The sequence below is a fragment of the Pseudomonas sp. Tri1 genome, from assembly GCF_017968885.1.
Classification (GTDB): Bacteria; Pseudomonadota; Gammaproteobacteria; order Pseudomonadales; family Pseudomonadaceae; genus Aquipseudomonas.
The window spans coordinates 4,752,501-4,807,091 of record NZ_CP072913.1 but is presented as its reverse complement, the minus strand read 5'-3'; the positions used below and the strand labels follow the sequence as shown (position 1 = coordinate 4,807,091).

Sequence of the window (54,591 nt, the reverse complement as noted above, 5' to 3'; positions counted from 1 at the left end):
GAAAAGCTGTAGACCGAAAACGCGATCAGCCCCAACGCCATCACCATTAAAACCACGCCACCGGCCGGCAGGTTTTGCAGTGCATCGAGGGCGTCTTTCATGCCGGGTGGGTCCATGGCTTTATAAGTCGAGCCGCTGATGATGAGCAGCAGGGCGATTTCAATGAAGACGACGCCACGGGCGATTAGACCGAAGCGTGACACCGGGCGCACATAGCGCATGACGTCCTCGTCAGCTTCGAAGTACTTCTCGAACGACGCCTTCCAGCCCTTGATGATATGAGCAATGCCGACGCCAAGCGGTATCAGTGCGATGAGGTAAATCAGCACATTCGAGTGATCCCAGGACAGCAGGCGCGCCAGTAGATCCTGGGTCTGATCGCCGCCTGAGCCGCCCGAGCCTTTGAGACCACTGATCAGCAAACCCAACGCAAAAAATGCCAGTGCGCCGTTGATCAAACCTCCAGCCAACAAACCTGCCCGAATCACCAAGCCTTTGAGTTCTTTACCGTGATGATCGACATCACGGGTTGCCTGCAACACACGCCACCCGGCGAAGGCAAGTAGACCCATCACCACCAGGCCGACTAAAGCATGGCCGAATGGCTGGCTCAACAATACTTCCAGGCTGCTGTGACTATCCTTCGATTTGCTCGAGTCTTGCGCCGCCAGCAAGGCGAAGATGCCGATGATCAGATAAATGACGCCTCGAGCGGCATAACCGCCCCGCGCAAGTAAAACCAGGCTTTGATGTGGGGACATAGGCTTGAATTCCGGATAGGTCATACAGGAGCAGACCTATGGCGTTGTACGGGGTTCGATTGGCATTTCCATGAAGCCGTTCGCTTCTCCACACAGCGCAACCCAAAAGCTAAGCTTGATCCAGAACAAAAAACCGGAAATGGCTAGTCTTTTCTGCACCCAACGCCACTCACCCACAGGTTTCACCAACGCTCTGCCGAACATAATAATTGTCGAACTCACTGCTTTCGACGAATTGGAAGCCGTGGCGGATGTAAAAGCGATTCGAGGCGCTTTCTTTAAGGGCGCCAACCCTTATCGGGAGCGCGGCTGCATCCGCTTCCTTGAAAATATGATCGAGAACGGCAGAGCCTATTCCTGACCCTTGCGCATCTGGTTTCACATACAAGTGGTCAAGCAAGAGCTCACTGTTGTGATGCTTGACCACAACGAATCCAACCCTCCTTCCCGACACCTCGATGTGGCGCGTGTAGCGAGGTTCGAAACCACTGAGAAATCGCTCGCGTGCGCGTATCGGATCAAATCGCCCCACACGCTCCAGACTTTCGCGCATGGCCTCGATTCGAATATTCACCAGAGAGTCCGAGTCGCTTTGTTGAGCGGGGACCAAAATGACTGGAGGGTTTTGATTGGGCTTGAGGGACATTATTCATGCTCTGGTTTTCGTCCGGGAAGCCAGCATAGATAACCTGATGATGCCGGCTCATGGCGTGGAATATAGCTAGCTGTTGTTCAATGGCAACTGCGGACTGTCCGGATTAAGTTGCTGGCGCCTGAACTGCCCCGGCGGTTGCCCATGTATCTGGCGAAAGCGCCGCGAGAAATAAGCCTCGTCGGCAAACCCGCACAACCTCGCCACTTCGCCCACCGGACGCGTGCCGTTGAGTAAATAATTACGTGCCGCGTGCATCCTGCGTTCGAGCACCAGTTCGGTGAAGGTCTTGCCGATTTCCTTGCGCAGCCAGTGAGTCAGGTACGTGGGGGACAAGTACGTCGCGGCAGCCACCTTGATCAGGTTGAGGTCGGGGTCGGCGATGTTCTTGCGCAGGTATTCGGACATTCTGCTCAGCGCGTCGCGTCGGCTGACTTCAGCGGCGTTTTCTTCGGCCAGGCGCTTGAGCGGCTCGGCATACAAGGCGCAGACGCTGCCGATCAATTGCAGCAACAAGCCCTTGAGCATCTCGCGGGTGCCGAACTGACGGTTCTCGTCCAGGACCCGCATCTGTTCGATCAGGGCGCAGACTTTGGCGAAATCCGCATCGCCCAGAATGAAGTCCAGGTGCTCCTGGAAGCGGAACGGCGACAGCTCGGGCGCCAGGAGAATCGAGACCTCTTCCAGATCCATAGGGTCACACTGCAAATGCGGCAGCAGGAAGGTCTGGGAAAAATTGATCACCATGAAGTTGCTGTCGGCCGGGTGCGGAATCACATGCACGCGGTGAGGCAGGATGAAGGCCAGGGTGTTGCGCGGAAACGGCCGTTCGACGTTACCGATGTGCTGCACGGTGTCGCCGCCGAGGTTGATCTGGATCTGGAAGTACTCGTGGCGATGCGGGCTGGTTTCGGCGCGTCGGCCCTTTTTGTCGCGGATGTAAAAGTCCGTCAATTCGCTGCGTTGCTGCATGACGTAGGTGGGGACTCGGCTCGGTGATGGCATCTCCTGGGAATCCTCTACAGGTACATGGCGATGACTATGATGAGGATTGTGACGGCGCATCTGGCCGATTTTCAAGAACTTATACGATGACGAGGCGCGGCAGGTGAATTTTCTGCCTCCTGCGTAGGAAGGGGGCTTGTCCAAAAAAACACAGGTAAGGAATGGTATTTTTTTATTAAAAATCAAATTGTTATTTTTGTTTTTCACGGAAAAAGGAAAAAACTGCAGATTTGATTTTTTTGGACAGGTGTCTGCGTCGCAGTTTCTTCCGGGAAAAATGATCTAACACCTCGGTTGATTTTGGATGGTTGTACGACCACTGTTGGAGCCACGCAACCCGACCCGTATCCAAAAACAAATCCAAAAAGGTGCGCACATCATGAAGCTGTTTCGATTCTTCGCTGACCCTCCCGCCGTCTCCCTCGACAGATCCTGTTGCAGAGTGTTTTCGAACACCTGACACCCGCTGTCCGCGCCTCCCATTCCAATAGCGATTGCTTCTGCCCCGGTATCGAGGGCAATGGCTTCGGCTGCTCGTAAACATTTCGACGCTTCTAACAATAACGAGGTTTTCCATGTCGAATTCCCACACCTCCCAGACCACCGCAGCGCCGGTGATTGCCAGCGCCCGGGACGCCGTAGTGCCCGGGCGACTGCCATCGCGTCGGCGTTGGTTCATGCTCTCGTTGCTGCTGATTGCGACGATCATCAACTACATCGACCGGGTGAATATTTCGATTGCCGCGCCGTTCCTGGCCAAGGACCTGGGCCTGGACAAGATCGAAATGGGCCTGATTTTTTCCGCGTTCGCCTGGACTTATGCGATCGCATTGGTGCCTGCCGGATTCATTGCCGATCGCTTCGGTTCCCGGTTCACCTACGGGGTATCGCTGATCAGTTGGTCGACCGTTACCGTGTGCCAAGGTTTGGCCACGGGGTTCGCTTCGCTGTTCGGTCTGCGCCTGGCCGTCGGTGCGATGGAAGCACCGGCATTTCCAGCCAACAGCCGTGCGGTCACGGTGTGGTTTCCGGCGCGGGAACGGGGCTTGGCCAGCAGCATCTACGTGTGCGGTCAGTATTTGGGGACGGCGCTGTTTACCGGTGCGCTGCTCTGGCTGGCGACCACCTACGACTGGCGTCATGTGTTCTACAGCACTGGCGCACTCGGCATCGTTTTCGGTGTGGCCTGGCTGTTCCTGTATCGCGACCCGATGAACTGCAAGAAAGTCAGCAAGGAAGAGTTGAAGTACATCGAGGCCGGGGGAGGGCTGGTCAAGAGCAGTCAGGAACGCACCCGGTTCAACTGGCGGCAGATCGCCGAGTTGTTCAGCTATCGGCAGGTCTGGGCGATTTGCATCGGTAAGTTCGCCAGCACGTCGGCGCTGTACTTCTTTCTCACCTGGTTCCCCACCTACCTGATCGAAGAGCGTCAACTGACCATGATCAAAGCCGGGATCTTCGCCGTGCTGCCGTTCGTGGGGGCGACGGTGGGCATTCTGCTCGCCGGGATCGTTTCCGACTTGCTGATCCGCCGCGGCTATTCGCTGTCCTTCGCCCGCAAGTTGCCGTTGGTGGTCGGGTCGATGTTGGGTATGTCCATTGTTTTGGTGAATTTCACCGATTCGAACGTGATCTGCATCGCCGTGCTGACGATCGCCTTCTTCGCCCAAGGCATTGCTTCGTCTTCGTGGGCGGCGGTGTCGGAAGTTGCCCCCAAGGAACTGATCGGCCTGACCGGCGGGATCACCAGCCTGGCCGCCAATATCGGTGGCATCGTCACCCCCATCGTGATTGGCGCGATTGTCCACAAGACCGGCTCATTCGCCTTGGCCTTCTGGTTCATCGGTGGCGTGGCGCTGATTGGCACCTTGTCCTATTCGTTGCTGCTCGGCCGTTTGTACCGCATTGAACTCAAGGTGCGCTGAGCCCGAAAAAAGCTGTTTTTCTCCAACACGAGGCGGCATTCCTCCAACTTCACCAAGGATTGCCGCCGTACGCTGACGCTTCTATCAGGACTTTTACCAGGATGAATATGCTTGAGTACGTCTTTACTCCGGACCTGCCAGTGACCCTGCCGGTGGTCGGCACCCAGCAGCGGTTTCCCGTTGGGCGAGTCTTTTGCGTTGGCCGCAATTATCCCTGGCCAGACACCCAGGGCCAGTCCCGCCAGCCGCCGGTGTTCTTCATGAAACCGGCCAGCAGCGTGGTAGAGGCGGTCGGTGAAGTGGCGTTTCCATCGCTGACCGAGGAGTTCGTTCACGAAATCGAATTGGTCGTGGCCATCGGTGAGGGCGGCGCCCATATCCCCGAGAGCCAGGCGCTGGCCTATGTCTGGGGCTACGCTGCGGGTCTGGACCTGACCCGGCGCGATGTCCAGCGCATGGCCAAGCGCAACGGTTTGCCGTGGGAGGGCGCCAAGGTATTCGACGGCGCCGCGCCAATGACCGCCATCGTGCCGGTCTCGCGGGCGGGGCATCCCGAAGGTGAGTTGTGGCTGAACGTGAACGGCGAAGAGCGCCAGCGCGACAGCCTCGACAGTCAGATCTGGTCGGTCAGTGAAGTCATCGCCCGCATCTCCCAGTCGGTGGCGTTGCGAGCAGGCGACCTGATCATGACCGGCAGCCCGGCCGGCGTCGATGCGCTACAGCCCGGCGATGTCATCAGCGCCGGCATCGATGGCATCGGCCAACTGCAAATGCGCGTCGGTCAGCGACCTTGAGTCCGACGCTCGTCTTACTGATTCGAGAGAGGAAGGAACAGCATGTCGAACACATTGAAAGTGGCTTTGGTGACCGGTGCTGGCAGCGGGATTGGCCGTGCGGTGGCCCTGGGCCTGATGGAAGACGGCTACACGTTGGTATTGGCCGGCCGCCGGCCAGAGCCCTTGCAGGCGTTGGCCGAGTTGGCGGCCAGCCAGGGCCGCGAAGCCCTGGCGGTCTCCACCGATGTGCGCGACCCAGTCAGTGTCGATGCATTGTTTGCAACCATCGCCGAGGTCTACGGACGCCTGGACGTGGTGTTCAACAACGCCGGGGTCAATGCCCCCGCTGTGCCGTTGGACGAACTGACGTTCGAACAGTGGCGAAACGTGATCGACACCAACCTCAACGGCGTTTTCCTTTGCGCCCGTGGCGCCTTCGGTCTGATGCGCCGGCAACAGCCCCAGGGCGGACGGATCATCAACAACGGTTCGATCTCGGCCCACACTCCGCGGCCGTTCAGCAGCGCCTACACCGCCAGTAAACACGCGGTGCTGGGGCTGACCAAATCCCTGGCCCTGGACGGGCGCGAGTACAACATCGCCTGCAGCCAGATCGACATTGGCAATGCCCTCACCGAAATGTCCGTGCGCATGACCAAAGGCGTGCGCCAGGCCAACGGCACTATCGCGGTGGAACCGATGGTGGACGTCAAGCACGTGGCCGATGCGGTGCGCTACATCGCCGGCCTGCCGTTGTCGGCCAACGTTTTGAATATGACGGTCATGGCCACGGCCATGCCTTTTGCCGGTCGCGGTTGAGCCGGTTTTTTTATTCGCTACACGAGGTTTGTATGAAGCCAGAAGTCTTGCAGCTCAGCCCGATCCTGATCCCGGAAATCAACACTCGGCTCAGCGAGCTATTCACGGTCCGGCGCTATTTCGAACAAGCTGACAAACCGGCGTATTTGCAGGAGCACGGTGCCCGCATTCGCGGCGTGATCACCGGCGGCCATACCGGCATCAGCCAGGCGCTCATGGCGCAACTGCCCAAACTGGAAGTGGTGGCGGTCAACGGCGTCGGTACCGATGCCGTTGACCTGGCCTACGCCAGGGATCGCGGAATCCGCGTGACCGCCACCATCGGCGCGCTGACCGAGGACGTTGCCGACCTGGCCATCGGCTTATTGATCGCCGTGTGCCGCGGCCTCTGCACGAGTGATCGCTACGTACGTTCAGGCCAATGGCCCCACAGCCCGACGCCATTGGCACCGCTGCCATTGGCCCGCCAAGTGTCCGGCATGCGCATCGGTATCGTCGGCATGGGCCGGGTCGGCCGCGCCGTGGCCACCCGCGCCGCCGCGTTCGGTTGTTCGATCAGTTACACCGACCTGCAACCGATGAGTGATGTGAGCCACACCTTCGTCGCCGACCTCAAACAACTGGCCCGCGACAGCGACGCCCTGATCCTCGCGGCCGCCGCCGACAAGGCCGAAGCCATCATCGACGCCCAGGTGCTGCAAGCCCTGGGCAAGGGGGCTACTTGATCAACGTGGCCCGGGGCAAACTGGTCAACGAGGCCGACCTGGTAGCGGCACTCAGCACCGGTGACATCGCCGGCGCGGCGCTGGATGTGTTTGTCGATGAACCGAACGTGCCCGAGGCGCTGTTTGGCAATGAGCGGGTGGTGCTGCAACCGCACCGCGCGAGTGCGACGTTGCAGACCCGCACGCGGATGGGGGAGATGGTGGTGGCGAGTCTGGTGGATAGTTTTGCTGGGAAAGTGCCGCAGGGGTGTGTGACGGGGTGAGGGGGCACTTCAGGAAGGTTGCGCGACGGCCAGTCGATGAGTTTGCTGTGTTGAGCCAGAAGCAGAGGTAAGGTCTATGGTGTTGTGATGGTCTGTGCTTACCCGTGCAGTAAAAAAACAAAATAATGAAAAAGGCCAGTGGCGGCTTCGAAGGCCGTAGAAAGACAGTCAAAGACCCCGACAAGGGGTAGGACAATTGTGAGGTCATGGCTCATGGCAAAAATCCAAGAGGTCGCCCAGATCGGCTTCTCATCGCAAGCCAACACCTATGCAGCAGGGCGCCCTAGCTACCCAGCCGAACTCAGTACCTGGCTGACCAAAGAGTTAGGCGTTCTTCCGGGATCGGCGGTTATCGATTTAGGGGCCGGCACTGGCAAATTCACTCGATTGTTGAAGTCCATGGGGATCGACGTTGTTGCAGTCGAACCTGTTGAGGCCATGCGAACCGAGTTTGCCAAAAGTTTACCGGACGTCGGGATCGTGGAGGGGACGGCTGAATGTATTCCGTTCGGATCTGGAACAGCGCAAGCGCTGGTATGTGCCCAGGCCTTCCATTGGTTTGCCAATGAAAAGGCTCTGGCCGAGATTCACCGAGTGCTCAGACCGAACGGTCGACTGGGGCTGATCTGGAACGTACGTGATGAGACGGTCGACTGGGTGGCAGCTATCACTGACATCATTACTCCGTACGAAGGCGATGCTCCGCGTTTTCACACCGGGGCGTGGCGGTCACCCTTCACCGGAAACTATTTCTCGGCTCCCGAGCTGACCTGCTTCCAATACACACACTCAGGTACTGCCAAGGAAGTCATCATCGATCGGTTCCTGTCGGTGAGCTTCATCGCCGCCCTGCCTCCTGCCGAAAGGGCGAAGGTGACCGAGCAGTTGCAGCAGCTTATCGACACTCACCCATCCTTGCGAGGGCGTGAAATTATTGAGTTCCCCTATCAAACCCAAGCCTATGCATGTCGCCGTTTGGATTGATTGCTGAGCTGATCGGGGCGCGGGCATCCGATGACGAAACCACAGGTCAAGTAGTGTCGCGAACAAGACCACGGCAAGGGTCAACCCGGCGGCGATATTTGTGTGGGCGTTGATCATCAAGCCGGTTCTCCCTCCCATTGACTGGCAACTGCTCCAGGTCAGGACAGGCATTGCAGCGAGCCCTCGAACCCTCTATAAAATCCCGCGCTGACAGCACGACCTTCTTCATCGTCGTTGCTTCTGGATATCTGACCCGCATGGAGCATCATCGTGAGCCAACCGCCGCGCCCCCTCAACTTCCGGATTAACGTTTGCCTGCGCAACATGTCGTTCCGCGTGCTGCTACGTGCCTTGGGCGTCAGCATCCTGGCCCTGCTCAGCGGATGTGGCGCGTTGACGGATGTCCGCTCTTTTTCCACGCCCTATTCAACGCCTGACGGTGGCGAGACCGCACGCCTGCGGGTAATCAGCGACGGCATGGTCAGGGGCGTGCCCAAGTCCGATTGCGTCGACTTCCGCCTGCCGGGTGCAGGCGTCATGGTGGCGTTCCGGGATGGCTACGCTAATCGCAACGGAGAAAGCCTGGGCATGCCGGTTACCGGCGAGCCCCCATCTTCTATGGTTATGACTGAGCTGTCAGTGCCAGCCGGCCGGCCCATTGCCTTTCATTACATCGGTGCTCGCTGCTACAACATGTTCAGCTTTGTCCCCAAGGCAGGCGTGGATTACCAGTTGGACGCCGCAGGGCTTTATAAGTGTGCTGTGACGCTCCAACAAGCGCCCGTGGGGACCGACACGTTTTCCCCTTCACCCTTGAAGGAAAGCAAACTGTGCAAGGTGACGGATAACTTTTAGCGTTGTTTGCCAAGGACGCCATAACGTTTGAAAAGGAGCTTCATGATGGAAAACATCCCCGCTTTCCAAACCCGTCGCCTCATCCTGACGCCCTTGGAATTGACAGATGCAGCGGCGATTCAACAGTTGTTTCCCCATTGGGAAGTGGTCCGTTATCTGGACAGCCGCGTGCCCTGGCCTTACCCGGATGACGGTGCGCTGACTTACGTTCGCGACCTGGCACTGCCTGCCATTGCCGCGGGGCGTGAATGGCATTGGATGATCCGCCTTGGCGAAGATCCTGCACACAGCATCGGCAGCATCAGCCTGTATGACCAGCCTGGGAACAATCGAGGTTTCTGGCTGGCGCCCCAATGGCAGGGGAAGGGTTATATGCGCGAGGCCTGCGAGGTGATCAACGCCTATTGGTTTGAAGTGTTGGAGCGCCCCGTCATGCAAGTGCCCAAGGCGGTGGGCAATCATGCTTCACGTAAAGTTTCGGAGCATGAAGGCATGCGCATGATTGCGACGCAGCGGGGGGATTTTGTGAGTGGGTCGTCGCTTAAGGAGGTTTGGGAAATGACGCGTGAGGAATGGCTTGAGAGAAGACCTGTGCCCAGGTCTCATTGAGTGAATGAGGCGTGAGCCACCGATGTGAGTGGTCTTGATGTCACACCAAGACTTTATCGTCAGCAACAATCAAGGAAGAAAACATGCAACCGTTACTCAATCGAATCATGCTGTACGTCCGGGACGTTCAAGCGACCTGTGATTTTTACGCGCGTCATTTCGGCTTTGCCTGTGAAAAACAGGCCGATGATCGTGTCACCGAATTGAGGCCTGCAAACGGTGGCGCGATTCTGATGGTTCACCCGGCAGGGAAGAGCGTTAAAACAGGACAAGTCACCGTCAAGCTTGTCTTTGATACCCAGGACGTCGAGGGCTTCAAGGAACAGTGCGAGGCCCAAGGCCTGAAGTTTGGCGCTACGCACAAGGCCGACGGTTATTCCTTCGCCAACGCCAAAGACCCTGACGGGAATTCCATTTCTATTTCCAGTAGAGCGTTTGCATGCCGCTGAACTTTCACAAGATGCATGCCAATGGCGATGATTTCGTGATCGTCGACTCGCGGGATTCAGCCAACCCCATCACAAGTGCCCTGGTTCGGCGAATGGGGGATCGGAACCGCGGTGTTGGCTTCAATCAACTCGCGGTGCTGCTCGATTGCGACGATGCGCACGCCCGCGTGATGTTCTGGAATGCAGATGGTTCCGCGCTGGATGTTTGTGGCAGTGCAACACGAGGTGCCGCAGATATGCTCATGCGCGAATCAAGTACTACTTCGATAACGCTACGTACCAAGCGTGGTCTGCTCACCTGCGAGCGAATGGCAAACGGCGAAATTGCTGTCGACATGGGACTGCCGCTTTTGGGCTGGTCGGACATTCCCTTGGCCCGGGAGCTGGACACCGCTGCTTTGCCACTTGCAGGCGGCCCTGCGGCCTGCAGCATGGGAAATCCGCACTGCACCTATTTTGTAGATGACTTGGCCGCCATTGATATCGCGACGATCGGACCGGCAATCGAAACCAACGCTCTATTTCCACTCAAGACCAACGTTCATTTCGTTCAGATCATTGATCGCTCCCATATCCGGTTACGCATATGGGAGCGTGGAGCGGGTGTTGCGCAGGGTTCTGGTTCCTGCTCGTGTGGTGCTGCTGTCAACGGTATTCGGCGTGGCTTGTTGGACAGTTCAGTTGAGGTTGAGTGTGACGGTGGAAGTGTGACGGTTCAGTGGGATGGTGTGGGGCCGGTCTTTCTCATTGGGCCGGTGGAGGTGAGTTTTTCGGGGATGACCGCAGATAGCTTATTAACAGCAACAGCGTGACAAACAGAGGCCGATCCCAATCGGCCTACGCAGCTTTAGAGCTGGCTGCCAGTTGTTCAAGAGCCCGTTGTGTATCGCGAAAGTTTTCGTCGAGCCGGGCTGGATTTCCGGCGTTGCGTTTGTGACCTGAATTCTGCCGGCAGTCGCTGTGCCACTCTCCAAGGCCTTTCTGAGGTTATCCACGTACGGCAGTGAACGTAAGGTGCTTCCTATCATGTTGGTACTCCTTGGTGGGTAGCCGAGAAGCAGAACAAAAGCCGGGCCATTGGCGTAGGCCTCTCTTTAACGGGGCATTGACCCCGTCGCCACAATGGTTGGGGGTACGCGCTTGCCGAGATGGGCAAAGCGTTGCCGCAAGAGCCAGGGGGCATGAGCGAATGAACAACCATTCGGCCAGAAGCCGTGATCGGGTCAGATGTCTGAGCAAATCCAGGTGCGCTAGAATGCCGGACGCATAGAACTCAAGGACCCATGATGATATTGCGACACAGGCCAGTGAAGGCTGATGACGTCAAAACTATCTGCCGTTTTCCGCTCAATGCTCAGGAACTGTTTTATATGTTCCCGAAAGCTCAATACCCTCTGACTGAGACTCAACTCTCCAACGCCATCACTCAACGATTCGACTCGACGGTCGTGGAGACAGATGACGGCATTGTGGGCTTTGCCAACTTCTACCGGGCCGAAACGGGGGGAGTTTGCTGTATCGGCAATGTCATCGTTGCCCAAGAGGCACGAGGTCAAGGTGTTGCGACTTTCCTCGTGGAGACGATGACGGCCCTGGCGTTTGATCGTTATAACGCCACGCAGGTGCAGATCTCTTGCTTCAATGAAAATACGGCGGGTTTGCTGCTTTATCCAAAACTGGGTTTCTTACCCTTTGCTATCGAGGAGCGAATTTCTGCGGACAGTCGAAGAACAGCGCTCATTCATATGAGTCGCGCGCGGGATTCTCTGAGTATATGTACGCTATTGAAAACCTGACGTTCATGAGTTACCAGAGATTGAGTTGACCCCCGACGGAGTGTCAGGGCAGGCGAGAGACACCGATGCCTTTGCTGCTATGACCATTGGATGGAAACATGCCGCTGAAAACTCGCGATTTTATTCTTGATGTTCTCCAAGACCTGTCCATCGGTGATTTCTCATCCCGACCCTTCGACTGTGCCTTCGAACTGCTCGCCGCCCCGCCCAGTCGCAAGCGCTTGGTCATGAAACGTTTGGCAGTCGTAAGGTACCCGTCGTGGGGATACGGCATATGTCCAGGTTTGTGCCGAGCATCGAGGCCATAAAACGGGCTTGGGAACGACAGAAAGCTGCATCAGTGTCGTAGACGTCACAGCAAGCCTGAACGCGATTGATTTACAATGCCTGTCCTTCAACCGAGGCTGGCATTTCGTGGATGCTTTTTCCCTTGTCTATCAGCACCTGATTCAGTGGGTCATCGCCCCGATCACCGATCAGTTCTTCAGCATTTTCAACTTGAACGGCCGCCTCGGGATCCTGTTTCTCTGCGCCTCCTACGGCGTTGCTTATGGCTTGTTCCGTCACAGAAAACGTCGCGGCCTGACCAACGCCAGTTCATTCTGGCAATTCATGGGCGGCAGCCGGGTGCATCTGCATCGTTCAGCACTGCTGGATTATCGCTATTACTTCGTGCGGGCCATTCTCAAGATTGCTCTCGTGCTGCCCATCGTCCATCTGGTGGATCCGTACATCCTGCGCTCTGGAGATTACGCAGCTTTTTTCAGCAATCTCTGGGGGGCTCGCCCGCGCCTGGGGGAGAACCTTTCGCTCGCGTTGCTCTACGGGCTGGGGGTGTTTCTGGTAAAGGATTTCGTCCACTACTGGGCGCACCGGGCTTTTCATTCACGCTGGCTGTGGGCGTTTCACAAGGTTCATCACTCGGCACCGGTGCTGGTACCGGCCACGGCGAGCCGGGTGCACTTTGTGGAGAAGATCGTCGAGAAGCTCGGCGTCACCGCGTGCCTGGGGCTCTTCGCGGGTGGCTTCTGGTATGCCTGCGGCGGTGAGGTCAGCCGCTATACCTTGTTCGGCGTGACGTACCTGGTGTTCATCTTTAATAGCCTTGCGGCCAATTTGCGTCACACCCATGTCTGGCTGTCCTTTGGCCCGGTGCTGGAACATGTGCTGAACAGTCCGGCCCAGCACCAGATCCACCACAGCGATGCACCCCGGCATTTCAACCGCAATTTCGGCGTCAACCTGTCGCTGTGGGACTGGATGTTCGGCACGCTCTATGTCACCAGCACGCAGCCTGAGCGCTTGCGTTTCGGCACCGGAGAACAGGACCACCAGCGCTACCTGACGGTGTATAGCCTGATTGTCACGCCGTTCGTCGAAACTGCCTGCAAGTGCCTGCCCGCGTTTTCATATCAACGCCAACACGCCACAATGCGCCCAACGCCTGCCATCGGATCAGCGAGTGCTGACCTGGGTGAGGCTGAGCGAAAATCCAGCAAGGAACGCCCATGAATTTCTTCAAGAAGCTTCTCGGTTCATTGAAAGGTCCTGAAACCCAAGATGACCAGCCCGCGCCGCCATCCCACGAGCTTGGCAACCTGACCGAGGCAGAAGCAGCCAATCTGGCCCTCCGAGAAGCCGGCGAAGCGTGCCTGGATCGTCATTGGCGTTCCGTCGGCACGGTCGAGCGGGATGTCCTTTCATACCTGATCAGTCCGAGCTTTTCCGGTGGTCCGTATTGGCCTTCGACCCGTCAGGCCTACCGAGTGGTTCGCCGTGGCACCACAGTCATTCTCGCCACTGAAGGCCTGTCAGATCCATTCGATGATACAGAGGGAATGGGCAATGGTTTCGAGATGGAGTTGTTCGTCGAAACCGCAGATATCCCCGAGCACGCTTATGGCCCTGTAGGTGAGGTCGATCCATTCAAGCGCAGTTGGGCCTTCGAGTTGGTAGAGCATGTTGCCAGGACAGTGGCCGAGGCAGGAGGGATCACCCACCAACTGGAACAACACGGCGCGCTATCCCTCGAACTTCCCGGGCTCAGCCAGTCGCATCACATGAGCGATCAACTGCCCAAACTCTTCGTGACCGATGACGACTCCACCGGCGTACTGCTCGGCGCCCCGGAGCCAGATTTTCCTACTCAATTGGATGACATGCCGTTGTCCCCGGTTAGATTGGTACCGGTGGTATTGATCACGGCGGCGGAGCTGGAATACGTCCGTTGCGGTGGGCGAGCGGCGCGGGAGGATCTGGTGAGCCGTTTGAAGGCGGCGGGAGTGGGGCATATGAGCAGCCTGCATCGGGCGAGCGTGGTGTGATACCGAATGGGGTCGCCCCCACAAAATGCCCCAAGTGAACGGTCGCCAGGTTTGGCACCCCGTCCCACCCAATACCTTTCGAGATATCAATGACTGACTACCGCGGACTCATCCTCGAAGACACCCGTGAAGGCGCCACCGACCAGGCCATCGCGCAACTGGAAGCCAGCCTGGGCGCCCGCTTGCCGGACGACTATCGCCAGTTCCTCAAGACCTGCAACGGCGCCTACGTGGAATACGATGTGCTGGCCACGCTCGCCAATGGCGATGAGGAATTGCTCAGCTTTTCGCTGTACGGGCTGGACCCGGACAAAGAGTATGAATCCAACCCCTTTGAACTGGAGCAACTACGGGCTCAGCCCGGGTTCCCTGCAACGGGATTGCTGCCGATCGGTCGCGACGGCGGCGCGAGTATCTTGCTGCTGGACCTGCGGGAAGGGCGCCAGGAGGTGGCGGCGATGGTGGCGGGCTTACCCGCCTGGACTGGGCGCCGTCAGCAGGGCGATGAGTACGTGGTGTTGGCGGATTCTTTCAATGGCTACTTGGACTCGCTGTTTCTATCGGAGGAGCGGATCGAGGAGCATATCAATCACTTCATGATCAGCCCTGAGAGTATTGAGGCGACGTTGGAGTGGTTGGATAAGGGCAGTCCGAGTTGGCGGGAGCGATATCGGGAGCTGTGGAACGCGAGAGTAGTGGATAGGCTGATTTGAAGCCTGATCGGTGGATAAATCCCGATTTTTCGAATGACGCCGGTAATCGTGATCAGGCACCGGCGAAGGTGAATATTCCTTCCACTTGAATCCGGTCTTCAGTCGAGGCGGTCGATGGCGCTAGCAAGATTTGCCCGTGCCCGCTGCTCGAATGCGTCGAAGTACGGTGCGGTCGTATAGATGCGCCCGCGCGCCAGGAAGCCTTCAAGGACCTGGCGCCGCTTTTGGCGGTAAATAGGCAGAGGCACAAATCGGTACTCGCGGCGAATTTGTTGGTCGTATTCCTCGAACCGCTCGAACGGTGCCCCAAGGATCGCCAGATCCGTGTCCACCAGCACCGCTTCGTCTGTCGACGCTGGAGCACCGTCGTGTCGCGTCACCATGATCAGGTCGTAAAGCCTGCGTCGGGTTTCATCGCCCAGGCCGCTATCGCGTGCCACGTCGTCCAACCATTGCGCACTGCGCAACTCGTTGTCGCTGCGAAGGGGGTCGTAGATCGCATCATGGAACCAGAGTGCGAGGTCGACTTCGGCGGGGGCCTGGCAGGCAGCATTGACGAATTGGCGTACCTGGAGGCATTCCTTCAGATGCTGGAGGTTGTGGTAAGCGCGGTGCGGCTCGCAGTAGTGTCGAATGAGTTCTTCGTACGTCTCTCGCGACGCACATCTGACGCCAAGCTCCGCCCAGACGCGAGCCCAGGCGGCGAAACCCGTGCCATCAGCCTCGTCGAGGTCGCCACGTGTGTTGGCCGGCAATAGCCCGCTCCCTTCTAACGGACCCGTCATGGCTCCTCCTGCGCTTCAAAAAAATGGAAAAAGGGGACACCCATTTTGAATTATTGGGCATCCCCCGTCGGCGCGTCGTCGACATCGTCCGCTGGCGCTCCGTAAGGTACGCCAATCTCGACCCGATCAGCCTTTACCCAACCGGTATAGTCGTCGCCACTCTTGGCGATGAAATTCACTTCCAGCCATGATTCGTCTTCAAGGCTGGAGTAAATGGTGAGGGAGTCGCCGGGTATTACGAAAATCTTCTTATTGGCACAGGCTTCATCTGGCGCTTCGTGAAAGTGCAGGCGTCCGGTGCCAATGACCTTGCCTTGCACTGACGGATGAAACTCAGGCACCGTTCCCGAGATCTTTTCCGCCAGGGCGGAGCAGTTAACCGCTGCCTGGCTCAGACCGCTGAAAAAGCACAAGCACAACAAGCTTGAACGCAGATACATCTTGGCGAATCCGTTTTGGGGTGGAGACGTAGGATAGTTAAGTCGCAAACTATTGGGAAAGAGGCATATCCTCGACGAGGATGGGGCCGTTCACAAACGGCCTTCTTTGTGCCCAGCGGACTGCGCCAAAAACTCTGCTATCAATGATGCAACCTGCTGCTGAATCACCCCTCGTGCGCGCCCGCCATCCCCATCCCGACAAATGATCCCATCTCCCGGCACCTCCTTTTCGAGCATCCCCTGCGCACCAGGTTTGCACATCGACATGAAGCTGAAATGGCTTGCGTCGCTGATCTCGACGTAACGGCTTGTCGCCGGTGAAAGGCGCTTGGCCAGGTTGGCAGACTCCAACTCGGCGGGAAGTTCGCGCGATGGCACGCCGGCAGCGATCACCAGAGCGGGGACAGGCAGCGCGGCCAAGCTTTCATCGGTCATGCCACGTGAAAGGCCCAGGTCCAATGTCACCACCGCAGTAACGCGTTTATCGCGCCAATCGGCGGCCAGCGCGGCCATTGCCTCTGAGGTGCCAGCGGGGTTCATCTTTTCGTAAACGGTGCAACCGGACAGCTGCGGGTGGGCTTTGCAGTCTTGGGCGAAGCGCTCCGGATCGAAACGAGCGCCGGCGATCTCCAGGGCAGTCCAGCCGCCGAGTGAATGGCCTACTGCGGCAATTTGGCCATTGGTGACGCGGCCAAATTTTTCGGGTTGAGTCGTGACGCTATCAATGGCTCGGCGCAGATCAACGGGCCGCAGCCATAACTGCGCCGCTGCTTGGGGGCTGCGGTCATGGGTGGTGCTGCCGGGGTGGTTGATGGCGGCGACGATGTACCCCTTCTGGGCCAGGGAACTGGCCAACCAAATCTGGTTGCTCCAGTTACCCCTGTATCCGTGGGAGAGCACCACCAAAGGATGTTCGCCGGCAGTTGGCGGCGCGTCACGTACGGCAGACGCACCGACGAACGCTGCATTATCGGCGATCAGTTGTGGGGTTGCGGTGGTCGTACTCGGGTACCAGACGACCATCTCCAGTGCGCGGCCATTGTGTGGATCCGGCAGTGTGGAAGATTGGAAGCCGATGGGGTTTTCGTCAGCAAATGCGATGGTTGTCAGGCAGGCCAGCGATAGGGCGCCGAAAGCTGTCTTCAATGTCGTTTCTTCCTTGATCAGAGTGCGCAGCACCAGAACTCACCGCAAGGTGGCCATTGGTTCTTGTCGATCGAGTCGCCAAAACCAACCGGCGCCTGGGCGACGGCTAGACTATAAGATGCCATCACAAAAAACACACAATAGATTGATAGGCAGAGCGACTCCCAACGATATGTAGGACATTGCTGTAGTCCCATCACCCCATTTCGCCATTCACCCCCAATTACAGCTCTCCATAGCCCACAATCCAATCGCGCATTCCCATTCCACGCGGGATAATACGACCCGGCTTGAGGTCACAAGCGCTTCCCCCTGATTGTATTGGCGGCAGAGAAGGATCGATCGCAATGACAGACTGGCTGCAAAGCTATGGAGAGATGGCCGAGCGGGTGCGCCGCCATGATTGGGACGCCAGCCCGCTCGGGCCGCCGAAACAGTGGCCCGATGTGCTGAAGACCACCGTAGCGCTGAGCCTTGCCTCGCATTTCCCCCAGGCCATCGTGTGGGGGCCGGACATGATCACGTTGTACAACGATGCGTTCCTGCCGATCCTCGGCAACAAGCCCGAAGCGTTGGGCCGGCGGTTCGATGAGGTGTGGCAGGAGGTCTGGAGCGATATCGAGCCGATTGCGCGCGCGGCCTTCGATGGGCAAGCGACCTTTATAGAAAACTTTCCCCTGGTCATCGAGCGCGGTGGTGGCCCCGAGCAGGCCTATTTCACCTTCTGCTACAGCCCCATCCGTGATCAGTTCGGCAAGGTCGTGGGCATGCTGGATACGGTCACCGAGACCACCTCGACGGTGTTCATGACCCAACGCCTGGCTGTCCTGGATGCAATTGGCAATGCCGTGGCCAACGCTACCGACCCGCTGGACATCATGGCGACCACCACGCGGATCCTGGCGGCGCACTTGAACCTGTCCAATTGTGCCTATGCAGACATGGATGAGGACGAGGACGGCTTCACCATCCGCGGCGATTGGGCCAGGGCGGGCTCGCCGCATATCGTCGGGCATTATCGGTTGGCTGATTTCGGTCGGCTGGCGGTCGCCAATCTGCGAGCTGGCAAGCCACTGGTGGTCAACGATAACCAGGCGGAGCTGGCCCCGGATGAAGCGGCCACGTTCCAGGCGATCGGTATCGCAGCGACCATTTGCGTGCCGCTGATCAAGAACGGGCGATTGACTGCATTGATGGCCATCCACGATAAAACTCCCCGAGTCTGGTCATCCAACGACCTGGCGCTGCTGCTGGAAGTCACGGAGCGCTCCTGGGCCCACATCGAACGCACCCGTGCGGATGCCGCCGTGCGCGAAGGCCTGGCGGCCCTGGCTGAGCTGAATGCGACGCTGGAGGAGCGGGTCGAGGAACGCACCACTCGCCTCAAGCAGACCGAAGCGGCGTTGCGCCAGTCGCAAAAACTCGAGGCCATCGGCCAGCTCACCGGCGGTGTGGCCCATGATTTCAATAACCTGCTGACGATCATCCGCTCTTCCGTTGATTTCCTGCGCATGCCCAACCTGTCCACCGAGCGTCGCAACCGCTACATGACAGCGGTTGCCGAGACCGTGGAGCGCGCCGCCAAGTTGACCAGCCAGTTGCTGGCATTCGCCCGGCGCCAGCCGTTGAAACCGCAAGTCATCGATGTGGGCAAGCAGGTGCAGAGCCTGGGGGACATGCTGGAAACCGTTACGGGGGCGCGAATTCAGGTCAAGGTCGAGTTGTGCGACCGGCCTTGTTACATCCGCGCCGACCTGAGCCAGTTTGAAACGGCCTTGATCAACATGGCCCTCAATGCCCGCGACGCCATGAACGGTCAAGGCACGTTGTGGCTTCGGCTCCGTTGTGGTGATGGCATGCCGCCGATCCGCGGTCATGCCGGGGCCGGGCAATCTTTTGCCGCCGTTGCCCTGGCAGACACCGGCACCGGTATTACCGCAGAAGTACTCGAGCACATCTTTGAGCCTTTCTTTACCACCAAGGAGGTGGGCAAGGGCACGGGGTTGGGCTTGTCCCAGGTGTTCGGGTTTGCCAAGCAGTCCGGCGGTAACGTCGATGTTTCGACCGTAGTGGGCGAGGGGACGGTGTTTACCTTGTACCTTCCGGAAGTGGAGCCGGAGAAAAAACCTGAGCCCCTCAAGGAGGAAACCACGCACCTGGTGCTGGAAAAGGGTAGGCGCCGGGTGTTGATCGTGGAAGACAACCTGGAGGTTGGACGTTTTGCCAACCAGATCCTCCAGGACCTGGGCTACGAAACGGCCTGGGTGACCAACGCCGAGGAGGCGCTGGAAATGGTTGGCCCGGATGCGATGGCATTCGACGCGGTTTTCTCCGATGTCGTCATGCCCGGCATCAGCGGCGTTGCCCTGGCCAGGGCTTTACGCCAGCGTCGCCCGGATCTGCCTGTGGTCTTGACCTCTGGCTATAGTCAAGAGTTGGTCCACAGTGGTCATGAGGGCTTTGAATTTTTGTCCAAGCCTTATTCGGCTGATCAGGTTTCTCGGGTTTTAAACCGCACAATGCTGGGTACGGAGTGAGTGTTTCCTTTTTGAAACAGTGAGTTCCATTCGTCGGCCAACGGTATTGCGGGATAACCGGTCTGTTGATGACCGACTAGTCTGATTTCATGAGGTCGATATTTTTCAGGCAATGGGTTGTTGCCGGTATGGGCCTCGATGAAAGGGGAAAGGCGATGGGAGCACCGTACAGCGAGGAGAACGGAGCCGCGTATCCGATCAATGAAGGGTTGCAGTGTGGCCAATCGGCCTATCATGCAGACTTTGGTGATGAGCCGATCAAGTCCATCAGGACGAAGGTGCCCAAAGTGCAGCGAGGGGAAAAGGCCAAGTTTTTGCCCAAAGTCCCGATCAGGAAATAACCGCAAGCGCAGCCCCGTCACCGAACGGGGCTTTTTTTCAGGCGAATTTCGCCAGGAAAAAGAAAGTCTCGTAAATATTTTTCATCTTTTTCCAACCGCCAGTTTCTTTCACGTTTCTTTCACAAGCGGGCACGTAGTCTCAGCTCATCCGTTAGAAAGCAGTACCTGGCCCGTTTCCCCAGCGGGCTTTTTTTTTTGCCTGTCATAAAACTCCCTCTCCGTTTGTTGTCCAACCGGTATGGCTGATCGCTATCTAGCGTAAACTGACGCTCGCGCGCACCGGCCATCTCTCCCCGATGCGGCATTCTTGAGGTTTTATCATGCGTTTGACTTTGTCCACCTTGGTGCTTGGGCTTCTGGTTGCCCAGGGCGCGATGGCTGCTGGCGACGGCACTGCCGCAGTTGGCGGTGGTTTGGGCGGTGTGTTGGGTAACGTGGTCGGCCAACAGATGGGCGGCAGCACAGGCGCCGCGATTGGTGCCGGTGTCGGTGGTGCAGCCGGCAGTGCGGTAGGTGCGCGCAAGGGCAGCCGTACGGAAGCAGCCATTGGTGGCGGCCTGGGTTCGGCCGGTGGTTCGATTGTCGGTAACCGCCTGGGCGGCTCCACCGGTTCCACCATCGGCGCGGGCATTGGCGGCGCGGCTGGCGGCGCATTGGGCAGCAACCTGTCCAATGACAATGACGGTCATTCGGGTGGCGGCAAGAAGCACAAGCATAAGAGAAAGCACCGTTAAGCGGATGCTTGATGAAAAGACCCGGCCTTGTGCCGGGTTTTTTGTTATTCAGCGGTCCAGGACGGGCAACTCGCTACGATAATTGTTGTTCCTGAACATCACCCGGAACGTTTAGCTTCCCTTCACCTCAAATTCATACATCCATCAGCAATCGCGAGGTGTGCCATGACGCCGGAAACTGAAGGTAAGGAAGAAAAAGGTCCGACGGGCGTTCCCTTCGTCAATGATCCGGGCGTCAACGACCCGGGCAATGAAGACCCCGGTTCGCTGATGGATGACGCCCAGGTTCCCTTGATCGAGGATGAGGACGCTGAGCTTGAGGACGACTCCTACGATTGAAGCCGCTCAAGCTGACCGCCCGCGTTCTTTAAGCTGTACGGCAGGTGATCCCCCCTGCCAGGAGGTTGTATGACTGCCGATTCATTCGTCCCCGACAACGATGAAACCCCGGAATACCCGCTGCCATCACCAACCAACCCGCTGGGCCGCGACCAGCGTCCACCTGACGATGAGGCCGGTGTGGAGCAGGTATCGAGCGAGGATGAGGATGTCGAGGCGACTCCGGAGGATCCGGACATCGCTGGTGACGATGCTTCTGGCGAGCCGAGCTGAGCGTCCGTCGCGCCGCTCGATTTCTTGGCACCAGCAACAGGGGTGGCAGCTCGAGTTATTCCAGCGATTCAGACCAATAACAACGCCGCCATCACTTCAAGCCGCTCTTTGTGAGGAGGGCGGTAGTACGCTGGCCACAAATGAGAGCGGGCGCACTCGGGTTTTTGCGACACCTAGATTTCTCGTTGCTTGCCCCAAGCCCCTCTCGTTATGCTGCTGAATCCTTTAAGGCGAACACACTGCCCTGGCCGCACCTGAGCCATCCCTGGAATGTTGTGTTGATAACGGATCAGATGCGATGAATGCACCGCAAAAAGAGTTTGGCCCGATCAAAGCTGTGATTTTCGACATGGATGGGCTGTTGCTGGATACCGAGGGCATTTATACCGAGGTCACTTCCATCATCGCCGAGCGCTATGGGCGCACCTTCGATTGGAGCGTCAAGCAAAACATCATCGGGCGAGGCGCTGAGGACCTGGCCAATTATGTCGTCCAGGCTCTGGAGTTGCCGATCACTCCGGAGGAGTTCCTGGTCATCCGCGAGCCCTTGATGCGCGAGCGTTTTCCCCATGCCTTGGGGATGCCCGGCGCTGAGGAATTGGTGCGGCATTTGAAGGCCCACAACATCCCGATTGCGGTGGGTACCAGTTCGTCGAGCCAATCATTCGCGCTTAAAACCACTCTGCACCGGGATTGGTTCGCATTGTTCGATTTCATCGTGACAGCGGATGACCCAGAAGTCGGCGCGGCGAAACCTGCGCCGGATATCTTCCTCACTGCCGCTCGTCGCCTGGGCATCGCGCCGCGCGACTGCCTGGTGTTCGAGGATTCACCGTTCGGCGTGACGGCAGCCAAAGCCGCCGGCATGACCGCGATTGCCATTCCCGATTCGGCCATGGCTGACGAAAAGTATGCCCATGCCGACGCGATCATCCGTTCCTTGAGGTTGTTCCAGCCAAGCCTGTGTGGTTTGCCGGAACTGGAATGGGCCTGACGATACAACGCAACACAACAGAACGCCGGTCATGGTTGAAGCCATGACCGGCGTTTTTGCATACCCGGATCAGGCGCCGAAACCACCGTCGATGGTCAGGCTGGCACCGGTGATATAGCCGGCTTGCGGCCCAGCCAGATAGGCGACGAAACTGGCAATTTCATTGACGTTGCCGTAGCGCCCGATAGCCATCAGCGACATCAGGCTGGAGGCGAACTCGCTGTTGGCCGGGTTCATGTCGGTGTCTACCGGGCCGGGCTGTACGTTGTTGACGGTAATGCCGCGCGGGCCGAGGTCGCGGGCCAGGCCTTTGGTCAGGCCCACCAGCGCGGATTTGCTCATGGCATATGGCGCGCCACCCGCGAAGGGCATGCGGTCGGCGTTGGTGCTGCCGATGTTGATGACCCGACCGCCTTCGCCCATGTGACGTGCGGCCGCCTGGGTGGCGATGAACACGCTGCGCACATTGATGGCCAGGGTCTGGTCGAAATCTTCGAGTTTGAATTCGTCCAGCGGTGCCATGGCCAGCACGCCTGCGTTGTTGACCAGGATATCCAGCCGGCCAAAGGCCTCGACCGTGGCATCGACGGCGTTGCGGATGGCCTCGGCGTCGGCGCTGTCAGCCTTGATCGCCAGGGCCTTGCCGCCGGTTGCGGTGATGCTGTTTTGCAGCTCTTCAGACTTTGCAGCAGAACTGACGTAGGTGAAGGCCACTGCAGCGCCTTCAGCCGCCAGGCGTTTGACAATGGCAGCGCCGATGCCGCGAGAACCGCCCTGGATCAAGGCGACTTTACCGCTCAGTGTTTGCGTGCTCATAACTATTCTCCAGAAGATACCGAGGCGTGATGCCGCGGGAATGGAGCGAGTATCAAGCGTTGGTTATCGCCTGTGTAGACGCTCGTTGATACAGTCTGTGTAAACCAAAAGTTTGGAATGGCCCATATGGAAACCTTCAGCAGTATCGAATGCTTTGTTCGCAGTGCCGAAGTCGGCAGCTTTGCCGAAGCGGCGCGACGCTTGAGCGTGACGCCCGCTGCGGTGGGTAAAAGCGTGGCCAAGCTCGAAGCGCGGTTGGGCGTGCGGCTGTTCCAGCGTAGCACCCGTCGCCTGACGCTGACCGAAGCCGGCCAGTTGTTCTTGAGAGAAGTGGGTGCCAGTTTCAATACCATCCAGAACGCCGTTGCCAACCTGGCCAGCGCCGGTGGGCAGCCTGCGGGCACCTTGAAAGTGAGCATGGGCACGGCGTTCGGTCGACTGTATGTCGTGCCGCTGCTGGGAAAGTTTTTGCAGCGTTACCCGGCGATCAATCCGGACTGGCATTTCGATAACCGCCAGGTGGACCTGATCGGCCAAGGCTTCGATGCGGCCATCGGTGGCGGTTTCGATCTGCCCCAGGGCGTGGTGGTGCGCAAATTGACGGTGGCCCATCGGGTGCTGGTTGCATCACCGGACTATGTGCAAAGCCACGCTGCGGTGGTTGAGCCGGAAGATCTGTCACAGCATCAAGGCATCCTGATTCGTTCGCCACAAACCGGACGCGTTCGTTCCTGGCAACTGACCAGTCGCAGTCGGGAACACAGTCCGTTGACGCTCAAGACGCGCATGACCATGAGCGATTCGGAAGCCGACTGCGCGGCCGCCACCCAGGGGCTGGGCATCGGGCTGGTGAGCATGCCGATAGCTGTTCCCTTTCTGCAATCCGGTGTGCTGCAGCGGGTGCTGCCGGACTGGTACGTCGACGATGGCAACATTTCCATCTACTACGCCGAGCATAAACTGCTGCCGGGCAAGACCCGGGCGTTTGTGGATTTCATCATCGAGCAGTTTGCCGAGCAGGGGTTGGCGCAGCGGTTCAGTGCGGTTTGAGCTGAGCTCTAGACCGAGTTGCCCTCAATCGCGAGCAAGCGCGCCCCCACACTGGTTTTGTCGCACCACATATTTTGTGAGCGCCAAAAAACCTGTGGGAGCGAGCTTGCTCGCGATGGGTAGGCCTCGATCTAAGATTGAACACTCACCGCGCAAACCGCCCCGGCCAGCCAATGATGGTCTTGGGCCGAGGCGTCGCATAGGTGCGCACTTTGGAGGTCGACAACCCCAGTCGCACCAAGGATTCGGCAATGGTTACCGCCGCAGTCACGCCATCGACCACTGGCACGCCGGTGCGCTGGCGGATCTGCTCATCGAGCCCGGCCATGCCGCCACAGCCCAGGCAGATCACCTCGGCCTTGTCCTGGCTGACCGCCAATTCGGCTTGCTGCACGATGGCTTCAACCGCCCGTTGCGGGTCCTGTTCGAGTTCCAGCACCGCCAGACCGCTGGCACGCACCGAGGCGCAACGGTCGAACAGGCCGGAGAGCTTGAGGCGGTCTTCGATCAGCGGCACGGTGCGGTCCAGGGTGGTGACCACTGAATAGGCGTGCCCAAGAAACATGGCGGTGCTGGCACCGGCGTCGGTGATGTCCACCACCGGTACGTTGAGCAGTTCCTGCAAGCCCTCACGACCGTGTTCGCCGTAGCCGGCCTGGATCACTGCGTCGAAGGGCTGGTCGTAGGACATCACCCGGTCCATCACCGCAATGGCCGCCAGGTAGCTTTCAAAGTTGCCTTCGATGGAGTCGGCACCGAAATGCGGCGTGAGCCCGACGATCTCGGTGCCGGGCGCGGCCACGGCCTGGGCTTGCCGGGCGATGGCCTGGGTGATGGATTCGGTGGTGTTGACGTTGACCACGAGAATTCGCATGAGCTGTCCTCCTTGATGTAGAAAAATAAGCGACCCGAACCTGGCGGGCCGCTGGGGGCCAATCAATGACTGACGTTATCCACCGCGATGGCTTCGCCGCTGACGTCTTCGTAATACGCTTGCCGCTTGGCGATGATCAGGTACAGCAACCCTGCAATCGAAGCGCCAATCAGCCAGGAGAAGGGTGAAATGCTGTCGAAACCGGGCACCAGCGCCAGGATAATCGCGATCAGGGCAGCCGGGATAAACGCCACCACCGCGCGGAGGTTGACCCCATTGCTATAGAAATACGCACCGTTCGGGTCCTCGCTGTACAGTTGCGGCACGTTGATGCGGCCTTTTCGCACCAGCCAGTAGTCGACCATGATCACCCCGTACAGTGGCCCGAGCAGGGCGCCGAGGCCGGACAGGAAATACACGATCACCAGCGGGCTGTTGTAGAGGTTCCACGGCAGGATCAGCACGGCAATGGCGGCGCTGATCAACCCGGCGCGGCGGAAGGTCAGGTACTTGGGCGCCAGGTTGCTGAGCACGAAGGCGGGGGCGACGAAGTTGGCCATGATGTTCACGGCCACGGTGACGATCAGGAATGCCAGACAGCCCAACACGAGGAAGAAGGTGTTGGGTATCGAGGCAATGACCTGGGTCGGGCTTTCGATGATTTGCCCGTTGATCTGGAACTGTGCGCCGCACAGCAGGACGGTGATCCCGGCAAACACCAGGATATTCACCGGCAGGCCCCAGAAATTGCCAACGATGATGGTCCGACGGCATGGCGAGGAGCGGGCGAAGTCGCAGAAATTGAGAATCAACGTGCCGTAGATCGACAGCCACAGCGCGCCGCCGGCAAAGATGTTGCGCCACATTTCGCCGCCGCTCAGGGGCTCGCGGATCGACCAGGCAATGGTGGCGTCGGCCTGGGTGTACATCCAACCGGCCAGGGTCGCGACGGTCACCAGGATCACCGGCCCGGCAAACCCTTCGTAACGACGAACCGTTTCCATGCCGTAGGCCAGGATCACCAATTGCACGAACCAGATCGCCACGAAACACACCCAGCCCAGGCTCGACAGGCCCAGGATCGAGTCGTGGTCGTAGTCGGCGAAACCCGGATGGATCGCGGTGAGCAGTACCCGCAAGACCACGGACGCCAGGTACGTCTGAATACCGAACCAGGCTATGGCGATGACGGCCCTGATCAAGGCAGGAATTTGCGCTCCGTGGATACCGAAGCTGATCCGGCTGATCACCGGGAACGGCACCCCGGTTTTCTGCCCCATGTAGCCGGACAGGTTCATGAAGCCATACACCAGCGCCGCTCCGATCCCCAGGGACAGCAAGATCTGCCAGCCGCCCAGGCCCAGGGCATAGAGGCCGATGGCGAAGGAATAGTTGGCGATGTTGTGCACGTCGTTGGTCCACAGGGCAAAGATGCTGTAGCGACCCCAGCGCCGCCCCTCGACCTTGGTTGGCGCCAGGTCCTTGTTGTGCAGCCGCGGGCTCAAGGCCAGGGAAGCTGGGGTTCTATCATCAAGGGCAGTGGTGGAGGAGGGCAGATCCAGCGCGATGTTATTGGAGAGACTTGTACGCATTCCGGCAGGCTCCTGATTCTCGGTGCCACGATGACTGTGCATGAGCGCGAGGCTCGACAAATCTTCGTCGCGGCAGGTGAGCATCATTGGTTACGGGGCATCTGCAGCCTGTACGGGATAGGGCGCTTCAGGCTTGCGGATCTAAAGTGTGTGTATGTTTTATAAATGTTGTATACAAAACACTTGTCGACTCAAGCCAGATTTATGCCATTTACGGATCTATTGGCCGTCGCGCTAATTTCGTTTCGTTATTGAATTTGAATAACTAACTGAAATACCGTGATTTAAAACTGACCGTTTAAACAGGTATTTATTTTTTGGCGAACGCCAGTGGGGGTAGGAGTGCAGGTGAAGCGGGAAGGTGTGTGTAACTTTTCAGGGCATAAACAGTATAAGTGCACACAAAAATGCCACTTGTGGTGACATTTTTGTGTACAGAGTGCGAGGCTCAGACGCTCTTGGATTTGGCGATGATGTTCCCGGCATGCAGCCCGCATTCTTTCTGCGTGGCTTCTTCCCACCACCAACGGCCTTCACGCTCATGTTGGTTCGGTAGCACCGGGCGGGTGCAGGGCTCGCAGCCGATGCTGATGAAGCCGCGCTCATGCAGGCTGTTATAGGGCAGCTCCAGCATGCGGATGTAGCCCCAGACTTCTTCGCTGGTCATCTGCGACAGCGGGTTGAATTTGTACAGGGTGCGCTCCGGGGTGGAAAACGCCGTGTCGATTTCAAGCACCGCCACCTGGCTGCGGGTGCCGGGGCTCTGGTCGCGGCGCTGGCCGGTGGCCCAGGCACGGACATCGGTCAGTTTGCGCCGCAACGGTTCGATCTTGCGGATGCCGCAGCACTCGCCATGACCGTCCTTGTAGAAGCTGAACAGGCCTTTTTCCTTCACGAAGGGTTCAAGTTTCGTGTAGTCCGGCGAGATCAGTTCGATGTCGATCTTGTAGTACTCGCGCACCTGATCGATGAAGCGATAGGTTTCCGGGTGCAGGCGGCCGGTGTCGAGGCTGAACACCTTGACGTTCTTGTTCAGCTTCCAGGCCATGTCCACCAGCACCACGTCTTCGGCGCCGCTGAAAGATATCCACAGGTCATCGCCGAATTCGGCGAAGGCCAGTTTGAGGATGTCCTGCGGGGACTTGTTGGCATAGGTCGTGGCGAGTTCCACGACATCAAACGATGGGCTCATCAGGGCGGTTTCCTACAGGTCGGTGGCGCTGGGCGCTCTATATGGGGCTGATGGTAACAAAAGCTGTCGAGGCTGGCGCGCTCCTGTGCGTTGCGCCGCCTTCGGTGAATGGCTAGAGTCGGCAGGCCTTTTGTTCGCTCAACCGATAAACATCAAAAAAATGGGAGTGTCTTGTGGAAATTGCCTGTCTCGACCTGGAAGGTGTGCTGGTCCCGGAGATCTGGATCGCCTTCGCTGAAAAAACCGGTATTGAGTCCCTCAGGGCGACCACTCGGGACATTCCCGACTATGACGTGTTGATGAAGCAACGCTTGCGCATCCTCGACGAGCACGGCCTCAAACTCTCCGACATCCAGGAAGTCATTGCCACGCTCAAGCCGCTGGACGGCGCCATCGAGTTCGTCGACTGGTTGCGCGAGCGCTTCCAGGTGGTGATTCTTTCCGACACGTTCTACGAGTTTTCCCAACCCCTGATGCGCCAGCTGGGTTTCCCGACATTGCTCTGCCATCGTCTGATTACCGATGACAGCGGGCGGGTGACCGGCTATCAACTGCGCCAGAAAGATCCCAAACGGCAGTCGGTCCTGTCCTTCAAGAGCCTGTACTACCGGGTGATTGCGGCGGGAGATTCCTACAACGACACCACGATGCTGGGCGAAGCCGACGCCGGGATTCTGTTCCATGCGCCCGAGAATGTGATCCGTGAATTCCCGCAGTTCCCGGCGGTGCACAGCTTTACCGAATTGAAGCAGGAATTCCTCAAGGCTTCGAACCGCAGCCTCAGTCTGTAAACCCAATCAACCCTGTGGGAGCGAGCAAGCTCGCTCCCACAGGGTTTTGCACTAGGCCAGGAGGGGGCGACGCTCTAAAGATTCTGCAAAGTTTCGAGCAACACCCGCACCTTGGTAATCGACTCCTGATACTCCGCCTGCCAATCCGAATCCGCGACAATCCCGCCGCCGCCCCAGCAACATACCTGACCATCCTTGACCAGCAGGCTACGGATGGCGATGGAGCTGTCCATTTCCCCGCGCACGTCCAGGTACAGCAACGAGCCGCAATACAGCCCGCGACGGGTCGGTTCGAGTTCGTCGATGATCTGCATGGCGCGGATTTTCGGGGCACCGGTGATCGAGCCTCCAGGGAAGCTGCCGGCGATCAGGTCCAGGGCGTCCTTATCGGCGTCCAGTTCGCCAGTCACGCTGCTCACCAGGTGATGCACGTTCGGGTAGCTTTCCAGGCTGAACAACTCCGGCACGCGCACCGAGCCGATGCGGCAGGTGCGGCCCAAGTCGTTGCGCAGCAGGTCGACGATCATCAGGTTTTCCGCCCGGTCTTTGGGGCTGGCTAGCAGCTCGGCGGCGTGGGCCGCGTCTTCGCCAGGGCTCGTGCCACGGGGCCGGGTGCCCTTGATCGGCCGGGTTTCCACATGGCCTTCGCTGACCTTGACGAAGCGTTCGGGCGACAGGCTCAGCACCGCACCGCCATCGGGCAGGCTCTGGAAACCGGAAAACGGCGTCGGACAAGCTGCGCGCAACGCCTGGTAAGCAGCCCAGGCATCGCCTTGGCAGGGGGCGCGGAAACGCTGGGCAAAGTTGACCTGGTAGCAGTCGCCGGCCTGGATATACGCCTGGATACGTTCGAACGCCTGTCGATAGGCCTCGGCGCTGAGGTCGGGGGCCATCGGTCCTTCGAGACTGAAGGTATCAACGGATGGCGCAGCCGGCAGGCTGAACAGCGCGATCAGGCGCTGGCGTTCGCCTTCGCCACAATGGGGATGAAACACCAATTGGCTGGTGCCGGCCTGGTGATCGCTGACCAGCGCCCAGTCGTACACGCCGAAACGCGCATCGGGCAGCTGCAGGTCGTCTTTGGCATGGGACGGTAGCGCTTCGAGGTGTCGGCCGAAGTCGTAGCTCAAGTAGCCGATCAGGCCGCCGGCGAAGGGTAATTGCACTGTGGCCGGTAGTACGGCGTGCCCCAGCTGTGTCAGCTGAATGCGCAAGCGTTGCAGGAAGTCAGTGCCGCTTTCGTCCGGCAACACCGCCAACTGCGCCAGCGGCCAGGCACTGAGCAGATCATAACGGCCACGCTCGGCACTCGGCCGGCCGCTGTCGAGCATGACGCTGCCAGGAGCGTGACGGATCGCCGCGAAATACTCGGCAGGGTTGGCGCGGTAGGGCAGCGGGTGTACGGAGCAGGTTGGCATGGGCGGGGCGGGTCAGCCGTTCAGGCGGGGTGGCGATTGTAATCCCTCTGTAGGATTTGCTCCTAGAGGGATGTCGGAGATGAGTAAGTATGGGGCCATCGAAAATCTTGGAGTGTGAACACCTTGTGGCGAGAAGGTTTATCCCCTCGTCACAAGGGGGATTTCAACCCTCAACCGGCGGAATATGCCCAAACAGCGCCTGGGCGAACGCCACGCGCTCTTCCACGGTTTCCTCGACGCCGCGGGCCTTGAGTTCTTCCAGGTGGGCTTCCACCGCGTGGGTGCGCAGGGTCAGGCCGCAGTCGTTGGCGATCTGGATGTTCAGCCCCGGCCGAGCGTTCAACTCCAGGATCAACGGGCCTTTCTCCTGGTCCAGCACCATGTCGACGCCGATGTAGCCCAGCCCGCACAGTTCATAGCAACCGGCGGCCAGTTTCATGAACCCGTCCCAGTAGGGCAGTTGCACCCCGTCCACTGCATTGGTGGTGTCGGGGTGTTTGGTGATGATGTTGTTCAGCCAGGTACCGCGCAGGGTCAGGCCGGTGGCGAGGTCGACGCCCACGCCGATGGCGCCCTGGTGCAGGTTGGCCTTGCCGCCGGATTGGCGAGTTGGCAGGCGCAGCATGGCCATCACCGGATAGCCCATCAGCACGATGATGCGAATGTCCGGCACGCCTTCATAGCTGATGCTCTTGAAGATCTGGTCCGGCGTCACGCGGTACTCGATCAGCGCCCGGTCACGGTGACCGCCCAGGGAATACAACCCGGTGAGGATGCTGGAGATATGGTGCTCGATTTCCTCATGGCTGATGATCTTGCCGGACACCGTGCGATAGCGCCCTTCGAAGCGGTCGGCAATCACAATGATGCCGTCGCCACCAGCGCCCTGGGCCGGCTTGATCACGAAATCGTTGTGCGCGCCGATGATCCCGTCGAGTTTGTCGATTTCCTTTTCGGTGGAGATCACCCCGTACAGTTCCGGCACATGAATGCCGGCGGCGATGGCCCGTTCCTTGGTGATGATCTTGTCATCGACGATGGGATACAGGCTGCGCTTGTTGTACTTGAGCACGTAGTCGGCGTTACGCCGGTTGATGCCCATGATGCCCCGGGCTTCCAGGGCCTTCCAGGTCTTCCAGAAGCCGAACATTACGAGTCAGCCTTGAGGAAGGCCTTGAACCGCACCAGCTCGGTCAGGCGGTAGCCGCGATAACGACCCATTGCCAGCATGAAGCCCACCAGGATCAGCAGGATCGCCGGGAATGTGAACACGAAGTACACCAGCTCCGGCACGCTCATGATCAAGTGCGCCAGGGACGCGGCGAACAGGGTGCCGATGGCGACTTTCATCGCGTGGCCGGCGCCGCGCTCTTCCCAGGTGATGGACAGGCGCTCGATGGTCATGGTCAGGATCACCATCGGGAACAGGGCCACCGACAGGCCGCGCTCCAGGCCCAGCTTATGGCTGAACAGGCTGATGGCGGCGATCAGTACCACCACGAACGTCAGCACCACCGAAAGCCGTGGCAGCATTTGCAATTTGAGGTGTTCCAGGTATGAGCGCAGCGACAGGCCCAGGGTGGTGATCACCGTGAACAGGATGATCCCGAAACCCAGTTGGGTCTCGCGGAAGGCGAGGGCGATCAGCACCGGGGTAAAGGTCCCCAGGGTCTGCAGGCCGATCAGGTTGCGCAGGATCAGGATCACCAGCACGCCGATGGGGATCATCACCATGATCATGAACGTCTGCTGGGTTTGCAGCGGCAGGCCGTAGAGCGAGTATTCGAGGAAGTTGGCGTCAGTGTTCTCGTCCGTCAGCTTGGCCAGGCGAATGGCGTTCATCTCGCTGTTGTTCATGCTGAAGGTGACGGTGGCTTTCTTGCCGCCATCGACGGTGATCAGGTTTTCGTCGCCAGTCCACCACAGCAGGCGGTCGGTGGGCAGGCCCTGTTCACCGGTGTCCGGGTTGAAATACAGCCAGTCGGTACCGTTGAAACTGCGCAGCCACAGTTCCGGGGTCTGCGGCTGGTCGGCCACCAGGCGGATGGTGTGGACCTTTTCCACCGGTACGTGGGCGATGGACAGCACCAGTTCGACGATTTTCGCTTTATGGGCCGAGGACGGGTCGCCGGCCAGCAGCAGCTTGACGTTGTCGTCGTTGAGGTTGTTGACCCGCTTGATCGCTTCGCTGATGAAGGTCTCGACGTCGGCCGAATGCTGGCGGATCGGCGCAAGCAAGGCTTCGGCGGCGAGCTTTTCCGGGCCTTCGACGGCGATACTGTCGCGGAAGGTCGGGCCCTTGACCTTGGTTTTTTCGGCGCTGTAGCGCTTGGTCAACACCAGGCGGTAATACAGCGTCTGGTTGCCCTTGGCCCGGCGGGCCGACCACGTCACCTTGCGGTTACCGTCGACGCGGTTCACCGCCACGCCGTAATTGTTGGAAATGAAGCTTTCGTTGAGGCTGACGTAATCGCGGCTCAGGGGCGGCACGAACATCTGGATCTTCACCGGATCCTTGGCATTGGGCACGAATTCGACCTTGGCATCGATGTTCCACAAGTCGTCGGTGGCGTCTTCGGTCACCGGAATGCCGAGCACGAAAATCTGATAGGCCGTCACCGACAGGCCCACCGCCACCAGGATGGCGATCAGCATTTTCAGATGGAGGGTAAGGGAGCGCATTGGAATTACTCTGCGGTATGAGCGGCATTGGCGCAGGCGGGTTTGCCGGCAGCGTATTTAAGACTGGGGTCGACCAGTGCGTCGAAGCGCTTGAGCGCTTCGGAACCGATCAGCAACGGGTATTGGAAGGCACTACGGTCGGTCAGGTTCACTTCGATGCTGCGCAGGGCCGTGCCCATGCAGATGTCCAGTTCGATGACCGGCCGGGCCGTGTATTTCTTGCCTTCTTCCGGGTCGTAGTCACCGGCGCGGCGCTTGATCTTGCTGACCCGGGCCAGCGGACGTTCGATAGGGTGCGAATGGGCGGCGTCGATAGCCAGGTAAAAGCGCACCCAGGATTCGCCATTGCGCTTGAAGCGCTTGATGTCCCGGGCGCTGAGCGAGGCGGTCTTGGCGCCGGTGTCCAGCTTGGCGGCGACCTCCAGGTCAATGCCCTGCAGGGCTGCGTATTCGTTGAGGCCGTACACGGTTTTTTCACCCGCCACGGCAAGCCCCGGCAGGCATATGAAATAAAGAACAGCGGTTAAGGGCTTGAGTGTCATAGATCCTGGTGCGCAGCGTTCCGTTTATCGGTTCAGGCCCTGGCATTACTGCACAAGCTCCCTGGGCAGCCTTCCCTATAAAAGGAGAGCGGCAAATCGCGCGGCATTCTAGCACGGTGGTTTTCTGACGCCACCGCTGGCCGGACGCTACGAGTCATTCAAACGAGCGGTTATGGCGTTGGGGCTTATTAGACGATTGTCGACAATGTTGAATTTTGTTTTGACGTTAATGCCGCTATTGGTTAGTTTTTGCCGTATTGATTTTCAAGGTGTCGACAATATGCTCGATCAGCTCGAATCCCCGATGATGGCTCAGGACGACTCGGAGACCCTTTCCGAGAACGTCTTCCGACGTATCCAGGCCGCCATCGTCAAAGGCGAAATCGCCCCCGGCAGCAAGATCTCCGAGCCTGAGCTGGCGCGCACCTATGGCATCAGCCGCGGGCCGCTGCGCGAGGCGATCCATCGCCTGGAAGGCCAGCGCCTGCTGGTGCGCGTGCCTCACGTCGGCGCCCGAGTGGTGTCCTTGAGTCACGCCGAGCTGCTGGAGCTCTACGAAATCCGTGAGTCCCTGGAAGGCATGGCCTGCCGTTTGGCGGCCGAGCGCATGACCCTGGAAGAAATCGACGAGCTGCGCCGAGTCCTGGAAACCCACGAACGCGATGCGGCGTTCCAGGCCGGCGTGGGCTATTACCAGCAGGAAGGCGATTTCGACTTTCATTATCGGATCATCCAGGGCAGCGGCAACCGCACCCTGACGCAAATGCTGTGCGGCGAGCTGTATCAACTGGTGCGCATGTACCGCATCCAGTTTTCCACCACGCCCAACCGTCCGCGCCAGGCCTTTGCCGAGCACCACCGGATTCTAGACGCCATCGCCGACCGTGACGGCGAACTGGCTGAATTATTGATGCGCCGGCACATCGGCGCCTCCAAACGCAATATCGCGCGTCATTTCCAGGACAGCGCCGCCACTGAACGAGGTGAGTCATGAGCAACAGCACTCCAGGCCAGCGTTTCCGCGATGCGGTCGCCAGCGAGCATCCGCTGCAAGTGGTGGGCACGATCAACGCCAACCACGCGCTGCTGGCCAAACGCGCCGGTTTCAAGGCGATCTACCTGTCGGGCGGCGGCGTGGCGGCCGGTTCCCTCGGCGTGCCGGACCTGGGCATCACCGGCCTCGATGACGTGCTGACCGATGTGCGCCGCATCACTGACGTCTGCGACCTGCCGCTGCTGGTGGACGTGGACACCGGTTTTGGTTCCTCGGCGTTCAACGTGGCTCGCACAGTCAAGTCGATGATCAAGTTTGGCGCGGCGGCCATTCATATTGAGGACCAGGTCGGTGCCAAGCGTTGCGGCCATCGTCCAAACAAGGAGATCGTCTCGCAGCAGGAGATGGTCGACCGCATCAAGGCCGCGGTCGATGCTCGCACCGACGACAGTTTCGTGATCATGGCGCGTACCGACGCCCTGGCCGTGGAGGGCTTGGAGTCGGCTCTGGACCGCGCCGCCGCCTGCATCGAGGCCGGTGCCGACATGATCTTTCCGGAAGCGATTACCGAGCTTGAGATGTACAAACTGTTCGCCAGCCGCGTGAAGGCGCCGATCCTGGCCAACATCACCGAGTTCGGCGCGACTCCGCTGTACACCACAGAACAACTGGCCGGTGCCGACGTATCCCTGGTGCTGTACCCGCTGTCGGCCTTCCGGGCCATGAACAAGGCGGCCGAGAACGTCTACACCGCCATCCGCCGCGACGGCACGCAACAGAATGTCATCGACACCATGCAGACGCGCATGGAGCTTTACGATCGCATCGACTATCACACCTTCGAGCAGAAGCTCGATGCATTGTTCGCGGCGAAGAAGTAAGGCGACTCCCCCTACAAATTCAAGAAAATGGAGACAGCAAATGGCCGAAGCAAAAGTACTCAGTGGCGCCGGGCTCCGAGGCCAGGTGGCAGGGCAAACCGCGTTGTCCACCGTGGGCCAGTCGGGCGCCGGCCTGACCTATCGCGGCTACGACGTTCGCGACCTGGCGGCGGACGCGCAATTTGAAGAGGTCGCCTACCTGCTGCTGTACGGTGAGCTGCCGACCCAGGCCCAGCTGGATGCCTATACGCGCAAGCTGAGCCAGCTGCGGGACTTGCCCCAAGCCCTGAAGGAAGTGCTGGAGCGCATTCCCGCCGACGCTCACCCGATGGATGTGATGCGCACTGGCTGCTCGTTCCTGGGCAACCTGGAGCCTGAGAAGGACTTTTCCGAGCAGCACGACAAGACCGACCGCCTGTTGGCCGCCTTCCCGGCGATCATGTGCTACTGGTATCGCTTCAGCCACGAAGGCCTGCGCATCGAATGCGTGACCGACGAAGCCTCTATCGGTGGTCACTTCCTGCACCTGCTGCATGGCAAGAAACCGAGCGAGCTGCACGTCAAGGTGATGCACGTCTCGCTGATCCTCTACGCCGAGCACGAATTCAACGCCTCGACCTTCACCGCCCGGGTCTGCGCCTCGACACTGTCGGACCTGTTTTCCTGCATCACCGCCGCCATCGGCTCGCTGCGCGGCCCGTTGCATGGTGGCGCCAACGAAGCGGCAATGGAAATGATCGAGCGTTTCAGCTCGCCGCAGGAAGCCATCGAAGGCACCCTCGGCATGCTCGCGCGCAAAGACAAGATCATGGGCTTCGGCCATGCGATCTATAAGGACAACGACCCGCGCAACGAGGTGATCAAGGGCTGGTCGAAGAAACTCGCCGACGAAGTGGGCGACAAGGTGCTGTTCCCGGTTTCAGAGGCCATCGACAAGACCATGTGGGAACAGAAGAAACTGTTCCCCAATGCCGATTTCTACCACGCCTCGGCCTACCACTTCATGGGCATCCCGACCAAGCTGTTCACGCCGATCTTCGTCTGCTCGCGCCTGACCGGCTGGGCCGCCCACGTGTACGAACAACGTGCCAATAACCGCATCATCCGACCGAGCGCCGAATACACCGGCGTCGAACAGCGCAAGTTCGTGCCAATCGAACGCCGCTGAGCTGGGAGGGTTCTAGCCGCCGGAATTGAATAACCCCGAAACCTTGTGGGAGCGAGCTTGCTCGCGAATGCGCACTGACATCCAACATCGATGTCGACTGTTGCACCGCTATCGCGAGCAAGCTCGCTCCCACAGTGGCCGGGGGCCTTCGAATCCGGCGTCAATCCTCCTTGAAACCACCGTGACCGAGTCCTGACGATGAACACAGAATTTCGCAAACCGCTGCCCGGCACTTCGCTGGATTATTTCGACGTTCGCGGGGCCGTGGAGGCCATTCGGCCCGGCGCCTACGACGGCCTGCCATACACCTCTCGGGTGCTGGCGGAAAACCTCGTGCGTCGCTGCGACCCGGCCACGCTGCGTGAATCGCTGTTGCAACTGATCGAGCGCAAGCGCGACCTGGACTTCCCCTGGTTCCCCGCACGAGTGGTGTGCCATGACATCCTCGGCCAGACCGCGCTGGTGGACCTGGCGGGCCTGCGCGACGCGATCGCCCTGCAGGGCGGTGACCCGGCGCAGGTCAACCCGGTGGTGCCGACTCAACTGATCGTCGACCATTCCCTGGCGGTGGAGAGCGGTGGTTCCGACCCGCAAGCCTTCGCCAAGAACCGCGCCATCGAAGACCGGCGTAACGAAGACCGTTTTCACTTCATCAACTGGACCAAGAAAGCCTTCAAGAACGTCGATGTGATTCCGCCCGGCAACGGGATCATGCACCAGATCAACCTGGAAAAAATGTCCCCGGTGATCCAGCAACGTGACGGCGTGGCATTCCCAGACACCTGCGTGGGTACCGACAGCCACACTCCCCATGTCGATGCCCTGGGCGTGATCGCCATCGGCGTCGGAGGCCTGGAAGCCGAAAGCGTCATGCTCGGTCGCGCCTCGTGGATGCGCCTGCCGGAAATCATCGGTGTCGAGCTGACCGGCAAGCTGCAGCCGGGCATCACCGCCACCGACATGGTGCTGGCGCTGACCGAATTCCTGCGCAAGCAAAAAGTTGTCGGTGCCTGGCTGGAGTTTTTCGGCGAAGGCGCCAGTGCCCTGACCTTGGGCGACCGTGCGACCATTTCCAACATGGCCCCGGAGTACGGCGCCACGGCGGCGATGTTCTACATCGACCAGCAAACCATTGATTACCTGAAACTCACTGGTCGCGAAGACCAGCAGGTGCAACTGGTCGAGACCTATGCCAAGCAGGCCGGCCTGTGGGCCGACGAACTCAAGGGCGCGCAATACGAGCGTGGCTTGACCTTCGACCTGTCCTCGGTGGTGCGCAACATGGCCGGTCCCAGCAATCCCCACGCCCGCGTTGCCACCAGTGACCTGACGGCCAGCGGCATTGCCGGGCAATGGACTGAGGTGCCAGGGCAAATGCCCGACGGCGCAGTGATCATCGCGGCCATCACCAGTTGCACCAACACCAGTAACCCGCGCAACGTGATCGCCGCAGGCCTGCTGGCGCGCAACGCCAACCGCCTGGGCCTGGCCCGCAAGCCATGGGTCAAGTCGTCCCTGGCCCCGGGTTCGAAAACCGTGGCGCTGTACCTGGATGAAGCGGGGCTGACGTCCGAGCTCGAGAAGCTGGGCTTCGGCGTGGTGGCATTCGCCTGCACCACCTGCAACGGCATGTCCGGTGCACTGGACCCGGTGATCCAGCAGGAAATCATCGACCGTGACCTGTACGCCACCGCCGTGCTGTCGGGCAACCGCAACTTCGACGGGCGCATCCACCCGTACGCCAAGCAGGCGTTTCTCGCCTCGCCGCCGCTGGTGGTCGCTTATGCCATCGCCGGGACCATTCGCTTCGACATCGAGAAGGATGTGTTGGGCGTGGTGGACGGCCGGGAAATCCGCCTCAAGGACATCTGGCCGAGTGACGAAGAAATCAATGCGGTGGTCAAGGCCTCGGTGAAACCTGAGCAGTTCCGCCAGGTGTACATCCCGATGTTCGCCATCCAGGAAGACACCGGGCCGAAAGTCACGCCGCTGTACGACTGGCGCCCACAAAGCACCTACATCCGTCGCCCTCCATACTGGGAAGGGGCGTTGGCCGGTGCGCGGCCGCTCAAGGGCATGCGTCCGCTGGCTGTGCTGCCGGACAACATCACCACCGATCACTTGTCGCCGTCCAACGCCATCATGCTGGACAGCGCCGCCGGTGAATACCTGGCGAAAATGGGCCTGCCGGAGGAGGACTTCAACTCCTATGCAACCCACCGCGGCGACCACCTGACCGCGCAACGCGCGACCTTTGCCAACCCGAAACTGTTCAACGAAATGGTCCAGGAAAACGGCAAGGTCAAGCAGGGCTCCCTGGCCCGGGTCGAGCCGGAAGGCAAGGTCATGCGCATGTGGGAGGCCATCGAAACCTACATGGAGCGCAAGCAACCGCTGATCATCATTGCCGGTGCCGACTATGGCCAGGGTTCGTCCCGGGACTGGGCGGCCAAGGGTGTACGCCTGGCGGGTGTCGAGGCGATTGCCGCCGAAGGTTTCGAGCGCATCCACCGTACCAACCTGGTGGGCATGGGCGTGTTGCCGCTGGAGTTCCAGCCCGGTACCAACCGCAAGACCCTGGGCATCGACGGCAGCGAAATCTATGACGTGATCGGCGAACGTACCCCGCGTGCGACGCTGACGTTGGTCATCACTCGCAAGAACGGCGAGCGCGTCGAGGTGCCAGTGACTTGCCGCCTCGACACCGCTGAAGAAGTGTCGATCTACGAAGCCGGTGGCGTATTGCAGCGTTTTGCCCAGGACTTCCTTGAATCGGCGGTTGCCGTCTAAATCACAACCGCGGGCACCCTTGCGTGTCCGCTTGAGGTGCATCATGGCTCACGCAGCGCAAATCAGAATACCCGCCACCTACATGCGTGGCGGCACCAGCAAAGGCGTGTTCTTCAGCTTGCAGGACCTGCCCGAAGTGGCTCGCGTCCCAGGCCCTGCCCGGGATGCCTTGCTACTGCGGGTGATCGGCAGCCCCGATCCATATGAGAAGCAGATCGATGGCATGGGCGGTGCGACGTCCAGCACCAGCAAGACCGTAATCCTGTCCAAGAGCACCCGGGCCGACCACGATGTCGATTACCTGTTCGGCCAAGTGTCCATCGACAAGCCGTTCGTGGACTGGAGTGGCAACTGCGGCAACCTGTCGGCGGCGGTCGGTTCATTCGCCATCAGCAGTGGTTTGGTAGACGCCGCTCGCATCCCACGAAACGGCGTGGCCGTGGTGCGGATCTGGCAAGCCAACATCAGCAAGACCATCATCGCCCATGTGCCGATCACCGACGGCGCGGTGCAGGAAACCGGTGACTTCGAACTCGACGGCGTGACCTTTCCGGCGGCCGAAGTGCAGCTGGAATTCATGGATCCGGCGGCCGAGGAGGAGGGCGGTGGCGGCTCGATGTTTCCCACCGGCAACCTGGTGGACGACCTTGAGGTGCCTGGTGTAGGTACCTTCAAGGCGACCTTGATCAACGCCGGGATCCCGACGATTTTCATCAATGCCCGTGACGTCGGTTACACCGGTACTGAGTTGCAGGGCGCAATCAACAGCGATCCAAAGGCGCTGGCGATGTTCGAAACCATCCGTGCCCACGGTGCCTTGCGCATGGGGCTGATCAAGCATCTGGACGAAGCCGCCCAGCGTCAGCACACGCCGAAAGTGGCGTTCGTCGCACCGCCAGCGGACTACGTTTCATCAAGCGGAAAAGCTGTGGCGGCCGGGGATGTCGACCTGCTGGTGCGCGCCTTGTCCATGGGCAAACTGCACCACGCCATGATGGGCACCGCGGCAGTCGCCATCGGCACCGCAGCGGCGATTTCCGGCACCCTGGTGAACCTGGCGGCGGGCGGCATCGAACGCAATGCCGTACGTTTCGGCCATCCGTCAGGCACCCTGCGCGTCGGCGCCGAGGCCAGCCAGGTCAACGGCGAATGGACCGTGAACAAAGCCATCATGAGCCGCAGCGCACGGGTGTTGATGGAAGGGTTTGTGCGGGTGCCGGGGGATGTCTTCTAACTCGATACTTCAGGAACAACACAAAACCTGTGGGAGCGAGCTTGCTCGCGATGGCGGCGTGTCAGCCGACATCAATGTCGAATGGGCCGGCCTCTTCGCGAGCAAGCTCGCCCCCACAGGTTGGTCGGACTTCTGCCATCAGTTCGTCGTCAGTGCTGCGACAACCAGCCCCACATTGCTCTCCAGCTCGGCCACCGGATCGGCACCGTCGGTGCTCAGCACCAGTAGCCGGCTGCCGCCCTCGCTGATGGCCGCCTTCACCGCCTCCGAAGGTTGGCGATGATGCAGCACCACCGCCACGTCATTGTCCTTCAAAGTAACGGTCAATTGCTTGAGGGCTTCGGCTGTCCACTCGGCATCGGGGCGAGCATCGGTGCTGATCCCGTCGAGATTGAGTCCGCTGATCAGGTAAGCGAAATGTTCACTCAGGCTGACCACGCTCAAGTTGTCGGCACTGGCCAGGCGTTTTTCGCTATCGGCACTGAGCTTGAGCAAGCGCTGCTTGAGGGCTGCCAGGTTGGCGTCGATCTGTGGCCTGGCTACCGGGGCCAGGCGCACCAGGTCGGCGGCGATCACATCGGCCATGCGTCCCAGGTTATGGCTGGCCATCCACGGCTGGCTCGCCAGGCCGTCAGTCATGCCCGGTTGTACAGCGATGCCGGGCAGGGCGCCGTCCACCGGGCGAGCGGCGTCGACTTCGACGATGCGAATATTGCTGCGGCGGGCCATGGGGTACAGCGGATCGTCCGGCCACAGCGAGCGCAGGCCGATTACCCCATCCGCCTCGCTGGCGAGTTTACTCAGGGCTGGCGCCCCTCGGCCGCTGAAATAGGCGCTCTGGCGGGTGCCGGGCAGGTTGGCGGGTGCGGCTCGCTCCAGGCTGACGTCGGTGCCCTTGAGCAAGGCTTCACTCAATCCGTAGGTGATCGGTAACGATGCCAGCAGACGCACTTTTTCGCTGGCAAATGACGAGGTAACGGCCACGCTGCACAGCGCTGCGGCCAGGGCCAGTTGTCGTAATGAAAAAACCATTTATCCAAGATTCCCTTTGAGGCTGGGGACGACGCCACGGGCGATGGCGCTCAGGGCGAAGGCGATGCCGGCCGCCAGGATGATCGCGGCACCGGACGGGATCGGCAGGTCGAACACAATTGGCGCGAGAATTCCGCACAAGGTGCTCAGGGTGGCGATCAGCACTGAACACCAGAAAAAGCCTTTCAGCGATTGGCTGAGCAGGCGTGCCGCCGCTGCCGGAATGACCAGCAGTGCGCCCACCAGAATCGCGCCAATGACTTTCACCGCCGCCACGGTGATCAACGTCACCAGTACCACGAACAGGTAGTCCAGAGTCTTGACCGCCACCCCGCGCACCGCCGCCAGTTGCGGGTTGAAGCTGGCGAGCATGATGCGGTTATAAAGCGGCAACGCCAGGGCCATCACCAGCGAGCCGACCACCGCCAGCACCAACAAGTCGTTGCCGTTGACCGTCAGCACCGAACCGAACAGCACGTTCTCCAGGATGTGCACGTTGATCTTGCCTGCCAGGATCAACAACAGGCTGGCGCCCAGGGCCAGGGACACCGAGAGGAAGACGCTGATCAGCGTGTCCGGTGCCAGGCCGGTGCGGTTGCGCAGGTAATTGAGCAGGATGCCGAACAGCAGGCAATAGCCGAACAGGCTGCCGTAAGGGCCGGTGTAGGGTTCGCCGAGCAGGATGCCGACCGCCACGCCGGTCAGCGCCGCATGGCCCACCGCCTCGGAGAAAAACGCGAAGCGCTTGACCACCACCAGCGTGCCGAGACCGCCCAGCACCGGGCCGATCAACAGCCCGGCCAGCAACGCATTGACCACAAACCCGTAGGCCAGCGCCTCGGGCAAGTAACCGGACGAGGCCCAACCCTGGACCATCAAGCGAAAGGCTTCATAACTCATCAGGCAGCGCTCCCATTCGTGCGTGGATGGGTGGAAAACAGCGTCAGCAAGCGCTCTGGGGTCAGGGTCTGGCGTGGCGGGCCGTCGAACAGCACTTTGCGGTTCAGGCCGGTGACACGGTCGGCCAGGCGCCCGACGGCTTCCAGGTCATGCTCGATCCACAGCACGGTGATGCCGGCCTGGCGCCAGTCCTGCAGCAATCGTTCGAACACCTGGATGCCGGCCTCATCCAGCGCCGACATCGGCTCATCCAGCACCAGCAACTGCGGCGACGGAATCAGCCCCTGGGCCAGCAACACCCGCTGGCGCTCACCGCCGGACAGCGCGCCCATGCGCCGCTTGCGTTTGTCCTGCATGCCCACTCGTTCCAAGGCCTGGCCGATGGCGCCGGCGTAATGCTTGCTCAGGCCGAGGAAGGCCGGACGCCGCTGACACATCGCCGCCATGAAATCATCCACGGTCATGGGCAGGCCCCGGTCGAACTCCAGCGCCTGGGGCACATAGCCGATGACACCGGGTTCACCCGGCCATTGCAGGCTCAAGCGTCCCTGGTGCGGCATCTGCCCGAGCAGGGTCTTGATCAACGAACTCTTGCCGCCGCCGTTGGGGCCCACCAGGGCATGGATGCTGCCGGGCTGCACCTGAAACCCCACGTTGTCGAGAATCGTGGTGCGGCCCAGGTTCAGGCTGACATCGGCGAATTCAATCGAGGGGCCGACGCGGTGCGGGGTGAGGGTTTCCTGGACGGTCATGCGCCAGACTCCTGGATCGCCCGGACTACGGTGTCGAGGTTGCCGGCCATTTCCTTTTCGTACTTCTCGGCGCTGTAGTCCCCGTAGGAAATGTGCGAGAGCGGGTACAGCTTCACACCCGATTCGCGCTGGATGGTGTCGACGTAGGTGGAGGGGAAATCCATTTCCGAGAAGATCACCTTCACGTCCAGCTCACGCAGTTGATCGATGGTCTTTTTCAACTGGCTGGGGCTCGGCTCGATGCCGTGGGCTGGCTCGACCACGGCGGTCACTTCCAAGCCGAATTCGCGCAACAGGTAGTCGTAGGCTGCGTGCACCGTGGCGACCCGCAGCTCGGCATTGGGCGCCTGGGTCAGCTTAGCCAGGGCGGCGGCGCGCATTTGGCGCAGGCGCTTGCCGTAGGCGCGGGCATTCTGGGTGTAGGTCTTGGCATTGTCCGGGTCGAGCTTGCCCAGCTCTCGGGCGATGTTATTGACCTGGGCAATGGACGCGCTGATGGACAGGAACGTATGTGGGTTGACGACCTTGCCGGCACCTCGGGCGGCGGTGCCGGTGGCGGCCAGCAACGGTACGTTTTCGTTGGCCTCGATCACCTTCACGTTCGGGGTTTCGCTGGCGGCGATCATGCGGTCGGCGAAGTCGTCGTGGCCCACGCCGTTAAGCACGATCACGTCGAGGCCGCTGATGCGCTTGATGTCCTCGGCCCGAGGTTCATAGGCATGGGGGTTGAAGCCGGCCGGGATCAGTGGCACCACCTCGGCCTTGTCGCCGACGATGTTCGCCACGTAGCTGTAATAAGGGTGCAAGGTGATGCCGATGCGCAGGCGCTTGGCCGTTTCGGCGCTGGCGTGTGGGGTGAGCAGGCAGGCCAGCAGACCGATCAGCAGCAGGCGCAGCAAGGGGCGGCGTGGAGTGGCAATAGGCATGGGCGAAGGGTCTTCTCTCGAATAAGGGCGTGGGATCAGTGCCGGTGCTGGCGGGTTACGCCGGCGTCGAATTGCGCAACGATCTGTTGCCAGCCGGCGGTGGACAAAGTGGCGTCGTCCAGCGCGGTGGGGGCAGTGAGGCCGTTGCCGCGATTGAGCCAGATGTCGGGAGCGGCGTCGGACGCTTCGCTGATGCGCATCAGAAACGAACCAGCGACGGATGAGTTGCTGCTCGCGCCGAAGTAGGCCCGGTCTTCCAACTGTTGCCAGGCATGACCGCCGCGGCTGACGGAACTGGCGTCCTGGGCGAACGGGGCAAAGCCTTCATCGGCCAGCGTTTGCGGGCCGGGCAGGACCTGTTGTTCTTCGCGCAGCAGGCGGATTTCATCCAGGGTTACCCGCAGGTCCGCATAGATGCCTTGTTCGGCGGCGTTGAGATCGCGACGGGCATCGAGTTGGTTCGCGGCGAGGTGACTGCTGTCTTCGGTTTTACCGTGCCAGGCCACGACCGATCCGGCCACCAGCACGATGAACAGGCACAGCAGCAACACATACAGGGTTTCATGGCCCGCGCCGGCCGGGCGGATGACTTGGGTGGTGGGATTGCTCATGGGGCCTCGATGTCGGCTTGGTCGATTTCCACCACGTGGCCGGGGCCGGCGTCGAAGAGCACGTAGAATTCGGCGTTCGGTTTCTTGAAGGTCAACGTCGAATCGGCGCCGAGCTTGCCCGGCACCAGGATGGTTTCGTCGTAGCCGATCACGTCCAGCGTTACCCCAGGCGCACCGCTGCCATCGGAAAAGCCACCCGTGCACTGGATCTGTTCGGCGTCGATGGCCTTGCATTCGCACATCGGGTTGTGGGCCAGGGCGCTGCTGGCGAAACCGGCGCAGAGCAGCAGCGCCAGGCTGTTGAGAGAGGCGCGGGGGGTCATGGTTGGGCTCCTTGGGTTTTCAGCCAGGCAATGGTGGCGGGAGAGGCCTGGCTCAGGGGAATGGCGGCTTGGTGCATCGAGCCGTCCCAGCCCTCGAGGGTTATCCACAGTTCGGCGTCGAGCGGGGTCTTGGGCGGCACCGGCAACGAAGCTCCCATGCGATAGGGCGAGCCGAAGAAAATGACCCCGGCGGCCCGCAGGCTGCGGGGCTTGCCGATACGCAGGTAGGTGGCCTTGACCTCGCCGATGCAACGTTGGCACAGGGCTGCGTTGAAATGTTTCATATGCCCGGCCGGGCCATCGGGGCGTGGGGCTTCGTTGCGAAACTCGGCAAGACGCAGGCTCCACGGCCCGACCTTGACTTCGCCGACCTCCCGTTCGCCAAGCCCGGTATCCCCGCGGAACAATGCCGCTTCCGAGAAATACTTGGGCATGAAACCCAGGGGTATCAGCAACAACAGCACGTTGAGGTGAAAACGCCACTTATGCCAGAACAGACTCAGGCGTGAGGGGGCCGCTGCGGTGGGCGAACTCATAGGTTGCCCTCCGGCGATTCACGGTGGAGGGACGGCTGCGGTGACCTGGCAATTCGGGCTTCGCGGGCGGGTTTCTGGCTGCGCTTGAAGGCATTGGCGGTGGCCAGGGCCGTGCGTTTGGTCCAGATCAGCAACCCGCTGAGGACCATCATGCTCAGGACCAAACCGAAGAAGAACCAGATGAGCTTGATCCAGAGGCCGCCAAAGTCCCCGGTGTGCAAGGGGCGCATGGATTCGGTGACGAACTCCAGCGCCGTGCGGTCCGACAGCAACCGTGAGGCAGCCACGTCACCGTTGTAGGGGTTGATGGTGGCGGTCTGGAACATCAAGGGGTACCAACCACGGCCGCCGATTTCCAGGTGGCTGTAGGCATTGCCGGGCAGGCTGACGAAACTTGCGTCCAGGCCCGGGATTCGCTGCTGGGCGATTTCAATCGCGCGGTCCAGGCTAAGTTGCGGCGGTGCAAGACCATCGGTAGACAGCGGAACGCTTTCACGCGCCACCACTGGAATGACGGGCTCGCTGGAAATGGAAATTTGATTGTCCGACAGCAAGGCCTCGATCAGGAACCAGGTGCCGGTAATGGAAATCACCGCGATGAACCAGATCGACCAGATACCGCTGAGCCGGTGGAAATCGCCCCAGAAAATTCGCGCGCCGTGGCGAATCCGCAGGGTCGGGCGGAAAAAGCCTTTCCAGAAACGCTTGTAGACCACCAGCCCGGTCACCAGTGAGGCCAGCAACGGCAGCCCCAGCAAGGACACCAGGTACCAGCCCCAGCTGTAGCCGTTGGTGAACGGCACCAGCCACCAGCCATGCAGGGCACGGGTGAATCCCCTGAAATTGAACGCCGGTGCCGAGCCCTGGATCACGCCGCTGTACGGGTTGACGTAGACCGTGTCGGGGCGCCCGTCGGGATAGGTCACCTTGGCTTCCAGCGCAAAATGCGATTCGTCCGGACGCGCGATGCTTAGCACCTGGGTCAGTGGTTGGGCTTGCTTGATCGCGCCAATCACTTGGTCATAGCTGAGCAGCGGGGCATCGTCCGATGGCTTGCTGGCACGCATGTCGGGGTTGGCCAGCCAGACGATCTCCTGGCTGACCACCGCCAGGGTGCCGGTCACGCAGACGATGAGCACGAAAAACCAGATGGGCAATGCCAGCCAGCTGTGCACCAGAAACCAGAGTTTGGAGCGGGACTTCTTCGACATGATTGAACGTCTTGATTCGATGAAAGGTTCTGGATTACGGGCTTCGCAATCTCATGAACCCTGAAAAACCGGCCGTGGCTTTTGCCGACGCGGCCGGCTGCATCTAATTAAGACGAACCAGCAAGTGAAATCCTGAAGGGGAAGATGAAAGAAAATGTTTCGCGTTTCGTGTCTCTGGCTTTTGTGGCGAGGAGCAGGTGCCCTCGCCACACAGCAAGTCAACCGTCAGCCCTGTTGAAACATCTCCCTGGCCCGCTGTTCGATCTGCTCCTGAGTCAGATCTTCCTTATGAGTGGCCAGAAACCACACATGCCCATAGGGATCTTTCAAAGTCCCGGTACGGTCACCGTAGAACTGATCCTTGACCTCGGAAATCACTGTGCCACCGGCGTTAATCGCCTGGGCAAAGGCGCTGTCCACATCTTCGACATAAAGGTGCAGACCCACTGATGGCGATTGATCCGGGTTGCTCAGAGGCCCTTGATCGCAAGGCGTGCCGAGCATGATCGGGTAGCCGTTGATCCGCAGTTCGGCATGGCCGATGCCCCCGTCGGGCATGGCCAGGCGCATGACCTCGGTGGCATTGAAGGCTTTTTTGTAGAAATCGATGGCTTCGGCAGCTTTTTGAATGCCCAAGTAGGGCGTGATGTTATTGAACCCTTCGGGAGTGGATTTGACGCCCATGACGTTTCTCCTTGTTGTTATGGGAGGCGAAGAGGTCTTCGTCGATTTGCGCCCATCCACTATAGGCCAGCACCTTGGGGCCGGCTTACGGCCCGACGAACGTCTGCGGTTTGTCCAACAGATGCGCTCCCGGCCCCCGCTCAGCCAACACATCCCCCTGATTGCGCAAGGGGCAACTGTCCATCGACAGACAACCGCAGCCGATGCAACCGTTGAGTCGATCGCGCAGCGCCAGCAATTGATTGATGCGCTCATCCAGGTCGCGGCTCCACTGCGCCGACAAGATCTTCCAGTCGGCGGCCGTCGGGGCGCGGTCGTCCGGCAGGGTTTTCAACGCCGCGCCGATTTCTGCCAAGGGGATGCCCAGGCGCTGGGCGACCTTGATCAGCGCCACGCGCCGTAGCACTTCCCGTGGATAACGGCGTTGGTTGCCCTGGTTACGTGTGCTTTTGATCAGTCCCTTGGACTCATAGAAGTGCAGGGCTGTGACCGCCACGCCGCTGCGGGCGGCCACTTGGCCGACGGTGAGTTCCTTATGGACATTTATCTGCGTCATCGCCTGAGTTACCGCTTGACCTTGAGTTAACTAGAGGTTTTAACCTGCACGCCTTCGGATCGCAAGATTCGCCTTACGGGCATCGGGGGACCTTTCATGCAATCGCCAAGGAATAATCGCAGCTTCACCCAACTCATGGAGTTCGACATCGAGCCGCAATGGCTGCCGGCGCTGGTAACGGCCCTGTCGGAACAGACCGAGCGCCTGGCGCGGGATCATAAGGGCTTCCTGAGTGCCAGTATCCAGGCCAGCGAGGACGGTCGCCGCGTTCTTAATTACTTGCAATGGCAAACCCGAGAGGCGGGCGAGGCGGCGTTTCGAAGCTTCGAAAACGGCGAGCAGGATTTCTGGCGGTTGATCCAGGCTCACCGCGCCAAAGCCGTGACATTCGGTTCGTTTCAAGTGCTGCACAACATTGAGCGCAGCCTGGACAACGCGTTGCACTGCCAGTTGGTCGATTGAGCGCAACAGGTGATCCGAGCAGGCGATACCCACTATCAAGAGGGTTGATTTCTGCTGTGGGGGGCCGGCGAGTAGCCTTTGTTCATCGCCCAACTTCAGAACACCGGACACCCGCCATGAACCGTACCTTTGCCGTTTTGCTGCTGTTGACTGCCACCGTATTGAGCGGTTGCGCCGCCTCGTCTCCAGAGCTGCGTCCCTACACCGCCGACGAAACCCGGGAACTGGCCCTTGAAGCTTTAAACCGCCGGGGCCTGTCGTTCGACGAATACCACGCGAAAAAAGCCGAGCTGCTCGGTACCGCGCAAAAAAACGTGGGCTTCGACGATCAGGGCCAGATGAGTGCCGAGCAGGTCGTGCAACAGCCCGGGCGGTCAAGCTGAGGGACTGTACCGCTCGAAGTTTTGCCCAACTGTCCATGGGTTTGCGCCAGGACGTGGGGTAGGGTCATGACTTGACTGACTGCCCCGATGGATTGACCTGCCATGACCCTTTCGCTTGACCTGTTACTGGGCTTCGCCCTGTTTGCCCTGGTGACCTCGATCACGCCAGGCCCTAACAACACCATGTTGTTGGCCTCGGGTGTCAATTTCGGGTTCAACCGCACCATCCCCCACATGCTGGGCATTACTTGCGGTTTCTTTTCCCTGGTACTGGCGGTGGGCCTCGGCCTGGGTGCTGTGTTCCAGAGCTATCCGTTGCTTTACACGGTGCTGCGTTATGTCGGTGCCGCCTACTTGTTGTACTTGGCGTGGAAAATCGCGCACTCCGGCCCGGTTTCGGAAAACCAGTCGAGGGAACATACGCCGATCAGTTACTGGGGCGCAGCGGCGTTCCAGTGGGTCAACCCGAAGGCCTGGATCATGGCCATTGGTGCCATCAGCACGTATACACCGCTGCAAGGCTATTTCTTCAATGTGGTGGTCATTGCGGCGGTGTTTGCCCTGATCAACCTGCCTAGCGTGAGCTTGTGGGTGATCTGCGGCAGCCTCTTGCGTAATTTGCTGCGTGATCGTCGCTGGCTGCGCCTGTTCAACTGGGGTATGGCGCTGTTGCTGGTCGCCTCGTTGTATCCGTTGCTGCTCGAAAGCCTTCGTTGAGGGCTGAGCTTCGACGCGATGCCTGCTAAGCTCCCGGTTCAGGAGCGTTCCTACGCACTTTTAAACGAAGTCCGACTTCTTTAAGGTCTTCGATCAGGTATTGCTAGTCTCGAACCCAACGAGGGCGCCTGATCCCGGAGCAGGCTCTGCGAGTTTCCCATGAATAAACGTCCTTTATATTTCGATTACGCCGCCACTACGCCGGTGGATGAGCGGGTCATCCAGGTGATGGTCCAATGCCTGGGCTTTGACGGTAACTTCGGCAACCCGGCTTCCAGTTCCCACGCCTTTGGCCAGGAGGCCCGCCGCTCGGTGGAACGGGCGCGCCAGCAGGTGGCGGAACTGGTGGGTGCACAGGCCGAACAGATCATCTGGACTTCCGGCGCCACCGAATCCAACAACCTGGCCCTCAAAGGTGTGGCCCAGGCGCGCGGCGCCTCTGCTGGCCACGTGATTACCAGCCTGATCGAACACAAGGCGATTCTCGATACGGTCCGGCAGTTGGAGGAAAGTGGTGTTGCGGTAACTTGGCTTGCGCCCGACGCCGAGGGCCTGATCAACCCGCAAGCTGTTCGCGAGGCGCTACGCGAAGACACGTTCCTGGTGTCGCTGATGCTGGTGAACAACGAACTGGGCACTGTCAATGATGTCGTCGCCATCGGTGAGATCGTTCGCGAGCATGGCGCGCTGTTGCATGTTGACGCGGCCCAAGGCGCTGGAAAGGTGAAGATTGACCTGGCTCGGTGGCCGGTGGATCTGATGTCTTTTTCGGCGCACAAAGTCTACGGCCCCAAGGGTATCGGCGCACTTTACGTCGGCGACCGCGCCCGACCGCGTCTGGCGGCACAGATTCATGGTGGCGGGCACGAAGGCGGTTTGCGCTCCGGCACCCTGGCGACCCACCAGATCGCAGGCATGGGCGCCGCATTCGAACTGGCGGCTGAGTCGTTTGACGACGAGGCCGCTAAAATCGACCGATTGCGCAATCGTTTGCTTGAGCCGATGCTGGCATTGCCCGGCGTGTGTATAAATGGCAGTGCGACCCAGCGAATTCCTCATACGCTGAGCCTGACTTTCAACGAAGGTGAGTTCAACCCGGCAACATTGGGCGCATCGATTGCCTTTTCCGCGACCTCGGCTTGCAACTCGGCGAGCAACACGCCGTCTCACGTGCTACTGGCCTTGGGTCACGATGCCCGCGCAGCCGGGCGGACCATTCGTTTGAGCCTGGGGCGCTTTACCAGCGAGCAGGATATCGACGAGGCGGTGCGGTTGATCAAGGCCGCGTGCGCCACTGCGCCGGCGTTCTGGGCCACGACTCCATGAGCCGAGCTTCTTCGGCACTGAACAACAATATTGATGAGCAGGAGAAACGATGAGCACCAAGCCTTTGACCCATGGACTGGTTCCCCAGCGCCTGGCCCGAATTCGCCAACTGATGAGCCGTGAAGGCATTCACGCGCTGCTGGTGCCATCGGCCGATCCGCATCTTTCGGAATACCTGCCGGGCTATTGGCAGGGGCGGCAATGGCTGTCGGGGTTCCATGGCTCGGTGGGCACCTTGATCGTAACCGGCAGTTTCGCCGGCGTCTGGGCCGACAGCCGTTATTGGGAACAGGCCACCCAGGAACTGGAAGGCAGCGGCATCGAACTGGTCAAGCTCATTCCGGGCCAGCCCGGTCCGTTGGACTGGCTGGCCGAACAAACGCCTGAAGGTGGAGTGGTTGCGGTCGACGGTGCGGTCATGGCCGTGGCCTCGGCGCGGACTCTGGGCGGCAAGCTTGAAGAGCGAGGTGCGCGCTTGCGCACCGACATCGACCTGCTCAAAGAAGTCTGGACTGATCGGCCAAGCTTGCCCGATCAACCGGTCTACGCGCACTTGCCACCCCAGGCGACTGTCAGCCGGGTCGAGAAACTCGCCAAGCTGCGCGAATCCCTCAAGGAACGCGGCGCCGACTGGCATTTCATTGCCACCCTGGATGACATCGCCTGGTTGTTCAACCTGCGTGGCGCGGACGTGTCCTTCAACCCGGTGTTCGTCTCCTTTGCTTTGATCAGCCAGCAACAGGCAACGCTGTTCGTGGCTTTGGACAAGGTCGATGCTGCGCTGCGGGCCGTTCTTGAGCAGGATGGTGTGACACTGCGCGATTACAGCGAAGCGGCGGCCGCGCTGAGGGAAGTGCCGGGCGGGGCGAGTCTGCAAATCGATCCGGCGCGGGTTACGGTTGGCTTGCTGGATAATCTGGACAGTGGCGTGAAGCTGGTCGAGGGACTCAATCCGACGACGCTGGCCAAGTCCCGTAAAAGCCTGGCCGACGCCGAGCATATCCGGCGGGCCATGGAGCAGGACGGCGCGGCGCTCTGTGAGTTCTTCGCCTGGCTGGAAAGTGCCTGGGGCCGCGAGCGAATCACCGAACTGACCATCGACGAGCACCTGACTGCAGCCCGCACCCGTAGGCCGGATTTTGTCTCCCTGAGCTTCAATACCATCGCCGCGTTCAATGCCAACGGCGCGATGCCCCATTACCACGCCACGGAAGAATCCCATGCAGTCGTCGAAGGCGATGGCTTGCTGCTGATCGATTCCGGCGGCCAGTACCTGGGCGGCACCACCGATATCACCCGCATGGTGCCGGTTGGAACACCCAGCGCCGAACAAAAACGTGATTGCACTCGTGTGCTCAAGGGTGTGATTGCCTTGTCCCGGGCCAAATTCCCACGGGGCATTCTATCGCCCTTGCTGGATGCGATTGCCCGCGCGCCAATCTGGGCCGAACAGGTGGACTACGGCCACGGCACCGGCCATGGCGTCGGTTATTTCCTCAACGTCCACGAGGGGCCGCAGGTGATTGCCTACCAGGCCGCCGCTGCGCCGCAGACTGCTATGCAGGCGGGCATGATCACCTCCATCGAGCCGGGCACTTATCGTCCAGGCCGTTGGGGGGTGCGTATCGAGAATCTGGTGTTGAACCGAGAGGCGGGTAAAAGCGAGTTCGGTGAGTTCCTTGAGTTCGAAACCTTGACTCTGTGCCCGATCGATACTCGCTGCCTGGAGCCCTCGTTGCTGACCCAGGATGAAAAAGACTGGTTCAACGCCTATCACGCCGAGGTTCTGCGTCGATTGAGCCCGTTGCTGGAGGGGGATGCACTGCACTGGCTGAACGCCCGGACAATGGCAATCTGAGGTAAGGATCAGCCCAGGGCTTCACGGACGAAGTCCAGTCGATCCTGACCAAAGAACAGCTCGTTGCCGACGAACATACTCGGGGCGCCGAACACGCCCCGTCGAATAGCTTCTTCGGTGACGGTCTTGAGTGCGTTCTTGACCTGTGCGTCGGCCGTGAGGGCCAGCACATATTCGGGGTCGAAGCCGTTTTCATCCAGCACCGCTGCTACCGTCGTCGGGTCGTTGAGGTTACGGGCGTCCACCCACAGGGCGCGGAACAGGCAGTCGATAAAAGCCTCGAAACGTTCAGGATGACGCAGTTGGATACCCGTCACGGCGCGCATCAGCAACAGGGTATTGATTGGAAAGTGGGGAGGAAGCTTGAAGGCGACACCGTAACGTTCGGCGAAGCGATTCAAATCCTTGAACATGTAAGCGCCTTTGGCCGGTACGGTCACCGGTGAAGCATTGCCTGTCGCCTTGAAAACGCCGCCCAACAGCATGGGGCGGTAGATCAGTGCACTATGGGTCCGTGCGCAAAGCGCTGGCAATTGGGTGTAGGCCAGATAAGTGGCCGGGCTACCGAGATCAAAGAAAAACTCCACCGATTTGCCCATGGTATCTGCTCTCTTGTTGTTGTGAGGGAGGTTACCAGCGTTCGCTCCAGGGACGCAGGTCTAGCTCAAAGGTCCAGGCGTCTCGAGGTTGGCTGTGCAGATACCAATAATTGTCAGCAATGTGATCGGGATTGAGGATGCCGTCTGTGTCCTTGGTCGCATATTTTTCTGGAAAATTATCGCGGATGAAGTCCGTGTCGATAGCGCCGTCCACCACCACATGGGCCACGTGAATATTCATCGGTCCCAGTTCGCGAGCCATGCTCTGGGCCAGTGCCCGGATGCCGTGTTTGGCGCCTGCGAATGCGGCGAACCCTGAAGCGCCACGCAACCCTGCTGTTGCCCCGGTAAACAGAATCGTCCCACGCTGACGCCTGACCATCCGCTTGGCCACTTCCCGTGCATTGAGAAATCCGGAGAAGCAGGCCATCTCCCAGATCTTGAAATATTTGCGTGCAGTTTCTTCGAGGATGCTGCAGGGCACGTTGGCGCCGATGTTGAATACAAAAGCTTCAATCGGGCCGATCTGCTCCTCGATCTGTTCGATCAGCGCGATCACGTCGTCCTCTTTACGGGCGTCGCAGGCAAAGCCGTGGGCTTCGCCGCCCTGGGCTCGGATCCCATCAACCAATGGCTCGAGTTTGTCGGCGCTACGGCGGGTAACGCAGGCGACAAAACCCTCCTGGGCGAAGCGTCTGGCAATCGCGCCACCCGTGGCGTCGCCCGCGCCAACAACCAGTACGACCTTCTTGTTATTCATGATTAGCCTCATTGGTAAACGATCGTTAGCTAAACGGACGTTATGCTAAGATCCGGCGAGCGTCAAGGTGAGCAATTAGAGGCAAGGCCATGCGTTATTCAGCCAATCACAAAATGGAAACCCGAGAAAAGCTGCTTTCCAGCAGTGCCGAATCTGCTAAGAAATCGGGTTTTTCCACGGTCGGCGTCGATGGCTTGATGAAAGCGATAGGGTTGAGCGGCGGGGCTTTCTACAGCCATTTCTCATCCAAGGATGAGCTGTTCAAGGCCATTGTTGAACGAGAGTTGGCCCAGAGCCTGGATCGCTTGAGTGGCGACAGTGTTGTGGACGCAACGAAACTGGAGCGTTGTCTGAGGCAGTACCTGAGCATGAGTCACGTTGAGCAACCGGAGGTAGGTTGTGCGCTGCCGGTGCTGGGCGCCGAGATCGCGCGATCGGATGTGCAGGTGAGGGAAGCGGCACAGACATGGATCTGCCGTTTGCATGAAAGCTGGGCGCGAATACTGGGAAGCGACAGCCTGGCCTGGGCAATCCTCTCGCAATGCGTGGGTGCGTTGGTTGTTGCACGGATGCTCGCCACGCCAGAGGTTCAGCGTGATGTCCTGAAATCCAGCTACGACGAAATCAGCCGTCGTATGGCCGAGCAGCGGATTGACTGAGCGCTGCTTATTTACAGATTACAATCA

General features: G+C 60.0%; 58 protein-coding genes and 1 pseudogene (2 of these 59 running past the window's edge). 31 read left to right on the top strand and 28 right to left on the bottom strand.

The annotated features are described in order from the left end of the window. From J9870_RS20620 to J9870_RS20605, 4 genes are all read right to left on the bottom strand, one after another. A protein-coding gene (locus J9870_RS20620) for a DUF1206 domain-containing protein (RefSeq protein ID WP_210645364.1) crosses the window boundary here: on the bottom strand, window positions 1–761 show its 5' portion. Its footprint begins 55 nt before the window's first position; the window shows 761 of its 816 coding nt (coding positions 1–761); it begins with the start codon at window positions 759–761; the stop codon falls past the left edge of the window. A gap of 169 nt (window positions 762–930) precedes the next feature. Continuing rightward, entirely contained in the window at window positions 931–1,407 is a 477-nt protein-coding gene (locus tag J9870_RS20615) for a GNAT family N-acetyltransferase (RefSeq protein ID WP_210639767.1), read from the bottom strand. Window positions 1,408–1,482: 75 nt separating this feature from the next. Beyond that, a complete protein-coding gene (locus tag J9870_RS20610) occupies window positions 1,483–2,418 on the bottom strand; it encodes an AraC family transcriptional regulator (RefSeq protein ID WP_210639766.1) in 936 nt (311 codons plus the stop codon). A 190-nt stretch (window positions 2,419–2,608) separates the two neighbouring features. Beyond that, on the bottom strand, window positions 2,609–2,995 hold the full coding sequence (locus J9870_RS20605) for a hypothetical protein (protein WP_210639765.1): 387 nt from the start codon (window positions 2,993–2,995) through the stop codon (window positions 2,609–2,611). Between J9870_RS20605 and J9870_RS20600 the strand changes: the two genes are divergently transcribed. From J9870_RS20600 to J9870_RS20540, 13 genes and pseudogenes are all read left to right on the top strand, one after another. Continuing rightward, window positions 2,994–4,343, top strand: a complete 1,350-nt coding sequence (locus J9870_RS20600) for an MFS transporter (RefSeq protein WP_210639764.1) — start codon at window positions 2,994–2,996, stop codon at window positions 4,341–4,343. The two genes, J9870_RS20605 and J9870_RS20600, sit on opposite strands and share 2 nt — an antisense overlap. Before the next feature lie 101 nt (window positions 4,344–4,444). Beyond that, on the top strand, window positions 4,445–5,137 hold the full coding sequence (locus J9870_RS20595; RefSeq protein ID WP_210639763.1) for a fumarylacetoacetate hydrolase family protein: 693 nt from the start codon (window positions 4,445–4,447) through the stop codon (window positions 5,135–5,137). Window positions 5,138–5,179: 42 nt separating this feature from the next. Continuing rightward, complete coding sequence (locus tag J9870_RS20590; protein WP_210639762.1) at window positions 5,180–5,938, top strand: SDR family oxidoreductase; 759 nt, start codon at window positions 5,180–5,182, stop codon at window positions 5,936–5,938. A gap of 32 nt (window positions 5,939–5,970) precedes the next feature. Beyond that, window positions 5,971–6,926: pseudogene (locus J9870_RS20585) on the top strand (2-hydroxyacid dehydrogenase). 213 nt (window positions 6,927–7,139) lie between these two features. After that, entirely contained in the window at window positions 7,140–7,910 is a 771-nt protein-coding gene (locus J9870_RS20580; protein ID WP_210639761.1) for a class I SAM-dependent methyltransferase, read from the top strand. A gap of 270 nt (window positions 7,911–8,180) precedes the next feature. Further along, a complete protein-coding gene (locus J9870_RS20575; protein ID WP_210639760.1) occupies window positions 8,181–8,765 on the top strand; it encodes a hypothetical protein in 585 nt (194 codons plus the stop codon). Between the two features lie 45 nt (window positions 8,766–8,810). Beyond that, a complete protein-coding gene (locus J9870_RS20570) occupies window positions 8,811–9,374 on the top strand; it encodes a GNAT family N-acetyltransferase (RefSeq protein ID WP_210645362.1) in 564 nt (187 codons plus the stop codon). Between the two features lie 83 nt (window positions 9,375–9,457). After that, on the top strand, window positions 9,458–9,823 hold the full coding sequence (locus J9870_RS20565) for a VOC family protein (RefSeq protein ID WP_210639759.1): 366 nt from the start codon (window positions 9,458–9,460) through the stop codon (window positions 9,821–9,823). Continuing rightward, window positions 9,814–10,635 (top strand): diaminopimelate epimerase, encoded by an 822-nt coding sequence (dapF, locus tag J9870_RS20560; protein ID WP_210639758.1) that lies wholly within the window; start codon window positions 9,814–9,816, stop codon window positions 10,633–10,635. Before J9870_RS20565 ends, dapF begins: the two co-directional genes overlap by 10 nt. Window positions 10,636–11,109: 474 nt before the next feature. Further along, window positions 11,110–11,619 (top strand): GNAT family protein, encoded by a 510-nt coding sequence (locus J9870_RS20555; RefSeq protein ID WP_210645360.1) that lies wholly within the window; start codon window positions 11,110–11,112, stop codon window positions 11,617–11,619. A 414-nt stretch (window positions 11,620–12,033) separates the two neighbouring features. Continuing rightward, complete coding sequence (locus J9870_RS20550) at window positions 12,034–13,131, top strand: sterol desaturase family protein (protein WP_210639757.1); 1,098 nt, start codon at window positions 12,034–12,036, stop codon at window positions 13,129–13,131. Continuing rightward, window positions 13,128–13,943, top strand: coding sequence for a suppressor of fused domain protein (locus J9870_RS20545; RefSeq protein WP_210639756.1), 816 nt, complete (start codon window positions 13,128–13,130; stop codon window positions 13,941–13,943). Before J9870_RS20550 ends, J9870_RS20545 begins: the two co-directional genes overlap by 4 nt. Window positions 13,944–14,032: 89 nt before the next feature. Continuing rightward, complete coding sequence (locus J9870_RS20540) at window positions 14,033–14,656, top strand: SMI1/KNR4 family protein (protein WP_210639755.1); 624 nt, start codon at window positions 14,033–14,035, stop codon at window positions 14,654–14,656. Window positions 14,657–14,754: 98 nt separating this feature from the next. Here J9870_RS20540 and J9870_RS20535 read toward each other — a convergent pair whose 3' ends face one another. From J9870_RS20535 to J9870_RS20525, 3 genes are all read right to left on the bottom strand, one after another. Further along, a complete protein-coding gene (locus tag J9870_RS20535) occupies window positions 14,755–15,441 on the bottom strand; it encodes a hypothetical protein (RefSeq protein WP_210639754.1) in 687 nt (228 codons plus the stop codon). A 50-nt stretch (window positions 15,442–15,491) separates the two neighbouring features. Further along, the gene (locus tag J9870_RS20530) at window positions 15,492–15,881 is read right to left on the bottom strand and encodes a hypothetical protein (RefSeq protein WP_210639753.1); all 390 of its coding nucleotides are present in this window, start codon (window positions 15,879–15,881) and stop codon (window positions 15,492–15,494) included. A 90-nt stretch (window positions 15,882–15,971) separates the two neighbouring features. After that, complete coding sequence (locus tag J9870_RS20525) at window positions 15,972–17,027, bottom strand: alpha/beta fold hydrolase (RefSeq protein WP_210645358.1); 1,056 nt, start codon at window positions 17,025–17,027, stop codon at window positions 15,972–15,974. Between the two features lie 347 nt (window positions 17,028–17,374). Here J9870_RS20525 and J9870_RS20520 point away from each other — a divergent pair, with 347 nt between their 5' ends. The 5 genes from J9870_RS20520 (at window position 17,375) to J9870_RS20500 (ending at window position 22,245) form a co-directional block, all read left to right on the top strand. Beyond that, on the top strand, window positions 17,375–19,564 hold the full coding sequence (locus J9870_RS20520) for a response regulator (protein WP_210639752.1): 2,190 nt from the start codon (window positions 17,375–17,377) through the stop codon (window positions 19,562–19,564). A gap of 661 nt (window positions 19,565–20,225) precedes the next feature. Next, on the top strand, window positions 20,226–20,639 hold the full coding sequence (locus J9870_RS20515) for a glycine zipper domain-containing protein (protein ID WP_210639751.1): 414 nt from the start codon (window positions 20,226–20,228) through the stop codon (window positions 20,637–20,639). A gap of 165 nt (window positions 20,640–20,804) precedes the next feature. After that, window positions 20,805–20,978, top strand: coding sequence for a hypothetical protein (locus J9870_RS20510; protein WP_210639750.1), 174 nt, complete (start codon window positions 20,805–20,807; stop codon window positions 20,976–20,978). Window positions 20,979–21,047: 69 nt separating this feature from the next. Beyond that, a complete protein-coding gene (locus J9870_RS20505) occupies window positions 21,048–21,251 on the top strand; it encodes a hypothetical protein (protein WP_210639749.1) in 204 nt (67 codons plus the stop codon). Window positions 21,252–21,549: 298 nt separating this feature from the next. Further along, on the top strand, window positions 21,550–22,245 hold the full coding sequence (locus J9870_RS20500) for an HAD-IA family hydrolase (RefSeq protein ID WP_210639748.1): 696 nt from the start codon (window positions 21,550–21,552) through the stop codon (window positions 22,243–22,245). A 69-nt stretch (window positions 22,246–22,314) separates the two neighbouring features. Here J9870_RS20500 and J9870_RS20495 read toward each other — a convergent pair whose 3' ends face one another. Then, a complete protein-coding gene (locus J9870_RS20495) occupies window positions 22,315–23,061 on the bottom strand; it encodes a 3-oxoacyl-ACP reductase family protein (RefSeq protein ID WP_210639747.1) in 747 nt (248 codons plus the stop codon). A gap of 126 nt (window positions 23,062–23,187) precedes the next feature. On the opposite strand from J9870_RS20495, the gene J9870_RS20490 reads away from it, so the two are divergent. After that, window positions 23,188–24,111, top strand: a complete 924-nt coding sequence (locus tag J9870_RS20490; protein WP_210639746.1) for a LysR family transcriptional regulator — start codon at window positions 23,188–23,190, stop codon at window positions 24,109–24,111. Window positions 24,112–24,256: 145 nt separating this feature from the next. Here the strand turns inward: J9870_RS20490 and J9870_RS20485 are convergent, their stop codons facing one another. From J9870_RS20485 to J9870_RS20475, 3 genes are all read right to left on the bottom strand, one after another. Continuing rightward, window positions 24,257–24,985, bottom strand: coding sequence for an aspartate/glutamate racemase family protein (locus J9870_RS20485; protein ID WP_210639745.1), 729 nt, complete (start codon window positions 24,983–24,985; stop codon window positions 24,257–24,259). A 62-nt stretch (window positions 24,986–25,047) separates the two neighbouring features. After that, window positions 25,048–26,577, bottom strand: a complete 1,530-nt coding sequence (locus tag J9870_RS20480; RefSeq protein ID WP_210639744.1) for an NCS1 family nucleobase:cation symporter-1 — start codon at window positions 26,575–26,577, stop codon at window positions 25,048–25,050. A 448-nt stretch (window positions 26,578–27,025) separates the two neighbouring features. Further along, entirely contained in the window at window positions 27,026–27,769 is a 744-nt protein-coding gene (locus J9870_RS20475) for a phosphoadenylyl-sulfate reductase (protein WP_210639743.1), read from the bottom strand. A 173-nt stretch (window positions 27,770–27,942) separates the two neighbouring features. Here J9870_RS20475 and thrH point away from each other — a divergent pair, with 173 nt between their 5' ends. After that, complete coding sequence (thrH, locus tag J9870_RS20470; protein WP_210639742.1) at window positions 27,943–28,560, top strand: bifunctional phosphoserine phosphatase/homoserine phosphotransferase ThrH; 618 nt, start codon at window positions 27,943–27,945, stop codon at window positions 28,558–28,560. Window positions 28,561–28,634: 74 nt separating this feature from the next. Here the strand turns inward: thrH and pabB are convergent, their stop codons facing one another. The 4 genes from pabB to J9870_RS20450 form a co-directional block, all read right to left on the bottom strand. Continuing rightward, the gene (pabB, locus tag J9870_RS20465; protein WP_210639741.1) at window positions 28,635–29,978 is read right to left on the bottom strand and encodes an aminodeoxychorismate synthase component I; all 1,344 of its coding nucleotides are present in this window, start codon (window positions 29,976–29,978) and stop codon (window positions 28,635–28,637) included. A gap of 163 nt (window positions 29,979–30,141) precedes the next feature. Continuing rightward, window positions 30,142–31,128 (bottom strand): alpha-L-glutamate ligase-like protein, encoded by a 987-nt coding sequence (locus J9870_RS20460; RefSeq protein ID WP_210639740.1) that lies wholly within the window; start codon window positions 31,126–31,128, stop codon window positions 30,142–30,144. Beyond that, entirely contained in the window at window positions 31,128–32,660 is a 1,533-nt protein-coding gene (locus tag J9870_RS20455) for an inactive transglutaminase family protein (protein ID WP_210639739.1), read from the bottom strand. The genes J9870_RS20460 and J9870_RS20455 overlap by 1 nt, the downstream gene beginning before the upstream one ends. A 5-nt stretch (window positions 32,661–32,665) precedes the next feature. Next, on the bottom strand, window positions 32,666–33,202 hold the full coding sequence (locus J9870_RS20450; protein ID WP_210639738.1) for an ATP-dependent zinc protease: 537 nt from the start codon (window positions 33,200–33,202) through the stop codon (window positions 32,666–32,668). A 280-nt stretch (window positions 33,203–33,482) separates the two neighbouring features. On the opposite strand from J9870_RS20450, the gene J9870_RS20445 reads away from it, so the two are divergent. From J9870_RS20445 to prpF, 5 genes are all read left to right on the top strand, one after another. After that, a complete protein-coding gene (locus J9870_RS20445) occupies window positions 33,483–34,196 on the top strand; it encodes a GntR family transcriptional regulator (RefSeq protein WP_210639737.1) in 714 nt (237 codons plus the stop codon). After that, the gene (gene prpB, locus J9870_RS20440; protein WP_030137801.1) at window positions 34,193–35,077 is read left to right on the top strand and encodes a methylisocitrate lyase; all 885 of its coding nucleotides are present in this window, start codon (window positions 34,193–34,195) and stop codon (window positions 35,075–35,077) included. The genes J9870_RS20445 and prpB overlap by 4 nt, the downstream gene beginning before the upstream one ends. Before the next feature lie 40 nt (window positions 35,078–35,117). After that, on the top strand, window positions 35,118–36,245 hold the full coding sequence (gene prpC, locus J9870_RS20435; protein ID WP_210639736.1) for a 2-methylcitrate synthase: 1,128 nt from the start codon (window positions 35,118–35,120) through the stop codon (window positions 36,243–36,245). A gap of 198 nt (window positions 36,246–36,443) precedes the next feature. Then, complete coding sequence (gene acnD / locus J9870_RS20430; RefSeq protein WP_210639735.1) at window positions 36,444–39,035, top strand: Fe/S-dependent 2-methylisocitrate dehydratase AcnD; 2,592 nt, start codon at window positions 36,444–36,446, stop codon at window positions 39,033–39,035. Between the two features lie 43 nt (window positions 39,036–39,078). After that, window positions 39,079–40,269 carry a 2-methylaconitate cis-trans isomerase PrpF gene (gene prpF / locus J9870_RS20425; protein WP_210639734.1) on the top strand — a complete coding sequence of 397 codons (1,191 nt, stop codon included), beginning with the start codon at window positions 39,079–39,081 and terminating at the stop codon, window positions 40,267–40,269. A gap of 138 nt (window positions 40,270–40,407) precedes the next feature. Here prpF and J9870_RS20420 read toward each other — a convergent pair whose 3' ends face one another. From J9870_RS20420 to soxR, 10 genes are all read right to left on the bottom strand, one after another. Then, window positions 40,408–41,301 carry a zinc ABC transporter substrate-binding protein gene (locus J9870_RS20420; RefSeq protein ID WP_210639733.1) on the bottom strand — a complete coding sequence of 298 codons (894 nt, stop codon included), beginning with the start codon at window positions 41,299–41,301 and terminating at the stop codon, window positions 40,408–40,410. Then, window positions 41,302–42,201, bottom strand: coding sequence for a metal ABC transporter permease (locus J9870_RS20415; protein ID WP_210639732.1), 900 nt, complete (start codon window positions 42,199–42,201; stop codon window positions 41,302–41,304). Next, window positions 42,201–42,953, bottom strand: a complete 753-nt coding sequence (locus J9870_RS20410; RefSeq protein ID WP_210639731.1) for a metal ABC transporter ATP-binding protein — start codon at window positions 42,951–42,953, stop codon at window positions 42,201–42,203. Before J9870_RS20410 ends, J9870_RS20415 begins: the two co-directional genes overlap by 1 nt. Beyond that, complete coding sequence (locus tag J9870_RS20405) at window positions 42,950–43,879, bottom strand: zinc ABC transporter substrate-binding protein (protein WP_210639730.1); 930 nt, start codon at window positions 43,877–43,879, stop codon at window positions 42,950–42,952. The genes J9870_RS20410 and J9870_RS20405 overlap by 4 nt, the downstream gene beginning before the upstream one ends. Before the next feature lie 35 nt (window positions 43,880–43,914). Next, a complete protein-coding gene (locus J9870_RS20400; RefSeq protein ID WP_210639729.1) occupies window positions 43,915–44,490 on the bottom strand; it encodes a DUF6162 family protein in 576 nt (191 codons plus the stop codon). Continuing rightward, entirely contained in the window at window positions 44,487–44,813 is a 327-nt protein-coding gene (locus J9870_RS20395; protein WP_135846383.1) for a hypothetical protein, read from the bottom strand. The genes J9870_RS20400 and J9870_RS20395 overlap by 4 nt, the downstream gene beginning before the upstream one ends. Further along, window positions 44,810–45,349 (bottom strand): thiamine pyrophosphate-binding protein, encoded by a 540-nt coding sequence (locus tag J9870_RS20390; RefSeq protein WP_210639728.1) that lies wholly within the window; start codon window positions 45,347–45,349, stop codon window positions 44,810–44,812. The genes J9870_RS20395 and J9870_RS20390 overlap by 4 nt, the downstream gene beginning before the upstream one ends. Continuing rightward, on the bottom strand, window positions 45,346–46,560 hold the full coding sequence (locus tag J9870_RS20385; protein ID WP_210639727.1) for a PepSY domain-containing protein: 1,215 nt from the start codon (window positions 46,558–46,560) through the stop codon (window positions 45,346–45,348). Before J9870_RS20385 ends, J9870_RS20390 begins: the two co-directional genes overlap by 4 nt. 225 nt (window positions 46,561–46,785) lie before the next feature. Continuing rightward, a complete protein-coding gene (locus J9870_RS20380; RefSeq protein ID WP_210639726.1) occupies window positions 46,786–47,244 on the bottom strand; it encodes a VOC family protein in 459 nt (152 codons plus the stop codon). Between the two features lie 85 nt (window positions 47,245–47,329). Then, a complete protein-coding gene (gene soxR, locus J9870_RS20375; protein WP_210639725.1) occupies window positions 47,330–47,800 on the bottom strand; it encodes a redox-sensitive transcriptional activator SoxR in 471 nt (156 codons plus the stop codon). Between the two features lie 96 nt (window positions 47,801–47,896). On the opposite strand from soxR, the gene J9870_RS20370 reads away from it, so the two are divergent. The 5 genes from J9870_RS20370 to J9870_RS20350 all read left to right on the top strand — a co-directional run bounded on the left by J9870_RS20370 (window position 47,897) and on the right by J9870_RS20350 (window position 52,546). Next, window positions 47,897–48,262: an antibiotic biosynthesis monooxygenase gene (locus tag J9870_RS20370; protein WP_210639724.1), complete on the top strand. Its 366-nt coding sequence runs from the start codon at window positions 47,897–47,899 to the stop codon at window positions 48,260–48,262. 116 nt (window positions 48,263–48,378) lie between these two features. Continuing rightward, window positions 48,379–48,645 carry a hypothetical protein gene (locus J9870_RS20365; RefSeq protein WP_210639723.1) on the top strand — a complete coding sequence of 89 codons (267 nt, stop codon included), beginning with the start codon at window positions 48,379–48,381 and terminating at the stop codon, window positions 48,643–48,645. Between the two features lie 102 nt (window positions 48,646–48,747). Continuing rightward, window positions 48,748–49,362: a LysE family translocator gene (locus tag J9870_RS20360; RefSeq protein ID WP_210639722.1), complete on the top strand. Its 615-nt coding sequence runs from the start codon at window positions 48,748–48,750 to the stop codon at window positions 49,360–49,362. Between the two features lie 159 nt (window positions 49,363–49,521). Further along, on the top strand, window positions 49,522–50,688 hold the full coding sequence (locus J9870_RS20355; protein WP_210639721.1) for an aminotransferase class V-fold PLP-dependent enzyme: 1,167 nt from the start codon (window positions 49,522–49,524) through the stop codon (window positions 50,686–50,688). A gap of 49 nt (window positions 50,689–50,737) precedes the next feature. After that, window positions 50,738–52,546, top strand: coding sequence for an aminopeptidase P family protein (locus J9870_RS20350; RefSeq protein WP_210639720.1), 1,809 nt, complete (start codon window positions 50,738–50,740; stop codon window positions 52,544–52,546). Between the two features lie 8 nt (window positions 52,547–52,554). On the opposite strand, the gene J9870_RS20345 is transcribed toward J9870_RS20350, so the two are convergent. Together J9870_RS20345 and J9870_RS20340 are read right to left on the bottom strand one after the other, a co-directional pair. Continuing rightward, complete coding sequence (locus J9870_RS20345) at window positions 52,555–53,145, bottom strand: 2-hydroxychromene-2-carboxylate isomerase (protein WP_210639719.1); 591 nt, start codon at window positions 53,143–53,145, stop codon at window positions 52,555–52,557. 31 nt (window positions 53,146–53,176) lie between these two features. Then, window positions 53,177–53,905: an SDR family oxidoreductase gene (locus tag J9870_RS20340; RefSeq protein ID WP_210639718.1), complete on the bottom strand. Its 729-nt coding sequence runs from the start codon at window positions 53,903–53,905 to the stop codon at window positions 53,177–53,179. 89 nt (window positions 53,906–53,994) lie between these two features. Here J9870_RS20340 and J9870_RS20335 point away from each other — a divergent pair, with 89 nt between their 5' ends. Continuing rightward, window positions 53,995–54,564, top strand: coding sequence for a TetR/AcrR family transcriptional regulator (locus J9870_RS20335; RefSeq protein ID WP_210639717.1), 570 nt, complete (start codon window positions 53,995–53,997; stop codon window positions 54,562–54,564). 7 nt (window positions 54,565–54,571) lie between these two features. Here the strand turns inward: J9870_RS20335 and J9870_RS20330 are convergent, their stop codons facing one another. Next, window positions 54,572–54,591, bottom strand: the 3' portion of a protein-coding gene (locus J9870_RS20330; RefSeq protein WP_042729241.1) for a hypothetical protein. The gene runs 262 nt beyond the window's last position; only the last 20 of its 282 coding nucleotides appear in the window; the start codon falls outside the window, past its right edge; it ends in the stop codon at window positions 54,572–54,574.

What these genes read in the sequence shown, in the direction of transcription:
- J9870_RS20615 (WP_210639767.1), bottom strand. Translation starts at nt 1,407, where the DNA reads ATGTCCCTCAAGCCCAATCAAAACCCTCCAGTCATTTTGGTCCCCGCT.
- J9870_RS20610 (WP_210639766.1), bottom strand. Translation starts at nt 2,418, where the DNA reads ATGCCATCACCGAGCCGAGTCCCCACCTACGTCATGCAGCAACGCAGC.
- J9870_RS20600 (WP_210639764.1), top strand. Translation starts at nt 2,994, where the DNA reads ATGTCGAATTCCCACACCTCCCAGACCACCGCAGCGCCGGTGATTGCC.
- J9870_RS20605 (WP_210639765.1), bottom strand. Translation starts at nt 2,995, where the DNA reads ATGGAAAACCTCGTTATTGTTAGAAGCGTCGAAATGTTTACGAGCAGC.
- J9870_RS20595 (WP_210639763.1), top strand. Translation starts at nt 4,445, where the DNA reads ATGAATATGCTTGAGTACGTCTTTACTCCGGACCTGCCAGTGACCCTG.
- J9870_RS20590 (WP_210639762.1), top strand. Translation starts at nt 5,180, where the DNA reads ATGTCGAACACATTGAAAGTGGCTTTGGTGACCGGTGCTGGCAGCGGG.
- J9870_RS20580 (WP_210639761.1), top strand. Translation starts at nt 7,140, where the DNA reads ATGGCAAAAATCCAAGAGGTCGCCCAGATCGGCTTCTCATCGCAAGCC.
- J9870_RS20570 (WP_210645362.1), top strand. Translation starts at nt 8,811, where the DNA reads ATGGAAAACATCCCCGCTTTCCAAACCCGTCGCCTCATCCTGACGCCC.
- J9870_RS20565 (WP_210639759.1), top strand. Translation starts at nt 9,458, where the DNA reads ATGCAACCGTTACTCAATCGAATCATGCTGTACGTCCGGGACGTTCAA.
- dapF (WP_210639758.1), top strand. Translation starts at nt 9,814, where the DNA reads ATGCCGCTGAACTTTCACAAGATGCATGCCAATGGCGATGATTTCGTG.
- J9870_RS20555 (WP_210645360.1), top strand. Translation starts at nt 11,110, where the DNA reads ATGATATTGCGACACAGGCCAGTGAAGGCTGATGACGTCAAAACTATC.
- J9870_RS20545 (WP_210639756.1), top strand. Translation starts at nt 13,128, where the DNA reads ATGAATTTCTTCAAGAAGCTTCTCGGTTCATTGAAAGGTCCTGAAACC.
- J9870_RS20540 (WP_210639755.1), top strand. Translation starts at nt 14,033, where the DNA reads ATGACTGACTACCGCGGACTCATCCTCGAAGACACCCGTGAAGGCGCC.
- J9870_RS20535 (WP_210639754.1), bottom strand. Translation starts at nt 15,441, where the DNA reads ATGACGGGTCCGTTAGAAGGGAGCGGGCTATTGCCGGCCAACACACGT.
- J9870_RS20530 (WP_210639753.1), bottom strand. Translation starts at nt 15,881, where the DNA reads ATGTATCTGCGTTCAAGCTTGTTGTGCTTGTGCTTTTTCAGCGGTCTG.
- J9870_RS20520 (WP_210639752.1), top strand. Translation starts at nt 17,375, where the DNA reads ATGACAGACTGGCTGCAAAGCTATGGAGAGATGGCCGAGCGGGTGCGC.
- J9870_RS20515 (WP_210639751.1), top strand. Translation starts at nt 20,226, where the DNA reads ATGCGTTTGACTTTGTCCACCTTGGTGCTTGGGCTTCTGGTTGCCCAG.
- J9870_RS20510 (WP_210639750.1), top strand. Translation starts at nt 20,805, where the DNA reads ATGACGCCGGAAACTGAAGGTAAGGAAGAAAAAGGTCCGACGGGCGTT.
- J9870_RS20505 (WP_210639749.1), top strand. Translation starts at nt 21,048, where the DNA reads ATGACTGCCGATTCATTCGTCCCCGACAACGATGAAACCCCGGAATAC.
- J9870_RS20500 (WP_210639748.1), top strand. Translation starts at nt 21,550, where the DNA reads ATGAATGCACCGCAAAAAGAGTTTGGCCCGATCAAAGCTGTGATTTTC.
- J9870_RS20495 (WP_210639747.1), bottom strand. Translation starts at nt 23,061, where the DNA reads ATGAGCACGCAAACACTGAGCGGTAAAGTCGCCTTGATCCAGGGCGGT.
- J9870_RS20490 (WP_210639746.1), top strand. Translation starts at nt 23,188, where the DNA reads ATGGAAACCTTCAGCAGTATCGAATGCTTTGTTCGCAGTGCCGAAGTC.
- J9870_RS20485 (WP_210639745.1), bottom strand. Translation starts at nt 24,985, where the DNA reads ATGCGAATTCTCGTGGTCAACGTCAACACCACCGAATCCATCACCCAG.
- J9870_RS20480 (WP_210639744.1), bottom strand. Translation starts at nt 26,577, where the DNA reads ATGCGTACAAGTCTCTCCAATAACATCGCGCTGGATCTGCCCTCCTCC.
- J9870_RS20475 (WP_210639743.1), bottom strand. Translation starts at nt 27,769, where the DNA reads ATGAGCCCATCGTTTGATGTCGTGGAACTCGCCACGACCTATGCCAAC.
- pabB (WP_210639741.1), bottom strand. Translation starts at nt 29,978, where the DNA reads ATGCCAACCTGCTCCGTACACCCGCTGCCCTACCGCGCCAACCCTGCC.
- J9870_RS20460 (WP_210639740.1), bottom strand. Translation starts at nt 31,128, where the DNA reads ATGTTCGGCTTCTGGAAGACCTGGAAGGCCCTGGAAGCCCGGGGCATC.
- J9870_RS20455 (WP_210639739.1), bottom strand. Translation starts at nt 32,660, where the DNA reads ATGCGCTCCCTTACCCTCCATCTGAAAATGCTGATCGCCATCCTGGTG.
- J9870_RS20450 (WP_210639738.1), bottom strand. Translation starts at nt 33,202, where the DNA reads ATGACACTCAAGCCCTTAACCGCTGTTCTTTATTTCATATGCCTGCCG.
- J9870_RS20445 (WP_210639737.1), top strand. Translation starts at nt 33,483, where the DNA reads ATGCTCGATCAGCTCGAATCCCCGATGATGGCTCAGGACGACTCGGAG.
- prpB (WP_030137801.1), top strand. Translation starts at nt 34,193, where the DNA reads ATGAGCAACAGCACTCCAGGCCAGCGTTTCCGCGATGCGGTCGCCAGC.
- prpC (WP_210639736.1), top strand. Translation starts at nt 35,118, where the DNA reads ATGGCCGAAGCAAAAGTACTCAGTGGCGCCGGGCTCCGAGGCCAGGTG.
- acnD (WP_210639735.1), top strand. Translation starts at nt 36,444, where the DNA reads ATGAACACAGAATTTCGCAAACCGCTGCCCGGCACTTCGCTGGATTAT.
- prpF (WP_210639734.1), top strand. Translation starts at nt 39,079, where the DNA reads ATGGCTCACGCAGCGCAAATCAGAATACCCGCCACCTACATGCGTGGC.
- J9870_RS20420 (WP_210639733.1), bottom strand. Translation starts at nt 41,301, where the DNA reads ATGGTTTTTTCATTACGACAACTGGCCCTGGCCGCAGCGCTGTGCAGC.
- J9870_RS20415 (WP_210639732.1), bottom strand. Translation starts at nt 42,201, where the DNA reads ATGAGTTATGAAGCCTTTCGCTTGATGGTCCAGGGTTGGGCCTCGTCC.
- J9870_RS20410 (WP_210639731.1), bottom strand. Translation starts at nt 42,953, where the DNA reads ATGACCGTCCAGGAAACCCTCACCCCGCACCGCGTCGGCCCCTCGATT.
- J9870_RS20405 (WP_210639730.1), bottom strand. Translation starts at nt 43,879, where the DNA reads ATGCCTATTGCCACTCCACGCCGCCCCTTGCTGCGCCTGCTGCTGATC.
- J9870_RS20400 (WP_210639729.1), bottom strand. Translation starts at nt 44,490, where the DNA reads ATGAGCAATCCCACCACCCAAGTCATCCGCCCGGCCGGCGCGGGCCAT.
- J9870_RS20395 (WP_135846383.1), bottom strand. Translation starts at nt 44,813, where the DNA reads ATGACCCCCCGCGCCTCTCTCAACAGCCTGGCGCTGCTGCTCTGCGCC.
- J9870_RS20390 (WP_210639728.1), bottom strand. Translation starts at nt 45,349, where the DNA reads ATGAGTTCGCCCACCGCAGCGGCCCCCTCACGCCTGAGTCTGTTCTGG.
- J9870_RS20385 (WP_210639727.1), bottom strand. Translation starts at nt 46,560, where the DNA reads ATGTCGAAGAAGTCCCGCTCCAAACTCTGGTTTCTGGTGCACAGCTGG.
- J9870_RS20380 (WP_210639726.1), bottom strand. Translation starts at nt 47,244, where the DNA reads ATGGGCGTCAAATCCACTCCCGAAGGGTTCAATAACATCACGCCCTAC.
- soxR (WP_210639725.1), bottom strand. Translation starts at nt 47,800, where the DNA reads ATGACGCAGATAAATGTCCATAAGGAACTCACCGTCGGCCAAGTGGCC.
- J9870_RS20370 (WP_210639724.1), top strand. Translation starts at nt 47,897, where the DNA reads ATGCAATCGCCAAGGAATAATCGCAGCTTCACCCAACTCATGGAGTTC.
- J9870_RS20365 (WP_210639723.1), top strand. Translation starts at nt 48,379, where the DNA reads ATGAACCGTACCTTTGCCGTTTTGCTGCTGTTGACTGCCACCGTATTG.
- J9870_RS20360 (WP_210639722.1), top strand. Translation starts at nt 48,748, where the DNA reads ATGACCCTTTCGCTTGACCTGTTACTGGGCTTCGCCCTGTTTGCCCTG.
- J9870_RS20355 (WP_210639721.1), top strand. Translation starts at nt 49,522, where the DNA reads ATGAATAAACGTCCTTTATATTTCGATTACGCCGCCACTACGCCGGTG.
- J9870_RS20350 (WP_210639720.1), top strand. Translation starts at nt 50,738, where the DNA reads ATGAGCACCAAGCCTTTGACCCATGGACTGGTTCCCCAGCGCCTGGCC.
- J9870_RS20345 (WP_210639719.1), bottom strand. Translation starts at nt 53,145, where the DNA reads ATGGGCAAATCGGTGGAGTTTTTCTTTGATCTCGGTAGCCCGGCCACT.
- J9870_RS20340 (WP_210639718.1), bottom strand. Translation starts at nt 53,905, where the DNA reads ATGAATAACAAGAAGGTCGTACTGGTTGTTGGCGCGGGCGACGCCACG.
- J9870_RS20335 (WP_210639717.1), top strand. Translation starts at nt 53,995, where the DNA reads ATGCGTTATTCAGCCAATCACAAAATGGAAACCCGAGAAAAGCTGCTT.